This window comes from Pseudoalteromonas sp. Ld20, assembly GCF_045064175.1.
Classification (GTDB): domain Bacteria; phylum Pseudomonadota; class Gammaproteobacteria; order Enterobacterales; family Alteromonadaceae; genus Pseudoalteromonas; species Pseudoalteromonas neustonica.
In genome coordinates this window covers 1-57,671 of sequence record NZ_JBISHB010000034.1, presented here as the reverse complement: position 1 = coordinate 57,671, position 57,671 = coordinate 1, and the positions used below count along the sequence as shown (strand labels likewise).

Annotated in this window: 47 protein-coding genes, 1 tRNA gene and 1 other RNA gene (1 of these 49 running past the window's edge); 24 read left to right on the top strand and 25 right to left on the bottom strand. The window is 40.1% G+C overall.

Going from position 1 to position 57,671, the window contains the following annotated elements:
- The 4 genes from ACJJVX_RS10055 to fabB form a co-directional block, all read right to left on the bottom strand.
- Positions 1-2,448, bottom strand: the 5' portion of a protein-coding gene (locus tag ACJJVX_RS10055; RefSeq protein ID WP_405631295.1) for a FimV/HubP family polar landmark protein. It extends 288 nt beyond the left edge of the window; 2,448 of the gene's 2,736 nt are visible here — the first part of the coding sequence; it begins with the start codon at positions 2,446-2,448; the stop codon falls past the left edge of the window.
- 318 nt (positions 2,449-2,766) lie between these two features.
- Complete coding sequence (locus ACJJVX_RS10050; protein ID WP_054203196.1) at positions 2,767-3,783, bottom strand: aspartate-semialdehyde dehydrogenase; 1,017 nt, start codon at positions 3,781-3,783, stop codon at positions 2,767-2,769.
- A gap of 44 nt (positions 3,784-3,827) precedes the next feature.
- Positions 3,828-4,946: a 4-phosphoerythronate dehydrogenase gene (locus ACJJVX_RS10045; protein WP_405631292.1), complete on the bottom strand. Its 1,119-nt coding sequence runs from the start codon at positions 4,944-4,946 to the stop codon at positions 3,828-3,830.
- 111 nt (positions 4,947-5,057) lie between these two features.
- The gene (fabB, locus tag ACJJVX_RS10040; RefSeq protein ID WP_405631289.1) at positions 5,058-6,269 is read right to left on the bottom strand and encodes a beta-ketoacyl-ACP synthase I; all 1,212 of its coding nucleotides are present in this window, start codon (positions 6,267-6,269) and stop codon (positions 5,058-5,060) included.
- A 177-nt stretch (positions 6,270-6,446) separates the two neighbouring features.
- Here fabB and mnmC point away from each other — a divergent pair, with 177 nt between their 5' ends.
- A complete protein-coding gene (gene mnmC / locus ACJJVX_RS10035; RefSeq protein ID WP_054203199.1) occupies positions 6,447-8,471 on the top strand; it encodes a bifunctional tRNA (5-methylaminomethyl-2-thiouridine)(34)-methyltransferase MnmD/FAD-dependent 5-carboxymethylaminomethyl-2-thiouridine(34) oxidoreductase MnmC in 2,025 nt (674 codons plus the stop codon).
- A gap of 71 nt (positions 8,472-8,542) precedes the next feature.
- Complete coding sequence (locus ACJJVX_RS10030) at positions 8,543-8,881, top strand: hypothetical protein (RefSeq protein ID WP_054203200.1); 339 nt, start codon at positions 8,543-8,545, stop codon at positions 8,879-8,881.
- A gap of 13 nt (positions 8,882-8,894) precedes the next feature.
- Here the strand turns inward: ACJJVX_RS10030 and ACJJVX_RS10025 are convergent, their stop codons facing one another.
- From ACJJVX_RS10025 to fadI, 3 genes are all read right to left on the bottom strand, one after another.
- Positions 8,895-10,667, bottom strand: a complete 1,773-nt coding sequence (locus ACJJVX_RS10025; RefSeq protein ID WP_405631285.1) for a putative bifunctional diguanylate cyclase/phosphodiesterase — start codon at positions 10,665-10,667, stop codon at positions 8,895-8,897.
- Between the two features lie 208 nt (positions 10,668-10,875).
- Complete coding sequence (fadJ, locus tag ACJJVX_RS10020; RefSeq protein ID WP_405631283.1) at positions 10,876-13,173, bottom strand: fatty acid oxidation complex subunit alpha FadJ; 2,298 nt, start codon at positions 13,171-13,173, stop codon at positions 10,876-10,878.
- A complete protein-coding gene (fadI, locus tag ACJJVX_RS10015) occupies positions 13,173-14,483 on the bottom strand; it encodes an acetyl-CoA C-acyltransferase FadI (protein WP_054203203.1) in 1,311 nt (436 codons plus the stop codon). Before fadI ends, fadJ begins: the two co-directional genes overlap by 1 nt.
- A gap of 285 nt (positions 14,484-14,768) precedes the next feature.
- Between fadI and ACJJVX_RS10010 the strand changes: the two genes are divergently transcribed.
- The 8 genes from ACJJVX_RS10010 to ACJJVX_RS09975 all read left to right on the top strand — a co-directional run bounded on the left by ACJJVX_RS10010 (position 14,769) and on the right by ACJJVX_RS09975 (position 23,072).
- On the top strand, positions 14,769-15,725 hold the full coding sequence (locus ACJJVX_RS10010) for a MoxR family ATPase (protein WP_054203204.1): 957 nt from the start codon (positions 14,769-14,771) through the stop codon (positions 15,723-15,725).
- Positions 15,726-15,728: 3 nt separating this feature from the next.
- Positions 15,729-16,673 (top strand): DUF58 domain-containing protein, encoded by a 945-nt coding sequence (locus tag ACJJVX_RS10005; protein WP_405631280.1) that lies wholly within the window; start codon positions 15,729-15,731, stop codon positions 16,671-16,673.
- 1 nt (position 16,674) lies between these two features.
- Positions 16,675-17,112 carry a DUF4381 domain-containing protein gene (locus ACJJVX_RS10000; RefSeq protein WP_054203206.1) on the top strand — a complete coding sequence of 146 codons (438 nt, stop codon included), beginning with the start codon at positions 16,675-16,677 and terminating at the stop codon, positions 17,110-17,112.
- Positions 17,105-18,091: a VWA domain-containing protein gene (locus ACJJVX_RS09995; protein WP_054203207.1), complete on the top strand. Its 987-nt coding sequence runs from the start codon at positions 17,105-17,107 to the stop codon at positions 18,089-18,091. The genes ACJJVX_RS10000 and ACJJVX_RS09995 overlap by 8 nt, the downstream gene beginning before the upstream one ends.
- Positions 18,091-20,013, top strand: coding sequence for a vWA domain-containing protein (locus tag ACJJVX_RS09990; RefSeq protein ID WP_405631277.1), 1,923 nt, complete (start codon positions 18,091-18,093; stop codon positions 20,011-20,013). The genes ACJJVX_RS09995 and ACJJVX_RS09990 overlap by 1 nt, the downstream gene beginning before the upstream one ends.
- A complete protein-coding gene (locus tag ACJJVX_RS09985; protein WP_054454981.1) occupies positions 20,007-21,650 on the top strand; it encodes a BatD family protein in 1,644 nt (547 codons plus the stop codon). The genes ACJJVX_RS09990 and ACJJVX_RS09985 overlap by 7 nt, the downstream gene beginning before the upstream one ends.
- A 64-nt stretch (positions 21,651-21,714) precedes the next feature.
- Complete coding sequence (locus ACJJVX_RS09980; RefSeq protein ID WP_054454983.1) at positions 21,715-22,272, top strand: sigma-70 family RNA polymerase sigma factor; 558 nt, start codon at positions 21,715-21,717, stop codon at positions 22,270-22,272.
- Positions 22,272-23,072, top strand: a complete 801-nt coding sequence (locus ACJJVX_RS09975; protein ID WP_169326984.1) for a DUF3379 family protein — start codon at positions 22,272-22,274, stop codon at positions 23,070-23,072. The genes ACJJVX_RS09980 and ACJJVX_RS09975 overlap by 1 nt, the downstream gene beginning before the upstream one ends.
- Before the next feature lie 179 nt (positions 23,073-23,251).
- Here ACJJVX_RS09975 and ACJJVX_RS09970 read toward each other — a convergent pair whose 3' ends face one another.
- The 3 genes from ACJJVX_RS09970 to ssrA form a co-directional block, all read right to left on the bottom strand.
- Positions 23,252-23,527: a winged helix-turn-helix transcriptional regulator gene (locus tag ACJJVX_RS09970; protein ID WP_405631274.1), complete on the bottom strand. Its 276-nt coding sequence runs from the start codon at positions 23,525-23,527 to the stop codon at positions 23,252-23,254.
- Positions 23,528-23,678: 151 nt separating this feature from the next.
- Positions 23,679-24,242, bottom strand: a complete 564-nt coding sequence (locus ACJJVX_RS09965; RefSeq protein WP_405631272.1) for a Fic family protein — start codon at positions 24,240-24,242, stop codon at positions 23,679-23,681.
- Positions 24,243-24,427: 185 nt separating this feature from the next.
- Positions 24,428-24,784: a transfer-messenger RNA gene (gene ssrA, locus ACJJVX_RS09960) on the bottom strand.
- Positions 24,785-25,067: 283 nt separating this feature from the next.
- Between ssrA and ACJJVX_RS09955 the strand changes: the two genes are divergently transcribed.
- Entirely contained in the window at positions 25,068-26,693 is a 1,626-nt protein-coding gene (locus ACJJVX_RS09955) for a DUF342 domain-containing protein (protein WP_054454989.1), read from the top strand.
- 22 nt (positions 26,694-26,715) lie between these two features.
- Here the strand turns inward: ACJJVX_RS09955 and rnt are convergent, their stop codons facing one another.
- Positions 26,716-27,378: a ribonuclease T gene (gene rnt, locus ACJJVX_RS09950; protein ID WP_054203468.1), complete on the bottom strand. Its 663-nt coding sequence runs from the start codon at positions 27,376-27,378 to the stop codon at positions 26,716-26,718.
- Positions 27,379-27,584: 206 nt separating this feature from the next.
- Here rnt and ACJJVX_RS09945 point away from each other — a divergent pair, with 206 nt between their 5' ends.
- Positions 27,585-28,463 (top strand): OmpA family protein, encoded by an 879-nt coding sequence (locus tag ACJJVX_RS09945; RefSeq protein WP_054203236.1) that lies wholly within the window; start codon positions 27,585-27,587, stop codon positions 28,461-28,463.
- A gap of 102 nt (positions 28,464-28,565) precedes the next feature.
- On the opposite strand, the gene ACJJVX_RS09940 is transcribed toward ACJJVX_RS09945, so the two are convergent.
- On the bottom strand, positions 28,566-29,468 hold the full coding sequence (locus ACJJVX_RS09940; protein ID WP_054203237.1) for a DMT family transporter: 903 nt from the start codon (positions 29,466-29,468) through the stop codon (positions 28,566-28,568).
- A 411-nt stretch (positions 29,469-29,879) separates the two neighbouring features.
- Between ACJJVX_RS09940 and ACJJVX_RS09935 the strand changes: the two genes are divergently transcribed.
- The gene (locus ACJJVX_RS09935; protein WP_082355695.1) at positions 29,880-31,085 is read left to right on the top strand and encodes an aromatic amino acid transport family protein; all 1,206 of its coding nucleotides are present in this window, start codon (positions 29,880-29,882) and stop codon (positions 31,083-31,085) included.
- 278 nt (positions 31,086-31,363) lie between these two features.
- On the opposite strand, the gene ACJJVX_RS09930 is transcribed toward ACJJVX_RS09935, so the two are convergent.
- Positions 31,364-34,363: an EAL domain-containing protein gene (locus tag ACJJVX_RS09930; RefSeq protein WP_405631268.1), complete on the bottom strand. Its 3,000-nt coding sequence runs from the start codon at positions 34,361-34,363 to the stop codon at positions 31,364-31,366.
- 371 nt (positions 34,364-34,734) lie between these two features.
- On the opposite strand from ACJJVX_RS09930, the gene ACJJVX_RS09925 reads away from it, so the two are divergent.
- Complete coding sequence (locus ACJJVX_RS09925; protein ID WP_054203239.1) at positions 34,735-35,892, top strand: chorismate mutase; 1,158 nt, start codon at positions 34,735-34,737, stop codon at positions 35,890-35,892.
- Between the two features lie 235 nt (positions 35,893-36,127).
- On the opposite strand, the gene ACJJVX_RS09920 is transcribed toward ACJJVX_RS09925, so the two are convergent.
- The 8 genes from ACJJVX_RS09920 to rlmE all read right to left on the bottom strand — a co-directional run bounded on the left by ACJJVX_RS09920 (position 36,128) and on the right by rlmE (position 44,930).
- Positions 36,128-37,753: a methyl-accepting chemotaxis protein gene (locus tag ACJJVX_RS09920; RefSeq protein ID WP_054203240.1), complete on the bottom strand. Its 1,626-nt coding sequence runs from the start codon at positions 37,751-37,753 to the stop codon at positions 36,128-36,130.
- An 888-nt stretch (positions 37,754-38,641) separates the two neighbouring features.
- Positions 38,642-38,726, bottom strand: a tRNA-Leu gene (locus ACJJVX_RS09915).
- A 91-nt stretch (positions 38,727-38,817) separates the two neighbouring features.
- The gene (secG, locus tag ACJJVX_RS09910; RefSeq protein WP_054203241.1) at positions 38,818-39,159 is read right to left on the bottom strand and encodes a preprotein translocase subunit SecG; all 342 of its coding nucleotides are present in this window, start codon (positions 39,157-39,159) and stop codon (positions 38,818-38,820) included.
- A gap of 1 nt (position 39,160) precedes the next feature.
- Positions 39,161-39,910: a triose-phosphate isomerase gene (gene tpiA / locus ACJJVX_RS09905; RefSeq protein WP_054203242.1), complete on the bottom strand. Its 750-nt coding sequence runs from the start codon at positions 39,908-39,910 to the stop codon at positions 39,161-39,163.
- 72 nt (positions 39,911-39,982) lie between these two features.
- On the bottom strand, positions 39,983-41,332 hold the full coding sequence (gene glmM, locus ACJJVX_RS09900) for a phosphoglucosamine mutase (protein ID WP_054203243.1): 1,350 nt from the start codon (positions 41,330-41,332) through the stop codon (positions 39,983-39,985).
- A complete protein-coding gene (gene folP, locus ACJJVX_RS09895) occupies positions 41,322-42,188 on the bottom strand; it encodes a dihydropteroate synthase (protein WP_054203244.1) in 867 nt (288 codons plus the stop codon). The genes glmM and folP overlap by 11 nt, the downstream gene beginning before the upstream one ends.
- A gap of 102 nt (positions 42,189-42,290) precedes the next feature.
- Positions 42,291-44,234: an ATP-dependent zinc metalloprotease FtsH gene (gene ftsH, locus ACJJVX_RS09890; protein ID WP_054203245.1), complete on the bottom strand. Its 1,944-nt coding sequence runs from the start codon at positions 44,232-44,234 to the stop codon at positions 42,291-42,293.
- A gap of 66 nt (positions 44,235-44,300) precedes the next feature.
- Positions 44,301-44,930: a 23S rRNA (uridine(2552)-2'-O)-methyltransferase RlmE gene (rlmE, locus tag ACJJVX_RS09885; protein WP_054203246.1), complete on the bottom strand. Its 630-nt coding sequence runs from the start codon at positions 44,928-44,930 to the stop codon at positions 44,301-44,303.
- Between the two features lie 88 nt (positions 44,931-45,018).
- On the opposite strand from rlmE, the gene yhbY reads away from it, so the two are divergent.
- Positions 45,019-45,315, top strand: a complete 297-nt coding sequence (gene yhbY / locus ACJJVX_RS09880) for a ribosome assembly RNA-binding protein YhbY (RefSeq protein WP_054203247.1) — start codon at positions 45,019-45,021, stop codon at positions 45,313-45,315.
- Between the two features lie 93 nt (positions 45,316-45,408).
- Here the strand turns inward: yhbY and ACJJVX_RS09875 are convergent, their stop codons facing one another.
- Both ACJJVX_RS09875 and ACJJVX_RS09870 read right to left on the bottom strand, forming a co-directional pair.
- The gene (locus tag ACJJVX_RS09875) at positions 45,409-45,885 is read right to left on the bottom strand and encodes a histidine phosphatase family protein (RefSeq protein ID WP_054203248.1); all 477 of its coding nucleotides are present in this window, start codon (positions 45,883-45,885) and stop codon (positions 45,409-45,411) included.
- A 9-nt stretch (positions 45,886-45,894) separates the two neighbouring features.
- Positions 45,895-47,058 (bottom strand): serine hydrolase, encoded by a 1,164-nt coding sequence (locus ACJJVX_RS09870; protein ID WP_170173174.1) that lies wholly within the window; start codon positions 47,056-47,058, stop codon positions 45,895-45,897.
- 115 nt (positions 47,059-47,173) lie between these two features.
- Between ACJJVX_RS09870 and ACJJVX_RS09865 the strand changes: the two genes are divergently transcribed.
- The 6 genes from ACJJVX_RS09865 to ACJJVX_RS09840 all read left to right on the top strand — a co-directional run bounded on the left by ACJJVX_RS09865 (position 47,174) and on the right by ACJJVX_RS09840 (position 53,097).
- The gene (locus tag ACJJVX_RS09865) at positions 47,174-47,977 is read left to right on the top strand and encodes a hypothetical protein (protein WP_054453944.1); all 804 of its coding nucleotides are present in this window, start codon (positions 47,174-47,176) and stop codon (positions 47,975-47,977) included.
- Between the two features lie 297 nt (positions 47,978-48,274).
- Positions 48,275-49,099 carry a MipA/OmpV family protein gene (locus tag ACJJVX_RS09860; RefSeq protein ID WP_054203472.1) on the top strand — a complete coding sequence of 275 codons (825 nt, stop codon included), beginning with the start codon at positions 48,275-48,277 and terminating at the stop codon, positions 49,097-49,099.
- Positions 49,089-49,481: a DUF3019 domain-containing protein gene (locus ACJJVX_RS09855; RefSeq protein ID WP_082355640.1), complete on the top strand. Its 393-nt coding sequence runs from the start codon at positions 49,089-49,091 to the stop codon at positions 49,479-49,481. Before ACJJVX_RS09860 ends, ACJJVX_RS09855 begins: the two co-directional genes overlap by 11 nt.
- A 13-nt stretch (positions 49,482-49,494) precedes the next feature.
- Complete coding sequence (locus ACJJVX_RS09850) at positions 49,495-50,199, top strand: response regulator transcription factor (RefSeq protein ID WP_054203250.1); 705 nt, start codon at positions 49,495-49,497, stop codon at positions 50,197-50,199.
- Positions 50,200-50,235: 36 nt separating this feature from the next.
- The gene (locus ACJJVX_RS09845; protein ID WP_054203251.1) at positions 50,236-51,522 is read left to right on the top strand and encodes an ATP-binding protein; all 1,287 of its coding nucleotides are present in this window, start codon (positions 50,236-50,238) and stop codon (positions 51,520-51,522) included.
- A 222-nt stretch (positions 51,523-51,744) separates the two neighbouring features.
- Positions 51,745-53,097, top strand: a complete 1,353-nt coding sequence (locus ACJJVX_RS09840; protein ID WP_405631260.1) for a sodium-dependent transporter — start codon at positions 51,745-51,747, stop codon at positions 53,095-53,097.
- Between the two features lie 23 nt (positions 53,098-53,120).
- On the opposite strand, the gene ACJJVX_RS09835 is transcribed toward ACJJVX_RS09840, so the two are convergent.
- Positions 53,121-53,573, bottom strand: a complete 453-nt coding sequence (locus tag ACJJVX_RS09835; protein WP_169327131.1) for a GNAT family N-acetyltransferase — start codon at positions 53,571-53,573, stop codon at positions 53,121-53,123.
- 330 nt (positions 53,574-53,903) lie between these two features.
- Positions 53,904-54,647, bottom strand: a complete 744-nt coding sequence (locus ACJJVX_RS09830; RefSeq protein WP_054203254.1) for a sporulation protein — start codon at positions 54,645-54,647, stop codon at positions 53,904-53,906.
- Between the two features lie 261 nt (positions 54,648-54,908).
- Here ACJJVX_RS09830 and ACJJVX_RS09825 point away from each other — a divergent pair, with 261 nt between their 5' ends.
- From ACJJVX_RS09825 to ACJJVX_RS09815, 3 genes are all read left to right on the top strand, one after another.
- Entirely contained in the window at positions 54,909-56,480 is a 1,572-nt protein-coding gene (locus ACJJVX_RS09825) for a cation:proton antiporter family protein (RefSeq protein ID WP_054203474.1), read from the top strand.
- Between the two features lie 285 nt (positions 56,481-56,765).
- Positions 56,766-57,047, top strand: a complete 282-nt coding sequence (locus ACJJVX_RS09820; RefSeq protein ID WP_054203255.1) for a hypothetical protein — start codon at positions 56,766-56,768, stop codon at positions 57,045-57,047.
- A gap of 114 nt (positions 57,048-57,161) precedes the next feature.
- Positions 57,162-57,392: a DUF3820 family protein gene (locus ACJJVX_RS09815; protein ID WP_054203256.1), complete on the top strand. Its 231-nt coding sequence runs from the start codon at positions 57,162-57,164 to the stop codon at positions 57,390-57,392.
- Positions 57,393-57,671: the final 279 nt, after the last annotated feature.

Here is a 57,671-nt window from a genome sequence, read left to right as displayed (position 1 = left end):
TGGTTCAACTTCTGGCTCTGGTTCAGCCTCTAGCTCTGGTTCAGCTTCAGGCTCTGGTTCAACTTCAGGCTCATCGGCTAAGCTCGATACTAGTGATTCTACTTCATCTAGATTAAGCTCATCTTCAACACCTGATAATTCATTCATTGAATCAGAAAGGGCTTCATCTAAATCAGTATTGTGATCAACATCATCGATTAAACTATCAATGTCGTCTAAGTCAAAATCAGTGTCGTCTTCGACCAGCTCTGTTGGTTTTTCAGGCTCCACGTCATCAATAAGGCTATCAATGTCATCTAAATCAAAATCAGTGTCGTCTTCATCGACTAACTCTGCTGGTTTTTCAGGCTCTGCGGCGGCGTCATCAATTAAGCTGTCAATGTCGTCTAAATCAAAATCAGTGTCGTCTTCATCGACTAATTCTGTTGGTTTTTCAGGCTCTGCGGCTGCGTCATCAATTAAGCTGTCAATGTCGTCTAAATCAAAATCAGTGTCGTCTTCATCGACTAACTCTGTTGGTTTTTCAGGCTCTGCGGCAGCATCATCAATAAGGCTATCAATGTCGTCCAAGTCAAAATCAGTGTCGTCTTCATCGACTAACTCGGCTGGTTTTTCAGGCTCTGCGGCAGCGTCATCAATTAAGCTGTCAATGTCGTCCAAGTCAAAATCAGTGTCGTCTTCATCGACTAACTCGGCTGGTTTTTCAGGCTCTGCGGCAGCGTCATCGATTAAGCTGTCAATGTCGTCCAAGTCAAAATCAGTGTCGTCTTCATCGACTAACTCTGTTGGTTTTTCAGGCTCTGCGGCAGCATCATCAATAAGGCTATCAATGTCGTCCAAATCAAAATCAGTGTCGTCTTCATCAACTAACTCGGCTGGTTTTTCAGGCTCCGCGGCAGCATCATCGATTAAGCTGTCAATGTCGTCTAAGTCAAAATCCTCATCGTTATTATTAAGTACATCAAGTTCTGGCTCTTCGTTAACAGAACTTTGTGCATCGATGAGTTCATCTATATCAAAGTCATCATCTTCACTAGCAAGTTCTTCACTGAGCGCAGCAAGGGCATCATCTGATTCTAACTCATCGAGGGAATCATCAATTTCCCCGTTTGCAGGCGCAGAAGAGCTGTCAACGGCATCTTCTGCAAATAAGTCATCTAGGTCTTCTGCACTTAAAATATCCCCGTCACCTTTTTCGGCATCAAGATCCAAGTCGATATCATCGCCTAAACTATCATCGTCTTGTTGGTCAAAATCTTGCTGCATGAAGATATCTAACTCATCATCTTCTTTGACTTCATCATCAAATACAATGTCATCACTTAATAGACCATCGAGTTCGTCTTGATTTAATAGACTGTCGCCATCTTCAAAATCGTCATCAATACTTTCATCATCAATACTGTCATCAAAAATAATGTCATCATCAGGCAGCATATCGCTGTCTAAGTTATCATCGAGTTGGACACTTAAATCATCTTGTACTGGATCAGGAATGATAGGATCTATTGAGGGGCCTAAATCAATATCTTCGTCTGGAACATAACTAGGGCTTTGTGGTAAAAACTCATCGTCGTCAATTACTTCATCTTCTTTATTACGTTTACGTAAAAACATCACCACTGCAAAAACAATTAATAAAGCCGGTATCGTCATTAGTAAAATAAGAACAAACGGATTTGCCAATAACGCGGCAAAATCAAACTCACTCTCCTCTTGTTGCTTTTTTACCTTTTGCTGCTCTATAAACTCATTTTGCTTTGCAATTAACTCTTTTAGTTGCTGCTGAATTTCACTATCTTGTCCTAGCTGATTTCGCACTTTTTCGAGCTCTTTAGAAATACCGGTTAGCTGCTTTTTTAAATTATTATTTTCAACTAAGATCTCTTCAACATTTTCAACTGATGATTTAAATTGCTTTTGCAACTCAACAAGTTGCGTACCTTGCTCGGTTTTTATCGTGTTGATTTCTTGTTTTAATTCTTTTTTTGCTTCATCAACATCAACTTTTCGCGCTTGTGTTACTTTTGTTTTGGAGCTTTCGATATCACTTTGGGTTAATGTTCCGTTTTTCTTTTTATCCCATAAGTCATCATCTTGCTCAGATCGTTGTTTTGCTAATTGAGGACTAATGTTACGAATTTCGCGTAGTGTAGGTATTTTGAGGTACGCGCCATCACGCATATGATTTAGATTTTGATCTAAAAATGAATTGGGGTTTTTCTCATACAATGCCTGCATCACCTGATAAATACTTACTGAGTTATCTGGTCGCACTTTCGCTGCAATACGCCATAACGTATCGGTTGGCTTTATTGGTCCAATTGAACGCCCTTGAACGCCGTAATCAACGCCTTTAGGCCCTTTTAGTTGGGTGCCGTCTTGGGAGTATATTGGTGTTGCCACCAATGCAGACGCTAATAAGAGGAGTGTAGCTAAACCGCGCATGCTGATCCTTTAATGTTTAAATGTTAACGCAGCACCTAAAAAACAGGCGCTTAAACATTGATTATTTCTTGCAGAAATAACTGACATAAATAAAATAGTTAATTCAATTTTCTTGCAAGCTCTATTCCAGTTGCAAACTATAAACCAGTTGCGTCTTTATATCTATCGCAACACTTTGATACTTAATAGCTTAAATTTTATCAGCCGGAAGAGTTTTTATAGTTATTGTTAAGTTTATACGCTTTTAGCCATCATGCGGCAATTATTTGGCAGTTTAAAAATAAAAAAGCGGCAATTTGCCGCTATTTCTACTTATTCTTAAAGATAATTTGCAATAAGCTCTTCAGCTATTTGTACACTATTAGTAGCTGCGCCTTTTCGGGTATTATCGCTAACAACCCACATATTTAATCCATGCGGGTGCGAAATATCTTGACGTAAACGCCCTACATAAACAGTATCATTACCGCTTGCATCTGATACTGGCGTTGGATAATCACCTTCATCTTCAATAAGTTCAAGGCCCGGGGCATCTTTGAGTAACTGCTTAACATGTTCAAAATCATATGGCATGCGTGTTTCAATGTTTATCGCTTCAGAATGACCAAAAAACACAGGTACTCGCACACATGTTGGGTTTACTGCAATAGTAGTGTCACCCAATATTTTATGGGTTTCATTAACCATTTTCATTTCTTCGCGCGTATAGCCGTTATCTTCAAACACATCAATTTGTGGGATTACATTGAATGCCATCTGCTTTGGAAATACTTGGCTATCAACTGGGCGCGCATTCATTAGATTTGCAGTTTGTTTTGCAAGCTCATCAACGGCTTCTTTGCCAGCACCCGATACTGCTTGATAGGTCGATACATTAATACGGTCAATACCGTACGCATCGTATATCGGCTTTAATGCCACCATCATTTGAATCGTTGAGCAGTTAGGATTGGCAATAATATTGCGGTTTCTGAAATCAGCCAAACTTGCAGCATTAACTTCAGGCACAATCAATGGTACTTCAAAGTCATTTCTAAAATGTGATGTGTTATCAATAACTATACAGCCCGCATCAGCTGCAATCGGTGCATATTTTTCTGACACACTGCCACCTGCTGAAAACAAGCCAATATGCGCTTGACTAAAGTCAAAACCTTCAACATCTTGCACTTCGATAGTTTCACCACGAAACTTAATATCTTCACCGGCACTGCGGCTGCTTGCCAATAAAAATAATTGATCAACAGGAAACTTACGATCTTCTAACGTTTCAATAATTTGGCGGCCAACAAGACCTGTAGCACCAAGTACGGCAACATTATATTTTTGTGACATGTGTATTCCTCTATTAACAACCGCCCTTATGGCCATTGTCTAAATTATATTAAGTTAAACCCGAGCGCCGCTAGTACATCTGCATGCTGATTTGCGCCTGTGATATTTAGCGTGCTGAATTCACGCCTAATTGGATAGTTTTTTCTAAGGCTATCAAAACCTTGATTTACCAAATCTCGTCGTAAAATACCGTCATCTCGGCGCACATCATAGATAAGATGAATAAGTTGACCAAGATCAGGTATATCAAATGTTTCCTGCAGGTTAATATCCGTAATACTTGGTACAGGTAAAAAATCAGCTAAGGATTTCTTCGCTTCGACCTTTTCAAGTTCACATAGCTTTTGATACAGCATTTGTGTACCACGTGCTTTACCTTCAAGTGTGTGCCCTGCAATATGCACACTTGCCAATCGTGTATATTCAAGAAGCTCAGTTAATATTGTGGGTTCGTTTTCCCATACGTCAATAACTAAATCAAGTTGTGCACCATCTTGCATTACCTCAAGCAAGGCTTGATTATCAATAACGTCGCCTCTGCTAGCATTGATGATAATAGTACCGGCTTTGAGCGCTAACAAACGTGCTTTATTCAGCAAATGCAACGTGCTGTGTTTGCCTGTTTTTATCAAAGGAACATGAAATGTTACGATGTCAGATTGAGTTAGTAGCAACTCTAGATCTTGATGTTCATCAAGCTGCCCGGCTTCATATTTAGGTGGATCGCACACTAATACGGTGACATTTAGCGCTTTTAACTTTTCACGCAAACAACTACCTATGCTTCCAACCCCAACAATACCAATTGTCTTGCCTTCAATACTACTTGCATTTTCTTGGCTCAAAGCAAAAATACTACTAATTACATATTCAGCAACTGCTATTGCATTACACCCAGGCGCACTTGTAAATGCGATATTACGATCTTTTAAAAGTGCGGTGTCTATATGATCGATACCAATGGTTGCAGTACCTACAAACTTCAATTTATTTGCACTGTGAAGCAATGCGCTATTAACCTGCGTAACTGAACGCGTAAGTAATACATCAACATCGATTAACTGTTCACTTTGTAAAGTACGCCCATCGAAACGCGTTACTTCACCAAAATCAGCAAAGTATTGCTCAACAAGTGGCATATTTTGATCAGCAAGTATTTTCATTAACAAATCCTGTTGGCACGAAGAGCCGCCATTGTAACGAACATAGCCGGCTTTGAAAACGAAAAAGCCGAGCAAGTTGCTCGGCTTCTAAACTAACTAACTTTTGACTAATTAGCCTTTATATTTACTCATCACTAGCGTGGCGTTAGTGCCACCAAAACCAAAGCTGTTAGACATAACAGTATTTAGCTCAACGTCTTTACGCTCAGTGATAATGTTTAAGCCAGCAGCTTGTTCATCAAGTTCATCAATATTGATTGAAGGTGCAACAAAACTGTGCTCTAACATCAGTAGAGAGAAAATAGCTTCATGCACACCAGCAGCGCCCAGTGCATGCCCGGTCATTGCTTTAGTTGCACTGATCATTGGTGAATTACCACCGAATACTTCTTGAATTGCACCTAATTCTTTCACATCACCTACAGGTGTCGATGTACCATGAGTGTTTAGGTAATCAATGCTATCTACATTTTGCATTGCTTGACGCATACAACGTGCCGCACCTTCACCTGATGGAGCAACCATGTCATAGCCATCAGATGTTGCACCGTAACCAACAATCTCAGCATAAATATGTGCGCCACGAGCAAGTGCATGTTCTAACTCTTCAACAACAACAATACCGCCACCGCCAGATATAACAAAACCATCGCGGTTTGCATCATATGTGCGTGACGCTTTTTCAGGCGTTTCGTTATATTTAGTAGAAAGTGCGCCCATTGCGTCAAATTCCATTGCTAGCGTCCAATGTAACTCTTCACCGCCACCAGCAAAAACAACATCTTGCTTGCCTAATTGGATTTGCTCTACGGCATTACCAATACAGTGTGCAGAGGTTGCACATGCTGAGCTGATTGAGTAGTTAACACCTTTGATTTTAAACGGTGTTGCTAAACATGCTGACGTGGTACTTGCCATAGTACGTGGTACCATGTAAGGGCCTACACGTTTTACGCCTTTTTCACGTAAAATATCGGCCGCTTCTACTTGCCATTTAGATGAACCACCACCAGAACCCACAATAATACCAGTGCGTTCATTTGATACTTGATCATCAGATAAACCTGAATCATCTATTGCTTGTGCCATCGAAATATACGAATAAGCAGCAGCATCACCCATAAAGCGCATAGCTTTACGGTCAACAAACTCTTTAACGTCAATATCAATTTTGCCTGATACATTACTACGTAATTTATATTCAGCAAATTCTGGGTTAAAAGCGATGCCGCTTTTACCTGTTTTTAACGATTCTAATACTTCTTCTTTGTTGTTACCGATGCTTGATACAACACCGATGCCCGTAATAACGGCTCTTCTCATGGGTAATTACCTTAGCTTAATACTAAATTGTGTTCTATTTTACGCTGAAATGTACAACGAAGTGGTCAGCTTTCTAGCGTACACCTGTACTCTGAACCTCTAGCTTATAAATAACGCCAGACTATTTCAAAGAAAACACGTAAAATAATGAAAAAAAGTACTCATTAATTGCATACCATGATCAAAAACGCTGAAATTCACTTTAATCACTTAGGTACACCTATTGCAGACAACTTTAATGATGTCTATTTTTCAAACGATGATGGCCAAGCAGAGTCTGATTATGTTTTCTATCAGCAAAATAATATGCCTCATCGATTACAAAATCATGACCGACCTCATTTTGTTATTGGTGAAACAGGTTTTGGCACTGGGCTTAACTTTTTAAATACATGGCTGCAATTTAAAAATTATCTAACCAGTAGGCAACATCATAATCTAGAAGTTCACAACTCAGTACAACAAAATGTTCAGCGCTTACATTTTATTTCTTTTGAAAAGTACCCTATTAAAGCTGACGATCTAAAAAAAGCGCTGCAAGTATGGCCGACTTTAGCGTTACAGAGTAAACAGTTACTCGCAAAATACCCTATAAATTTAGCCGGCTGTCACCGTCTTGAATTTGAAAATGGTCAAGTTGTACTCGATTTATACTTTGGCGATGTTCTAGATTCACTTGCTGGCATAAGTTACCCGCAAACAGGTATTATAGATGCCTGGTACCTAGATGGTTTTGCACCAAGTAAAAACCCCGAGATGTGGCAACCAGCCTTATTTAATGCAATGGCAGATATTTCTCGCACTAATGCCACATTAGCAACATTTACAGTTGCCGGCGTTGTACGCAGAGGCCTTTCAGACGCTGGGTTTTCAGTACAAAAGGCGAAAGGGCATGGCAGTAAAAATGAAATGCTGATTGGCCATTTGCCTCATGCTAATAAAGCACACTCTGCTCCAGCTTACTTTACTCACCAGCAAAGCTCGCTTAAAAATGTAGCTGTTATTGGCGGAGGCATTGCCAGCAGTGCTGTTTTATATAGCTTGGCTAAACGCGGCTGTAACAGCCAACTATTTTGCCAAGATCCGCAACTTGCAATGGGCGCCTCTCATAACGTACAAGGTGCGATTTACCCGCATTTACAAGCAAAGAACTCCCCACACAGTGAGCTTTTTGCACACAGTTTTTTATACGCTAAACGACTCTATCAACAGCTCATAGACAATGGCTTTAATTATGACCATCAATGGTGTGGCGTATTACAACATGCGATAAAACAGCCATTAGCTGAGCGTCATCAAAATATTGAAAATAAGCAGCTATGGCCAAATGAATTAATGCACAGTGTAACCCCAGCTCAAGGCGATAAAATTGCAGGTGTCAGCACTGGCTACTCTGGCGTGTACTTTGAATTAGGAGGCTGGGTTAATCCCCCCCAGTTAGTCAATGCCCTTTACCAACAAGCTCATGCACTAACTCCGATCCAAAGCCATTTTAATTGTGATATCGACAAGCTTGAAAAAACACCACAAGGTTGGCTATTACAGAGCCAAGGGCAACAATTTGGCCCATTTAGTGACGTTATTATTTGTGCCGGTGAGCACAGTGACCGATTTGAACAAACTAAGTCACTGCCTATTGTTGGTGTGCGAGGTCAAGTCTCGCACGTACAAGCAAGTGCAGCCTCAACAAAACTCAAAACTGTACTCTGTCATAAGGGTTATTTTACCCCTGCGTATTTAGACCACCATTGTATGGGCGCAACCTTTGAAAAAAACACCAAAAGCCGTGCCGTTACAGAGCAAGACAACACCACCAATCGCGAGCAGTTACTTAACTTTTATGGACAAACAGAGTTTGCTAGTAGCTTAGGTGCTATCACGGCCGCCAAAGCCGCTGTACGCTGTAGTTTTATTGATCACCTTCCAATGGCTGGGGAATGGGCACAGCAAAGTGATTATATACATGCGTTTGCCAACTTACGCTCAGGAAAGCGCTATCAATACCAGCCATTACAAAAGCCGCTACAAGGCTTACATATACTTACTGGCTTTGGTGCTAGAGGTTTATGCAGCGCGCCACTGTGTGCGGAGCAATTAGTGGCTGTACTTAACGATGAACCACACCCTTTAAGTGAACGAGTAAGTCAGGCAATTCACCCTGCCCGTTTTATTGTAAGAGACTTAATTCGTAATAAAATTTAAGTTAGGTGACAACAAGCTAAAATTTAGACACAATCAGATAAAAGACTGGGATAAATTTTTTAAGGGATCTAATGACTAAAATTATAACGCCATTATTATTAGCTATAAGTTTGAGTTCGTTTACGTGTGCAGCAAACCTAGAAAGCGTACCGTTACCTGCTGACTTTAAACTCTCATTAACAGTTGCTGATGACTACCCGTTAGTACAAACAGGCTATGTGGCACAATCAGTGAGTGAAGTAAGTGCATTTTATCAAAAAACACTTGGTAACCCTGATCTTATAAAAGGCGATAGCTTGCGCCGTACTTTATTTTATACATTAGAGAGTAAAAAAATACGAATTAGCTTATACACCCAAACCACTCAAAATTACGTTACAGAGGTTGCCATTATGGTAAGCAAACCATAGCGCCTTACAAAGGTCAACACGCCCTGAGTAACGCTGTAAAATCTTCAGCACTGAGAGGCTTTGAAAAAAAGTACCCCTGATACAATTGACACCCCTCTTGTTTCAGTAATGCTAATTGCTCTGGTGTTTCAACGCCTTCTGCGATAGTGCCCATCCCTAAGTTTTGCGCAAGTTGAATAATAGTTCGCACCACCATGTGGTCTCGTCGATTGGTCGTACAATCATCGATAAAGCGCTTATCTATTTTTAAAATATCCAGAGGTAACAAGCTCAGCTGACATAGTGAAGAATAAGCAGTACCAAAATCATCAAGCGACAGGGTTAAACCAGCATTTTTCAACGCAGTCAGTACACGAATGTTGTCATTCGCATTTGCCATCAAAGCAGTTTCTGTTTGCTCTATTTCTAAACAGCTTGTAGTGCAATTATTACGTGCTAATGCGCTTGTTAGCTTATCTAAAAACAGTGGGTCTTGTAGTTGTATCGCTGACACGTTAATTGCAACACTTTCAATGTTAAACTGTTTTTTCCAATGAGCTATTTGCTGGCAGGCTGTTTCGGTGATCCACTCACCAATCGGGTTTATTAAACCAGTTTGTTCTGCTATTGGAATAAATTCAACAGGGCTAATAAACCCCAATTGAGGGTGGAACCAACGAATTAAGGCTTCAGCCGATTTGACTTCACCGGTCGTGATACACACTTTAGGCTGATAATGAAGAGCGAGTTCACCACGCTCCGTCGCAAACTTTAAATCGTTCTCTAATCGGTAGCGTCGTAGCGTTTGCTTTGTAAGCTGGCTTTGATAAAACGAAAAATCATTCTTGCCCACAGCTTTTGCATGGTACATGGCCATGTCAGCATTGCTACATAAAATTTCTATTTCAGTCGCATCTTCAGGAAAGATTGCGATACCGATACTTGCCGTTAACTGGTAGTTTTTTGCTTTTAATAAGTAGCTCGGTTTACTCAATGTGTGAATCGCATTGGCTAATGCACGAGCAACCTGTTTGGAGTTATTACTTGGTGTTGTGATAAAAGCGAACTCATCGCCACCTATACGAAATAATAGCGAATCTTCATCTATCAATTGACTAAAACGATCTGTCACCATTTTTAATGCACTATCACCAGTCAGGTGACCTAGCTGATCATTTACTTTTTTAAAGCCGTCTAAATCGATTATTAGTAATGAAAAGTTTAGCGTTGCATCTTCTCGGCATTGCTCTTTAAAAAACAGCAATACCTCAAAAAACTTTTTTCGATTACCCAACCCCGTTAAGTAGTCCGTATAGCTCTCAGTACGAAACAACTCCATTTGCGAGTGAGTTTTACGCTGAAAATAGGTCATGATTGTCGCAAATGAGGTGATAACTATCATCTCGACCCCATCTTCAATAATGTCTAAAAATTCAGCCGCATTAATAGAGGAGACATACGCACTTAATAGTAAAACAGCAATAGGGATAGGAAGCATGGAACCCGGGAAAACCATTAAATATAATAATGGGATCAATAAGTACACTTCTTCTATTACTTCTATATCAAGATGGAATAATAAGCCCACCATAAAAATAAATAAAAAGGATATTGCAGCTAAACCTTGTTTATAGCGCACATTAGAAAGAGCAAAAGCTAAGCCAAGAGTTACTAAAAACACCACGTAAGAAAGCTGTGCAATTAAGGGCTGATCAAACCGTAAAATAACAAAAGCGACTGTTGCTAAAGTAAGCGAAAAGCCAACGGCTAATAATTTTTTTGATTTAAGAAAGCCCATTTTAAACATTTAATATTCCACGATTAATTACTTTGTAATTATATGTGAAAAATAGAACTTTTTATTATTTTTTATTCTCCTGTCTGTGTTCCCTAAAATAGTTCGCTATATCCTTAATAGTACAAACTTTTTTAGTGGTTTTTTGAGCTGTCATTTTAAAAAGGCATAAAAAAACGCACTAATACTAAAGTGCGTTTTTATAAATAAAAATTAAAGATTAAGACTTTTTATCGGTACCTTCACACGCTGAGTTTACGACATTAGTATCAGTTTCACTATTTTCAGCGTCCTCTCTTTCAGCGTTAGTAACAGTCGCTTCTGAGCTCTCAATGTCAGTAGTTTCATCTTTGCTAATTGCGTCATCAACTACGGTTGTTTCAACAATATTTTGCTGTGTTTGAGCTGGTACTACTTGATAAAAACGCCCACCAGCATCAGCCATTGCAACCAAGGGTGCACACGGCGCAAATACCGGATTAAAATTAGCAAACGTCGCCATTTCTGAGCTTACTTTATCCGCACCAAGCTTATCCATATAACTAAATGGACCACCTAAAAATGGTGGGAAGCCAATGCCAAATATAGCACCAATATCACCATCGCGAGGACTGGCGATAATGCCTTCATCTAAACAGCGCGCTGCTTCGTTAAGCATTTGTGCAACGCAACGCTGAGCTATCTCACTCTTGTTTAAACGTGGTGAAGGGCTCACGCCAAGTAATTCGTAAACTGATTCGTCCACTTTTTTGCTCTTTTTATCGTATAGATAAAAACCACGACCCGTTTTACGGCCTAAGCGTTTCGCATCAATTAAACGCGAAAATGCATCTGGCGCTTTAAAACGATCGCCCAGTTCTTTTTCAAGAATTGGGGCAATTTTAGAGCCTATATCAATCCCTACTTCATCAAGTAAAGCGAGCGGCCCAACAGGGAAACCAAACTCAACAAGCGCAGCATCAATTTTTTCAATTGGCTCGCCTGCAAGTAATAAATTTGCAGCTTCATTCACATAAGGGGCAAGAATACGGTTTACATAAAAACCCGCTTTATCTTTTACCACAATCGGCGTTTTACCTTGCTTACGGGCAAAGTTAACAATCCGCGCGATGGTCTCTTGCGACGTACCTTCATGTGGAATGATTTCAACCAATGGCATTTTCTCAACCGGTGAGAAGTAATGTAAGCCAATCACATTCTCTGGACGGGCCGCTTCTGCCGCTATTTGTGAAATAGGCAATGATGACGTGTTACTAGCAAAAATAGTGTTTGCTTGGCATTCACGTTCAACATCAGCAACCATGCCCTGTTTAAGGCTTAAATCTTCAAATACCGCTTCAATCACTAAATCAATGTGCTTAAAACCACTGTAATTAGTTGTGCCAGTAATGCGATTCATTGTTTGTTGCAGTTCAGCTGTAGATAAAATGCGACGCTTTTGCTTTTTATCTAAAATTTTATAGCTGTAATTCATGGCATTACTAATGCCCTGCTCTGCTACATCTTTAATGCGCACTAATACACCCGCTTTTACAGCACTAACATGGGCAATACCTGCGCCCATTAAACCGCCACCTAACACTGCTGTTTTGGTGATCGCTGGTGCGTCATCGTTACGCCATTCTTTTTTCATTTCGGTGGTAGCAAAAAAGATCCCACGTAATGCTTTAGACTCGCTACTCATCACTAACGTAGCAAACCCTTCTGCCTCTGTTTTATAAGCTTTTAGCTCATCAAGCTCTACACTGGCGCGTATTGCTTTAATGATAGCCAGTGGCGCAGGGTAATGACCACCGGTTTTCTTCAGTACGTTTTCTTGTGCTTTTTTAAAAATGATATTGCGACCAAATGGATTTGACTCAAGCAATTGGCTAACACGATCAAGCTTGGGCTTACTCGCTTTTGCCTTGCCTTTTAACGCAAACTCTTTGGCCACTTTTAGCAATACAGTTTGAGGGACACAATCATTCACTAAGCCTGACTTTTTAGCTTGTTTAGCGCGTATTTGTTTACCTGTTAGTGTCCACTCTAGGGCTTTTTGCAAACCAACTAATTTCGGTAAGCGCTGAGTACCACCACCACCAGGTAATAGACCAAGCTGCACTTCAGGTAAGCCTAGCTTGGTAATATCGCTGTCAGTACACACGCGGTAATCACACGCTAAAGCAAACTCCAAACCACCACCAAGCGCTGCACCATGAATAGCACTGACGGTTGGAAACGGCAGTTTTTTCATATCAAAAAAGGCACGGTGACATAGCTCGCTGATCGCTAATGCATCTTCGCGACGCTCTACGCTATCCAGCATTTTCACATCGGCGCCGGCGATAAAGTTATCGCTTTTACCACTGATAAATACCATGCCTTTAACTGACTGCTGTTTCGCGTCATCAAGCAACGTTTTTAAATCATCGGCAAAGGTATCGCGCAGGGTGTTCATTTTTTCACCCGGCACATCAATAGTAACTACGGCAATACCGTTATCATCAACATCTAAACTAAATACAGACTGTGTCATTACGCACTCTCCAATACAAAAGCTGCACCTAACCCACCTGCGGCGCATGCAGTTGTTAGTGCTAAGCCACCGCCTCGGCGGTTAAGTTCGTGTAAACTTTGGGTGATAAGTCGTGCGCCAGTTGCTGCAAATGGATGCCCATATGCAAGCGAGCCGCCCATAACATTAAACTTATCCATGTTAATCTCACCAATCGCTTTACTGCGACCGAGTTTTTCTTGTGCAAATTTATCAGAGGCGAACATTTTCATATTTGCTAGCGTTTGCGCTGCAAATGCTTCATGCATTTCAATTAAATCAAGATCTGCAAGCGTAATACCTGCTCTTGCTAATGCGATAGGCGTAGAATGTGCAGGCCCCATTAACATGTCTTCATTTACGCCAATAGCAGAGAACGCAAAACTACGCACATACCCTAAAATGTTATAGCCTAATGCTTTAGCTTTGCTTTCGCTCATCATCAGTACCGCAGCCGCACCATCTGTTAGTGGTGTTGAGTTTGCAGCGGTTACAGAACCATGTTGACGGTCAAATGCAGGCTTTAATTTAGCATACCCTTCAACCGTTGAGTTATGACGAATATTATTATCTTGCTCGATAAAACTTTTATACGGCGGTAAATGCGCAGTCATAACTTCATCGGCAAGCTTGCCATCTGCCCATGATTGGCTAGCAAGTGTGTGTGAGCGATGCGCAAGCGCATCTTGATCTTCACGGCTAATATTATGAGTTTTTGCCATTTGCTCAGCAGTCTGACCCATAGATAAACCCGTCGAGTATTCTGCAACAGCAGGTGGTACAGGAAGTAAATCTTTTAAACGCAATTTTGAGAATATTTTTAAGCGTTGTCCAAGTGTGCGCGCTTTATTTAAATCAACAAGGCTGCCAGCTAGTTTTTTGCTTACGCCAATTGGCAATACCGATGACGAATCAGCGCCCCCCGCAATACCCACTTGTACAGAGCCTGCCATAATCGACTCAGCTACATTAGCAATTGCCTGAAAACTAGTTGCACAGGCGCGTGATACTGAGTAAGCATCAACGGATACTGGCATACCAGTACCTAATACGATTTCGCGGGCAATATTTGGCGCTTCTGGCATTTGCACTACTTGGCCAAATACTAATTGATCAATTTCAGATTTATCAAAGTTAAGGCGTTCAAGCATTTCGTTAACCACTAACTTGCCCATATCAAGGGCTGGTACATGGTGAAATGCAGTTGCTTGTTTAGCAAATGGTGTACGTAGACCACTGACGATGGCAATACGATCGCCCTTTGCTGTTTTTAGTATGTTTTGCTCAGACATTAATGCTCTCCCGCTGACAGGTCTGACCTGTTTATTTTCCTCGATTCTAAACAACCCGTGTACTAAAGCCAATAGAGAAATTGAAAATAGTATAATTAGTTACCAACAATAGGCTTTTTTTAGCGTATTTACAAAAAATACCTGTATTTCTATGCTAGGGTAAAAACCGTTAAAAAATAACGAACTATTTTGTAAAATAGGGTCTAACACTTGTGTTATAGAACAATAATCCCAATAACTAATAAAGCTTTTTATAAACCTTGCTAACCAGGACAGTCTTTTATTATGGCCGCTAACGTATTTTCACAATTAAAAACTTATTTAGACAGCCAAATTATTGGCCAGCCAGAATTAACTCAAGCGCTACTTATCGCTATTTTAGCCGATGGTCACTTATTAGTAGAAGGCCCTCCAGGGCTTGCTAAAACCCGAGCAGTAAATGCACTTGCCAAAGGCGTTGAAGGTTCATTCCAACGCGTGCAGTTCACTCCTGATTTATTACCTGCGGATGTCACTGGCACAGATATTTACCGCCAACAGACCAGTGAGTTCGTGTTTGAGAAAGGCCCATTATTTCATAACCTAATTTTAGCCGATGAAATTAACCGTGCCCCAGCTAAAGTCCAATCAGCCTTATTAGAAGCGATGGCAGAACGCCAAGTTACGGTAGGCAAAAATACTTACCCGCTATCTGATTTATTTATGGTGATGGCGACGCAGAATCCGCTTGAGCAAGAAGGCACCTACCCGCTACCTGAAGCACAACTTGATCGCTTTTTATTGCACCTAAGTATTGGTTACCCTGGCGCAGAGCATGAGCTTGACATTTTACGTCTGACTCGCGGCGAAGCACTGAGCGAACATCAAGCCCCTGCACAACAAATTAGTCAAAACGACTTATTTGCTTCACGCAAAGCGATTTTAGGCTTGCATCTAGCTGAGCCACTTGAACAGTATTTAGTACAGCTAATTATTGCCACGCGTGAAGGCGCTAAATTAGATGCTCAACTAGGCAGCTGGATTGAGTATGGCGCAAGCCCACGTGCCACGATTGCCCTTGATAAATGTGCCCGCGCACATGCTTGGTTACAAGGCCGTGACTTTGTTGCACCTGATGACATTCAAGCGGTACTGCATAATGTGCTGCGCCACCGCATTATCTTAAGTTACGAAGCACAAGCTGATGGTGTGACTAAAGATCAGGTTATTAGCCGTATCCTAGAACTTGTTGCCGTGCCATAAACTATGCAAAGCCAATTAGATAATCAACAATGGCTTAGCTTAAGTCATAGTCATGGGGTCGACTTAGGGCTTAAAGAGCTGATGTATTACAAAGCTAAAGCCCGCTTGCTTGAGCTTGCCCCAAAAGCTAAAATTAAAAACAGCCTAACTGGCCAATATCTTACGCCTCATAAAGGCCGTGGTATGGAGTTTGCCGAAGTACGCCATTATCAACAAGGCGATGATATTCGCTCAATTGATTGGCGTGTTACCGCACGTACTGGTGAAACCCACACTAAACTTTTTCAAGAAGAAAAAGAACGCCCAGTGTTTGTGTTTACCGACTTTTCTAATTCGATGCTGTTTGGCTCCAAGCTGTTACTTAAGTCTGTGCAAGCAGCGCATATTAGCGCATTAGTTGCATGGTCTGCATGTCAACGTGGTGATCGTATCGGCGGTATTGTATTTAATCAACATGGTCATTTAGAACTAAAACCCACCGCCCGTGAGAAAGCAGTATTAAAACTGTGTCACAATTTATGCGATAACCACCAGCAAGCACTGACACGCATTGACGAGCCCACCGAAAATAAACTCAGCGATAACCTCAAGCGCTTAAACCATTTAGCCAAGCCAGGTAGTTTAGTGTATTTGGTGTCTGATTTTAGCACCCTTGATGATGCCAGCTTTAAGCAATTAGAAATACTGAGTCGTCACTGTGAGCTAATTGGCTGCCATATTAGCGACCCATTTGAGCACCAGCTCCCTGCGTTTAAACAAACGGTAACAGTCAGTGCCAATGGTAGTGATTTTGCCCTGCCGCTTATGGACAAAGGCTTTCGTGATAAGTTTGCTAAAACTGCTGAGCAAGCATTTGCTTCACGTTTAGAGCGTTTAACTAAATCGGGTCTTAATTTAATATCATTCAATGCAGCTACACCCCTTGAGCTACAATTAGTGAGAAAGTAACATGCAAACCTCTCCATTAGATGGCCTACATGATGTAATTGTACCAACCCACGTTTCTTGGTGGCCATTAGCACCTATTTGGTGGGTTATAATGGCTATACTGCTACTGACTATTAGTTTTATCAGTTACAAGTTGTATCAGACTTACCAATTTAAAAAAGCCAAACGTCAGGCTATTTTACTAAGTAACCAATGCGATAATGATGCCCAGCAATTACATATTTTAATTAAACGTCTGGCATTACATTACTATCAACAACGCGTGGCATCGCAAGGCACGCAGCAATGGTGTAACACACTAAATAAGCTGACCGGTCAACAATTCACTGAACTTGAACTCATGAGCCTATATCAACCGCAAACCAATCAAGCGGCGCTAGCGAATAAATTAAAACTCGCCATTGTGCAATTTAAAGTAAAGGAGCCGTTAAATGTTTGAATTTAGCTGGCCTTGGTTATTTTTATTATTGCCACTACCTTGGTTGTTACGCTTGTTTAAACCCGTACACAGCGAAGGTAACACCCGATTACGTATTCCCAGTTTTGCCAAACACAATTTGGCCACGCAAGTTGCCCAGCAGCAAACTCGCGGTATTAGCTTATTTGAATGGTTAATTTGGGCTTTATTAGTCACCGCACTGGCAAACCCCACTTGGCTCGATGACCCAATTACATTACCTAATGAAGGTCGCGATATTATGCTTGCCGTGGATTTATCTGGATCGATGACCGAGCAAGATATGGCATATCAAGGCCAATATGTTGATCGTCTAACCATGGTGAAAGCAGTATTGAGTGACTTTATAGAGCAACGCCAAGGTGACCGATTAGGGCTGATTTTATTTGGCGACACGGCTTTTTTACAAACCCCACTCACCCGGGACGTAAAAACCGTGAGTCAAATGCTCTCAGAGGCACAAATTGGCTTAGTTGGCCGCGCAACTGCGATTGGCGATGCATTGGGTTTATCAGTAAAGCGCTTTGCTAACAAAGATGAAAGTAACCGCATAGTAGTACTCTTAACCGATGGCCAAAATACCGCCGGTAATTTAGATCCAGAAGAAGCCTTATTACTTGCACGCGAAGAAGGCATTAAAGTGTATACCATAGGTGTGGGCTCTGATAATCCGCGCGGTTTTAGCTTATTCAATATGGGTGGCATGAGCGGTGGAAGTTTAGATGAAACCTTACTTAAACGTATTGCTGAACAAACTGGCGGACTCTACTTTCGCGCAAAAGACGTGGCCGGCTTGCAACAAATTTATCAAGAGCTTGATAAACTCGAGCCTATCAGCGCTGATGAGCAAACTTTTCGCCCGCAAAGTGCATTATTTTATTACCCGTTATTAATTGCATTGGCCTTGATTGGCCTGCGCGTTATGTTCATTACGGCAAAAACACTAAGACAGGAGGCCTAATGGACTTTGAATTTATCCGCCCAGCCGTTTTGTGGCTATTAATCCCTGTGTGCTTAGTGTTTATGATTGCAATGATCAAAAACAAAAAAACGAGCCAAAGTGAACTAATCGCACCGCACCTTGCAAAGTTTGTGATCAACACCAATAGCAAAGAACAGTCGCAACCTATGTGGCTAATTGCCCTTTTTACTATTTTAGCCGTTGTTTTTAGCGCTGGCCCTAGCTTTGAAGAAAAGCAAGTACCGGTATTTCAAAGTAAAAACGCCCGTGTAATTGTAATGGATATGTCGCTGTCAATGTACAGCACCGACATTGCCCCAAGTCGCATAGTGCAAGCCCGTTTTAAAGCGCTGGATATGATTGAACTGTTTAAAGAAGGCGACACCGCACTTGTTGCTTACGCTGGCACTGCTTATACTATTTCTCCTTTAACCAATGATGCTGCAACACTTGAGAATCTGATCCCAAGTTTAAGCCCTGATATTATGCCCGACAAAGGCTCAAACGTACTTGCCGGCCTCGATGTAGCCAAAGAGCTATTAACACAAGCAGGCTACCTTGAAGGCGACATTATTTTAATTACAGATGGCGTGGAGCAAAGTGAGCAACAAGACATTAGTCAATTTACTGCAGCAAATAACTATCGGTTGAATATTTATGGTGTGGGTACAGAGCAAGGCGCGCCCATTAAGCTCCCTGAAGGTGGTTTTTTAAAAGACAGCTACGGCCAAATTGTGATCCCAACCATCAACACAAGCATGCTTAATAGCTTAGCCAAAAACAGTGGTGGCAAGTTTGCAACTTACCAACCTAGTGCTGGTGACATTCAAATTTTTGCACCCAGTGCCAACAGCGAAATGTTAAAAAATGAAAAACAAAGCCAAGCATTATGGCGTATTGATGCCGGTATTTATGGCCTGTTTATTTTACTGCCAATGATGATGTGGATTTTTCGCCGTGGTGCATTTGCCGCTGCATTTTTAGTCATATGCTTTTTACCACAACAAAATGCATATGCTGTAGAGGTGCCGCGTGTATTTAAAAATCAAGATCAACGCGCATTAGATGCTTACCAGAAAGGTGAATATGATCAAGCAGCTACAGCAAAATCAAGTCAATTAAAAGGCGCGGCGCTTTACCAGCAAGGCAATTTTGATGCTGCTTTGACACAGTTCAGTCAAGATAAAACCGCAACGGGTTTATATAACTACGGCAACGCCCTTGCCAAAGCTGGAAAGTTAGAAGAAGCAACACAAGCTTATAAAAAAGCCCTTGAAATAGACCCCGACTTTACCCAAGCAAAAGATAACAAAGCACTTGTTGAGCAATTAAAGGATCAGCAGCAACAGCAAGAAGATCAGGACTCAGATCAAGAGCAACAAAGCCAAGATGGCGAGCAAGCCCAAGATCAGCCAAACAAAGAAAATAAAGATAAATCACAACAAGGGGACAAACCATCTGAAGATCAACAACCTCAACAAGGTGATGAATCCAAGCAAAGTGATGAACAGCAAGCTGATGACAAGCAAAAAGATGGTAAACCTTCTGATCAAAAAACGAATGAGCAAAATGACCCAAAAATGGAAGCTCAACCAAATGACACCGATAAAAGTAGCGAAGAGCAGCAGCAAAGTGCGCAGAACGAATCAAAGGATGACGCCGCTAAAGATGATGACAAGCAAGCACAACCGCAAATGACCTCTGAGCAACAGCAACAAGCAGAAGAAGCTGCAAAGCAACAAGCTATGCAAGCGCAAACTGCAGAGCTCACTAATGAAGAAAAAGAAAAAGCACAGCAATTAAATCAACTGTTGCGCAAAGTCCCCGATGACCCTGCTATTTTATTACGCAATAAAATGCAATTAGAAGCCCAAAAACGAAACCGTCAACGCCGTCCACAAGGAGTCGAAAAATCATGGTAATGCGATTAATCTGTTGTTTGTTGCTTATCAGCGCTATGCCCCTGTGGGCTGTTACTCAATTACAAGCCAGTGTTGATAAAAACCCGGTACTCGCGGGTGAATTTTTTACTCTCAGTATCAGTGCTGACGACACCATAAAAAACGAACAACCAGACACCTCTGCGTTGTTAAAGGATTTTGTCGTTGGGCCAACCAGTGTTAGTACTCGTACTAATATCGTCAATGGCAGTATTTCAAAGCAAACGACGTGGTCAGTTAAGCTAATGACCCGAAGTGCGGGTGAATATACAATACCTGCATTTAGTATTGCTGGCGTAAACTCTATTCCCATCACTTTAAAAGTGGCGCAGCGCAGCAAGGATACTGAGCAAAGTAGTGATGCATTTATTAAAGCGTCGCTTTCTAGTGAAAGTTTATTCGTGCAAGAAGCTGGCCTATACACGATTAAGCTCTACCTTGCTAAAGAACTGCTAGATGGCAATTTAACGGCACCAAGCATGCCTGATGCACAATTGAGTCAAATCGGTAAGCAAACGGAAAACTATGAACTTATAGATGGAAAACGTTACTTAGTTATCACCCGAGAGTATTTAGTCCAGCCACAAAAAAGTGGCAGTTATACTATTGAAGCGCCTGCGTTTCAAGGCCGCGTTCGCCAGAATTACCGCCAACTAGAAATCTCCGCACTAGGTGAAAGCGTCAATGTAGAGATAAAGCCAATACCGAGTGATTACCAAGGTTCATGGTTACCAAGTGAGTTAGTCAATTTAGATGAACAGTGGCAACCAACTGACGATACTGTTGAAGTTGGCACACCGATTACACGGACTTTAACTTTAACAGCCCTTGGTATTACTAAAGAGCAATTACCTGACATTAAATTACCTGAAATACAAGGCATTCGCAGCTACCCTGATGAAAAAGAGAATAACCACCTAGTCCGTGATGGTCGAGTAATATCACAACAAACAGCCTCATACGCACTATTACCACAAACACCAGGCACATACACATTACCTGAGGTAAGCGTGCCTTGGTATAACACCAAAATAAATCGAATTAGCTATGCTACGCTACCTGCCCGTACAATCACTGTGATACCTAGCAGCACCACAACGCTAAACCCACCCTTGCCTGCACAATCAGATCAAGGCGTATCGGCAGATTCACGTACACCAATATCTACCTCATCAGTGTATATAAACTCATATCCGTTATGGCTCGTGATTATCAGTGTAATTGGTTACTTATTATGGCTTATAACACTTATTTTATGGTGGCGTAGTAAATCTCATCGTGAGCTGATAAATGCCCCCGCTAAAAAAGTAACAAATAAATCGTCACTATTTTTGGATGAATTAAAACGCCACAGTAAAAATAACGATGTAAGCGCTTTTTATCAGGCTCTAAATCGTTACGCGGTACAAACAACAAAACAATCTCATAGTGCGATAGACAAGCTAGAACTGCACGCCGATAATGCTTTGCTTAGCCAGCACATTGCTAAATTGCGGGCTGCGCTCTATAGTCCTAACAATACAGATGTTGATATGGTTGCTATTGTAAACCTATTACAAGAGCAACATAAAATACAAAAAACATCACAAGAATCGGTGTTAAAAGGACTTTATAAATAGAGTTTGAGTAATGAGGTGTTATTCTCGACTTAAACAAAGAATTACTTAAAATAAAAAAGTGCTTATGCTTGGAAATAAAAATTCTAATGATCAGGTCTTAGTAAATATGGCAGAGAAACAAAAACGCTATGAGAAACTTGTTCATGTTTATCATAGTGAACTATATCGCTTTGCTTATTGGTTATGTCGTGACCCTAATATTGCCGAAGATCTTGTTCAAGAAACGTTTTTACGTGCTTGGCGCGCTCTTGACTCACTATTAGATCAAAAAGCAGCTAAACCATGGCTATTGACGATTTTACGCCGGGAAAATGCCCGCCGTTTTGAACGCAAACAATTTGATTATAGTGATGTTGAAAATGACACCTTAGTTGACGAAAAAAGCGTCACTTTGGATGACGAAATGGAACAAACAGTGATCCAACGTCAAATTGCTAAATTATCCGATGAATACCGCGAACCATTACTGCTGCAAGTTGTAATGGGTTGCTCAGGTGAAGAGATAGCAGAAATATTAGATTTAAATAAGAACACGGTTATGACACGTTTATACCGTGCGAGAAACCAGTTAAAAGAGGCATTAAGCCGTGATGATGAACAACTTAAAGGGGCATCAAAATAATGGATGATCTCGAGTTTCGTCGCCGAGTTTTTGCACAACCAAGTAGCACCGATGAGGAGCTATTGGAATTTGCAGAGCAACACCCTGAGCGACAAGAGCTAATCAATGAAATGCAAGCTTTTGATTTAGAGCTTTCAGGCGCACTTGATATACCTGTACCAAAAGGGCTCTCAGAGCGTATTCTAGCGAATACCGCTGCGCATACTCAAGATGAGTCTACTGCTACACAGCACACAAAATCTGAGCAAGCTAACGCAGTAACGCAAACACAGCAACCTACTAATAATGTTGTTGATGCCAGTTCACGCTTTAAACGTAATCGTTTACCGTTAGCAATGGCCGCCTCATTATTAGTAGCGGTCAGTGCATTTTTCTTTAGTAGTGAACAAAGTGTAGCCTATGGTGCTGGCGAACATGCACTTGCTCACGTTTACTATGAAATTAATGCATTAGAAAAAACTGCCGAAATCAGCTTACAAACGGTCAACGAAAAATTTGCCGTATTAGGTGGTCATTTAGATGAGTTACCCGGCAAAGTCACCTACTTGATGTTTTGCGACTTCAAAGGTCAAAAAGGGTTACATTTAATATTTGAGTCTGATCACGGACCTATGACTGTATTTATTGTGCCATCGAAGCAACAATCATTTGGTCTTGGTCAAGATGACTTCCAAGATGACCGTTTTGAAGGCCATATTAATCGTGGCCCGGATGCTGATACTATTTTAGTCGCCAGCCTCGGTGCACCACTACAAAACTACAATGATCGTATTAACCATGCAATTCGCTGGTTAAACTAATAACTAAGTGCATAGGCGTTTTATCTACGCCAATGCACTTCCCCACGGTCATAATCCTATTATTCCAATGAATGGGAGAAGCTTAACGCTCTATGAAAAAATTCATCCTGAGAACGAACTGAATACCAATAAAGCACATCAAGCGTTTTTAGATTTACAGCAGTTATTTTAACTCGCTGCTACTGCTTTACTTGCCAATAGCCTGTTTTCTTTGCGCCTATGCGTGTTATTAATCTCGCACCTTTTAAAAATTTTATGCGCCTTTCAATGGTACTTTGCGACTTACCACATTTCTCAGCAAGCTGTGCATTGGCCATATAGCGGCCTTGTTCGATAAACGCCAAAATGACTTTATCAACGTCAGATAGTTTTAACCCCTCACTTAAGCCCGCATTTAAACCCTCAGCTTCTGACGTTTTAGCCTCAGTTATTGCATCAAAAATCATTTGTAACATGAACTCAATAAATGGAGCGCTATCGGTTTGCTGGGTGCTTTGGCGAATAGCGAGGTAGTAGTGTCTTGATGTTGATGCACCATACTTTCAACAGGAATATTAATAAACACGTCATGCCATTTAGACAGTATCAACGTTTGCCATAAACGCCCTACTCGGCCGTTGCCATCTGAAAACGGTGAATAAATTCAAACTCATAATGAAATACACAACTGGCAACAAGTGGATGAACATCACTACTTTCTAGCCATTCTAATAGTTCAGCCATTAATTTTGGTACACGTTCAGCTTGCGGTGCCATTTGTACAACTTGCTCACCCGACATTACACTTACACCTTCTTGACGGTACATGCCTGCATCGTTAACTAAGCCTGTCATCATCAATAAATGCGCACTTAAAAGATTTGAAGGGTTTGTTGGCTGCCACTGAGTTAGCGCGTCATAACTATTAGTCGCGTTATGCGCTTCTTGCACCTCTTTAGGTGGGGCTATAATACGTTTGCCATCCAAAATAGCGGTTATCTGCTGCTGCGTTAAGGTGCTTCCCTCTATCGCAAGTGAACCTTGCACGGTTCGCATGCGGTTAACCTTACGTAAGCGCAGTAACTTGGCTTGCTCTTGTTGCACTGTGAGTCGACCAATAGACTCACTAATTTTGGCAACTAATGTGAGTGTTTTATTTGATAGCGTAAAAGGCGGTGCGTATTTGGCCATTTTGTAAGTTCATTAATTAGGTTATTAAATTGAGCAGTGGTTGATAAAGTAACACTTTCAAACTTTATTTGTACAGTCAGCCCATTGTTTATATAAATGAATTGCATAAAAAAACCCGCAAACTTGATTACTCAAATTTGCGGGTTTTTTAGGGTTTTTAAATCAACGAATTTAAAAACCTATATTGGTGGAGCTGGGGGGATTTGAACCCCCGTCCGAAAAGCCTCGACCGTCGGTACTACATGTTTAGTATTGTCATTTAATTAACCTTTAAATCCCGGACAAACACGGTAGATAAAGGCGAGGCCGCTTAGTTTTAGCGCTTCAACCCCGGCCAGGGTTTCCGTCGCGATCAGGTGTTAGGGTGACACTCCAAAATCCAGTCCACAAGAATACATGGAAGGAGCGCTAGCCAGCCTAAGCTGCTAGAGAGTAGTTATCGTCGTTTGCGATTACTTTAGATTGCGGCTTTTTAACGAGGCAAACCGCACCTCGACATGCACCTTGGGCTTCTTGAATTCCGTCGAATCCTAATCAGCCCCTGAATTAGTAAACTCATTCAGAGCGTGCAGGCAGTATAACTGAGTAACGCACTGATACTCAAGGCCCTTCTGCGCTTTATTTTAAGCATTTTATTCAACTGCTCATTTAATACACACAAACATGTTAACAAAATGCCGAGAAACGAAATAAAATAGAACAATTGCTTAACATACATTCAAAGTTATGCTCAAATGCTTGGCTAAACCACCAAACTCATTTTAGTTATTTGGTTTGGGGATAAAAAATAATAAAAACAGGCATATTAAATAGGAAGTATTCTAAATGTCGTTGTTTACCCATGATATGCAAACAGGCTTTGTTTCATTGCTTGAGCACCCAAAAAACAGTGGTTTTCCAGCCACTAGCTCTCAACTTATGGAGTTAATAGAAGAATCTGCATATGCTGATTTTGAAATAGTCAGTGCAAATATCGGTAAGTTGTTCTCTCCTAGCAAAAACTATCAAGCTGATCCTCTCATTATAGCCCGTGCACTTGATGCATCATTACTCATTCAAGTTGATGAAAAAAATATGGTAGCAGAGGCAACATTGACCACCGCTAAGGGCGGCACGTTGATGTCTATGGAACTGGCGCGCGAGGTGTTAGCTGACGCTGGTGTATTACAAGGTGTTAGCACTCGCGCACTGGATAATTTTTTAGGCCAACAGTTTGAAAAGCCGGCTGGTGTTTCTTATAAGGCGATTGTTGCTCACGGGCGCAGGCCTAAAGAAGGCAGTGATGCTAAATTTGTGCGTTTGTGTTCTACAGCCCAAGACCGCGTTTTAAGCCCGCAAGCAAAAGAAGGCGGTAAGGTCGACATGCGTGATTTAGGCGCCATTATTACGGTAAAACCGGGCACCCCTCTAATGCAGCGTGTTGCTGCAACGCCAGGTGAAGATGGTTACACTGTTTTTGGTGATATTCTTCCCGCCAACCCAGGAAAAGATTTAGCATTACAACCTTTTGAAGGGACTAAAATAGACCCGGAAAACCCCAATATTCTCATAGCAGACTGTAAAGGCGTACCCGTTGCTCTGCCGCGAGGTATGCGGGTTGATGATGTTCTCTGTTTTGATAATGTTGATATTGGCACTGGCCATGTTGATTTTGATGGCAGTGTAATCATTAGCGGTGATATTAAAGATGGTATGCGTGTTCGTGCAAGTGGTGATATCACTGTACTCGGGTTTGTTGAATCCGGAAAAATCGAAAGTGCGAGTGCAGTTACTATCATGTTGGGCGCGATAGGCAGAAAGCGTGAAGGTAGCGAAGCCTTTACCTGTAAAATTAAAGCAGCTCGTACTATTTCAATTGGCTATGCGCAATATTGTCATATTCATACTGAGCAAGATTTATTTATAGAACGTCAGGCATTGCATTGTGATTTAAGTGCGCGGCGGTTAATTCGTGTAGGAAAAGCCAATAATCCCAGAGGTAAAATAATTGGTGGCAATATACTAGACGCAATGCGGATTGAAACCGGCGAATTAGGTGCGCCATCAGGTACTAAAACCCGCGTTTATCTTGCGCAATATTGGCATGACTTACGTCAAAAACAACAACAAATTGCCGATTTTGAAAAACTGCTCGCCACTAAATCTGTCGCACTTAAGCAAGCGCGTAAAAAAGCAGTTAAAATTCCACTACCCGTTAAGCGACAACTATTTTTAGATAAAATATCAGCCAGCGAGCAACAAATTGATATTCGTATCGCGAATACCAAACGTAAAAAACATTTGATAAAACAAAAAATAACGCGTTTATTAGCAACCAGTCGGTTAAAAATTAATGAGCTAATGCACCCTGGTGTGGAGCTTAAAATTGCGAAAGATTCAAAGCACTTTTCGCGAATTTACCCACCCCACTTAGTCAAAATGACTGAAGGAAAAATTACTCAGTCGTTTTAACGACTGAGTTTTACTCATCACTTTAAATACTTCCCTCTGAATCATCTAGCACTTCTTCTGCTAGCGGCCAGCCACCGAGTTCTTGCCAACGATTAACAATGAAGCAATAAAGTTCAGCAGTACGCTCTGTATCATAAAGTGCTGAATGAGCTTGTTGGTTATCAAACTCAATACCTGCCGCTCTGCATGCTTTTGCTAATACTGTTTGACCAAGTGCTAAGCCTGCCAGTGAAGTAGTATCAAAACTTACAAAAGGATGAAAAGGCGTACGTTTAATATTGTTACGCTCAATTGATGCATTTAAAAAACCATGATCAAATGCAGCATTATGAGCCACAATCACTGATCGCTGACAGCCTGCGGCTTTTTGAGCTTTGCGCACAACTTTACAAATTTCTTTAATTGCTTCTTCTTCAGGTACTGCACCGCGTAATGGCGAAAATGGGTCTATACCGTTGAAGTCAATTGCGGCTTGTTCAATATTAGCCCCTTCAAATGGTTCTACATGAAAATGAACCGTGTGATCAATGCTTAGCAGCCCATCATCGTCCATTTTTAATACTGACACCGCAATTTCTAGCAGTGCATCGGTTACTTTATTAAAGCCCGCAGTTTCAACATCAATAACCACCGGGAAAAAGCCACGAAAGCGTTTTGCGAAAAGAGTTTGTTCAGTATTTGCCATAGTATTCTTGGTTTGCCAGAGTAAGCTGGCTATTATGTCAAAAATCATAGCTCCTGTGCTAGGGCTTTACCGATTAATTTAACGCTTACATTTAGGCATATAACTTGCTTTATTTAACTAGCTAACGACATTATGATGGCTTAGTGCCTTTGTAAATGCAGTCTTTGCCAAGATATTGGCGTAAATAAATTGTTGGAGATCCCGCGATGAAGCTTTCAATGCTGTTTATCAGTCTAAGCATTGCAACTGTATGCCTGTCAAATACTGCGAGCGCTGCGATGCGCCAATACACTGCGACGGCAGATAACTCACAATGGGAAGTCGTTAAAACCACTCGTTTACAATGTCAGTTAAATCATGAGGTTCCTTACTATGGTGAGGCAATTTTCAGTGCTGATGCCAGTAAAAACAAAAATGTTACTTTCAATCTTGATATGGTTGTGCGCCCAGATAATTACGCTATTGCAGGATTAAAAGCAGTGCCGCCAACTTGGCGAGCAGGATTACCCGCTCGCGACTTAGCTAATATGAAACTACTTAGAAAGTTTGATGGTGAACTTGGAAATAAAACAGCGTGGGAAATGCTCACAGAACTTGAGAAAGGCTATTATCCAACTTTTTATTACCAAGACTGGCAAAACAGTGCCGATAAAATTGCCGTTGGTTTATCAAGCATCAATTTCAAACAAGCCTATTGGGCTTTTTTACAATGTCGCGACGAGTTATTACCTTATAGCTTTGAGGACATTTCATTTACCGTAATGAATTACCAACCAAACACAAGTAAGCTGACAAAATCATCTCAACAGCGCTTAGACAAAATTGCTGAGTATTTAAAGTACGATACGGGGATTGCGTCTATTTCTATTGCATCCTATACCGACAGCTACGGTGGACGCTGGAACAACTTGGAGCTTTCAAAAAAACGCGCTAAAGCTATAAAAGATTATATGGTCAGTTTAGGTATTGATGAAGCCAAGGTCGAAACCCAAGGTTTTGGCGAAAAGCGCCACGTAGCCACTAACGATAATATTTTAGGTCGAGACAAAAACCGACGCTTAGTTATTCAAATAGCAAAAATGTAGTTAAAAATTAGGACGTGCTAACCTTCAATGATTAAAGCTTGTTCAATCTAGAGGTGATTAAATCGCGCTGAAGGCACGCCCTAACTATACTTTCAATAATATTTAAGAGTTAAGTTTTCTAAACTTAACTCTTTTTTTCATCCAATTTTCACCAAATTGGAACACCGCCAAGCTCATTAATATGATCACCGCACCTATAATGAGCTGTTGATCAACTGATTCATCATTTAACCATGCACCTAAACCAATCGCGAAGCTTGGTGTGATCAATGTTGTTAAGGCCACCGTGCTTGCTGGCAACTTTTGCAGCACATGAAAATATGCCAAAGCGCCAATAAGAGAGCCAAACACACCTAAATAGACTATTGACCAGAGCGATTTTGCGCTCCATAAATGGCTTTGTAATTGCCCATCAACAATCCACCATGTAATAAAAAATAAAGGGGTTACAAATACTAATGCGCCAAAGGTTGTTGCCATCGGATGAATTGCTATTTTTACGCGCTTAATCATCACGCCACTGAGGCTAAAAAAGCATACTGCCATAAACACATACAGTAAACCTTGTAGCTGCATTAAAGAACCTTGAATATGCTTTGCACTCACTAAAAACAACCCAAGTAGAGCAAAACCAAGAGCGATAATTTTTATAAGACTAAATTTTGGCTCGTTTAAAAGGCGCTGTGCCAATAAGCCCGACAATATGGGGGCTAAACCAAACATCAAAGAAATAATGCCTGATGGTACTGTTTTGGCAGCCATATAACTGAGTAACATGCCACCGTAGATGCCAATACTCGAATAACCATATAAAAAGCATGCGCGGCGATGCCATGGCACACGAATATTTGCTATAGCAACAACAAAAGCGGCTAAAACTAAGCCTATTAGCATGCGCATGAGCACAGCTAAAGTCGGCGCAACAGTTTCACTACTAAAAACAATGCCTAAAGGCGTTGTTGACCAAATCAACACCATCAACAAATACGACGCTTTTACGTTCACACGATAATTCCTTTAAAGAGCGATGTAAAAGAGGAAAGGAGGATAATTCTAACCGCTTTGAAATCGCGGCTAAAATATAAAAACTATACCAGACCGCTACCCATACGCACATACATGACTGATGAAGCCAGCCATGAACATGATAGAGTTAGTAGTCGGTTAGTTTGATGCATGTTTATAGTTATCTTAAACAAATATTATTTTGAACTAATAGAAATACCAGAACTGGTTAATAAGTCAACACTCTTTACTGCTTTTTATTATGCCACGCAGTCGCTAAAAACGCGTACTAGATACTATGCTTGTAAATCATAAGTTACAGTTAATTTCTTTGATTTATAACAAAACTATTTAAGTTTGCTTCAACTAGTTATATCTTGCCTGCCTCTCACGTAGTTTTAGGGGCAAAAAGTGCTTAAAAATAAAACAATAGGCAGCATGTTAATTGTTGCAGGTACCACTATAGGCGCAGGGATGCTCGCGCTTCCTATCGCATCCGCAGGATTAGGGTTTACAACTGCATTAAGTTTAATCATTGCTACATGGGTACTAATGACCTATACGGCGCTACTCATGCTGGAATTACATCAACATGCCGATCGTGATGCTACGCTCAATACGTTAGCTAAATCTTGGCTTGGCAAGCGTGGGCAATACGTGGCTAACTTTTCTGTCATGTTTTTGTTTTACGCGCTCTGTGCAGCTTATATCGCCGGTGGCGGCGCGCAACTACAAGAAAAAATAAACAATGCTTTCAATTTTGATATTGCCCCACAAATAGGCTCTATCATTCTCGCAATTGTTATCGGCACAGTTGTTACAATGGGCACAAGCAAGGTTGATAAGCTAAACCGTGTGCTGTTTAGCATTAAAATAGTTGTACTTGCTAGCCTATTTTACATGCTAACCCCTTATGTTCATGGCCAGCATTTACTTGAAATGCCAATTGAACAAGGGCTTATTCTATCCGCTATTCCTGTTATATTTACCTCTTTTGGTTTTCATGGCTCTATTCCGTCTATCGTAAAATATGTAGGCCTTGATATTAAAACACTTCGTCGTGTAATGATAACAGGCGCTGCGCTGCCTTTAGTGATTTATATATTTTGGCAGCTAATTAGCCAAGGTATGATGAGCCAAGCAGAGTTACTAAAAAGTACAGGGTTACCCGGTTTTGTTGCTAGCATGGCAAATATTGCAAATAATTCAGCCGTGGCAACCGCCGTTAATTTATTTGCCGATTTAGCGTTGGCAACTTCATTTTTGGGTGTGAGCTTAGGGTTGTTTGACTTTTTTGCTGATGCATTTAAAAAAGGTGATGGCAGCAGAGACAGAATAAAAACCGCTTTAATCACGTTTATTCCACCTCTTGGCTTTGCACTTTTCTATCCTCAAGGGTTTATAATGGCATTGGGCTATGCTGCTATTGCACTTGTTGTATTGGCTGTTTTTTTGCCTGTTACGATGGTTTATAAGCAACGTAATAGCAACAACAACCGTAAAGGCTACACAGTTCGAGGCGGTAACATAGGGCTAATGGTAGCGGGCCTATGTGGAGTGCTCATAATTAGTGCTCAGGGGTTGCAAATGGCGGGACTTATTCCAGCAATTGGGTAAACCTGCTTTATACCCTAACCACCTCAATATACAAGTTTCAGTTGGAATTAAAAGCGATTTAGGCAAGGCATTGATTGCAAATAAATCGCTTTTAAACCAATCCTTTGGGCATTTCACCGGCGCTTACTCTCATCGTTGTTACTTCTTAAAAGGGACTGCCATTGTTGCAAAGTAACGCCTTGATATTATAAACACCAGTGAAACGCTGAAGTCTACATCCTGAGTTGGTTTGGGTATATCTATGAAAAAGGCACCTTGCATGGTGCCTTTTAAAGTGCTTATCTTATTGTGTCATTGAGCTTTTCAAATAACTTAGGAAGCTCACTTTCAGGAATTGGCGGGCTGTAATAATACCCTTGAACTATGAAGCAATTGTTGTTCTGTAAAAACGCCACTTGCTCTATTGTCTCTACGCCTTCAGCTACAACATTTAGTTTTAACTTTTGCGCCATTGCGATGATTGCTGCGGTAATTTCCATATCGTTTGTATCTTCGGGTATATCTTTTACAAACGAACGGTCTACTTTTAGAATATCAACCGGGAAACGCTTTAAATAACTCAGTGACGAATAACCTGTCCCAAAATCATCAATAGAAATTGACACCCCTAACGCTTTTAATTGATGTAATTGCGTAATTGCCGCTTCAACATTCCCCATCAACATGCTTTCAGTCAGCTCTAAGTGCAATCGCCTAGCTGGTACATTTGTTTGTCTTATCATTGATGCTAGCAAGGGCACTAAATTAGCGTCTTTAAACTGACGAGCTGACAGGTTTATTGAAATATTATTCTCTCGCCCTTGTGCAGCTAATCTTGCAGCAAACTCGCATGACTCCTGCAATACCCAGGCACCTAACTCTACAATTAAGCCCGTCGCTTCTGCTATTGGTATAAATTTTGTTGGTGGGATCATGCCCTGTGTTGGATGGAACCAACGTATAAGTGCCTCATAACCGACTACATGTTGTGTTTTGCTGTCAACTTGAGGTTGATAGTAAAGCACAAACTGCTTCTCTTTAAGGGCTAAACGTAGTTCATTTTCAATGAATAGCCTTTCATTAGCTGCTGCATTGAGTTCTTGGCTATAAAAGTGGTAAGTATTTCGCCCTTTTGCTTTTGCCTCATACATTGCCAGATCAGCATGCTTTAATAATTGATCTTCTTCTTGGCTATCATATGGCGCCATTGTAATACCAATACTGGCACTAATAATTACTTCATTATTTCCAAGCATTATTGGCACATTAAGGGTTTTTTGAATCGTGTTGGCTACATCCATTGCATGCTCTTGGCGTTCAATACCACTTAGTAGCACGGCAAATTCATCGCCACCTAAACGCGCAATGGTATCTTCAGCTCGAAGTCGTTTCTTTAAGCGATTTGCAACTTCAACAAGTAGCTGATCTCCCGCATCATGCCCTAGCGTGTCATTAATGCGTTTAAACTCATCTAAATCAAAATAAAATAAAGCAAAAGCATAATGCCCTCGTTCTGCTAATGCCATTGATTTACGAAGCTGCATTCTGAAAAAAGTACGATTAGCTAACCCTGTTAACGTATCAAAGTATGCCAACTGCTCCATTTTTCGCTGGCTTTCTTTTACAAATGAAATATCTTGAGCAGATGCAACATAGCTTGAGATTAACCCACCCTCTTCTCTAATTGGGGAAATGCTCAAGGATACCCAAATTGGCTTTTTCCCTTGCCCTTGGATCAAGGTGTCGCCACGCCAATAATTTCGGCTGCGTAAATCAACATCTATATCATCAACCAAAATAGCCATTTCAGTGGCAATAATACTTAGTAAAGGTGATTGCATAAAGTGACTTTCATCAAAGCCACTCATTTCTAGCATTTTTGGATTTACATATTCAATGACAAAATTTTGATCTGTTATCACTACCCCCGTACCAGAGAATGCTACCGCTTTGGATAACTTGTTAGCGGCTTTTTCTGCAATTTCCTTCTCTGTGATACGTTGGTTTAAACCGTCTATTAATTTACGGATCTCAACCGCCATATCACGAAACGAGCCATTAAGCGTGCCAATTTCATCTTTATTCGCTTTTGGAAACTCTATTTGTAAATGACCTTTACCAAAACTTGTTACAGCATTTACCAGTGAATGAATACGACGCAGCACAAGCTGGTAAAGTGCTTGATGTAATAATAAAGCGACAAGTATTGCATAGAGAATAAACAATCCAAAAAACTTCACTTTCAATTCTTCTAATGCTGACAGTGCAGATGAACGTTTTTTATAAATACCTATATACCAATCTAAATGTTCAACTTTTCTAATATTGATAATATGTGTTTCATTGTCTTGAATAAACGAATCAGCATACTCTGGTAGGCGCATTTTGATCGTTTGATTAATTAGCTCCTGTAATGACCCATTAACAAAATCATTCGTTAATAACGATCTCCCAGCCTGACCATATTGTTCATAAATACTTTCATTTAACTTTGGGTGTGCCAATAATTGCCCTTGCCCATCAAACACAAATAAGTGCTGCTCATTGTCACCTATTGGTAACTGAGAGATCAGCGTATTTAATGCCAAATCGCTGCCGGTAACACCTAAAAAATTATTTTCCAAATAAATTGGCACAAGCACGCTGATAACCCATTTATGCCAAATTTCATCGTAGTAAACCTTTGACCAGACAGCCTCACGTGTTGGATTGAGTGCTTCTTGTGCATAATTAAAGCTAGTGCGGCTTGTAAATTGATGACTTCCTGTGACATTCAATGCCCAATTTGGTGGGGCTATGCGAATAAAGTTATCTTTAGTAACAAGATAAAAGTTAAAAAAATCTTGAGTTAATGTTGGTGATACGATCTTCCAAAGTGATTCAGAGTCGTTAATTAGCTTTTTATAAAAAGGAGTAAATTTAGACTGCGGCATAAAAGCCGCCGATAAACCATCTTCAGCGGCGCTTCGAATAGTGCCGTCGGTATCAAAGCTTAGTTTAGCATTTTGATTGCTGACCAACTGAGATGAATCATAAAATAATTGATTGGTGACAACGTTATTTGCCTGCTCCGCTATATTAACTTTTGTTTTGACTAAGTTATTAAATTGACGAATCAAACGTTCACTAGAGTGTTTGAGCATTTCATGCTCTTCAAACACTAATTGCTTTTCTTCTGATTTAAGCATCAAAGCGGCAGCACAAATACCAGCAATCAAACAAATTGCTGAGATAAGTAGTGATAACTTCATACTTAATGAATTCACACCAAAACGTGATGGTGGGCGTCGATATACCACAGGCCAACCTTATTTTTATTAATAATTGTTATTATTTGAATCAACAAGAAGAAATATACCAGATCCCTATTTAGATTTATAAATTTTTTGTGAATATAGCTAAAAAAAACCAAGTAAAAAAATAAACATTCATAGTTATTGATAAAAGTCCGATAGAGTGTTGACTTTATAGCCTACTCTCCATACATTAAAGCCATGAACAGAAAATTCTCGCACACTACCTTTTCATTTTTTAGCTTCTTTTTCTTTATTGAATAGAAGAGGCTTACCTGTTTGCGAGATTTAATCAACCGAATAGCAAAGCCTCCCAACTGGGAGGCTTTTTTATTTGTATTACCTGCAAAGGTAACTTTTGGAATGAGGAACCCAAAATGACAAATGAAGTACTTAATTCACTTAGACATGATATCAATGAAATTGACTCTGACCTGCTCGTTTTGTTGGCAAAGCGCCGCCGTATTAGTCATGGTGTTGTTGAATATAAAATTGCCAATAATAAACCTATCCGTGACGAAGCCCGTGAACACGCCTTACTTGAGAAGCTTATAGGTTATGGTAAGTCTCTTGGTTTAGATGCGTATTATGTAAATAACGTTTTTCAAACAATTCTTGAAGATTCAGTTTTAAATCAACAAGCTATGTTACAAAAAAACCTTAACCCTGGGGTGATGAATGAAACTCATCGCGTGGCTTATTTAGGTGGGCAAGGTTCTTATAGCCAATTAGCGTGTCATAAATACTTTAGTCGTCGCCCAGGTAAACTAGTCGAAATGGGGTGTTCTAGCTTTGAGCAGATAACTGGAAAAGTTGAGAGTGGCCAAGCTGATTACGGTCTACTGCCCATTGAAAATACCAGTTCAGGTAGTATCAATGAAGTGTTTGACTTATTACAGCACGCCCAAGTGTCGATTGTTGGTGAAGTCACACATAGCGTAGAACACTGTTTATTAGTGACCCCTGAGACTGAACTTAGTCAACTCACTAAAATTTTTGCTCACCCACAGCCATTTGCGCAGTGTAGCCGTTTTTTACAAGGGCTAGGTGATATTCAACACGAAACCTGTGATTCAACTTCCAGTGCTCTACAGTTAGCTTTAGATACACCAAATAGCGCAGCGATTGGTTCAGCTCAGGCAGGCAAAAACGTAGGTTTAGAAGTCATAAAGTCTGGCCTTGCTAATCAGCGTGAAAACCATAGCCGCTTCATCGTTGTTGCACGTAAACCGTTACAAGTATCAAAACAGATCCCAACAAAAACAAGCTTGATTATGGCAACAAAGCAGCAAGCAGGCTCACTTGCTGATGCCTTAATGATTTTTAAACACCACAATATTAATTTGGTGAAATTAGAATCCCGCCCTGTTCCTGGTAATCCATGGGAAGAGGTATTTTATGTAGATCTAGAAGCAAATTTAGTCGACAGCCAAGTAAAACAAGCCTTTGAAGAACTCAAAAAGCACACCCAGTATGTGCGTATATTAGGTTGTTATCAAAGTGAATCACTACAAGCTGTCAGTGTTGAGAGCTAAATAACCTAAGTTCAGGTTAAATAAAATAAACCGCTCTTTCAGTCTATAGACGTAAAAAATCCAATACCCTCAGGTATTGGATTTTAAAGGCATTTATACTGCGTTATCGCCTATTTATGGGGAACAACCCCACACCATAGGTGCTGCCTTGCCTAAATACTAAATAGACTGCTGCAAAATCAATCATGAAAGGTCAACACGCCCTAACCTATTAAAGTTTTAATACTTAAGTAGATTACTCAACTTTAAATTTAGCAGTAGCATCTAATAAGTTATCAGATAGATAATGTAGATTTTTAGCCACATCTCTTACTGCAGCAAGTGACTGCATTGTATCTTCAAATGACATATGCATGTTCGAAACGTTCTCAACAACCATTGCAGCCACAGATGTTTGCTCTTCTGTTGCAGCGGCAATTTGCGAGTTCATTCCATTGATTTCAAGCATTTGCTCGGCAATTTTTTCAATCGATATACCTGTACTCTCTGCCGCAATTGCATTGTTTGTTGCCATATCTCGCGCTGATGTCATTGCACTTACTGATTCATTAGCAGCACTTGTTAAAGTGTTTAGTAGCTCACGAATTTCATTTGTTGATTTTGCTGTACGTGAAGCAAGCTCACGAACTTCATCAGCTACTACAGCAAAACCACGCCCTTGTTCACCCGCACGAGCCGCCTCTATCGCAGCGTTAAGCGCAAGAAGATTAGTCTGCTCTGCTATCGCAGTAATCACATTTAAAATTTGCGTTACATTCTTCGTATCGTCAGCCAATTTATTAATCGTTGTAGCTGCATGGTTTATCTCATTACTTAATGTTTTAGACTCTGAAACAGCCGTTTCTATTTGAGAGCGGCTTTGCTCTACTTCTTTTTCAGCCGTTTGCGCAGCCCTCGATGCATTCGCAGCAGATTGAGAGATATCTCCAACACTTTGCTTCATTTCTTCCATAGATTGCTTTACAACTTCAGCCTCTGTAGTTTGTTTAGCGGTTGCTTTTTCAGCTTGTTCCATACCTTGCACTAAGCGTGTTGAGTTTTCCATGAGGGGTTCACACACTGACATTACATCGAGAACTGATTTTTTCAATAGCGCTATAAAAATATTGAAATTAATTGCAACTTGACCTATCTCATCTTCTGAACGCACTGCGAGCTGAGTACTTAATGACCCTTTACCTTCTCCAAGGAGACGTAAATTATCTGCAGCATCACTTGCAGCTGAACCTATTCCTCTTGCAATTAAAATTGCCATAAAAAGTAATAGTAATAGAGAAACAAACGAAACAACTAACATTAACGTTAACGCATTATCTGAGCGCAACTTAGTGCTTTGTACTAATTCAAAGAAGCGATCATCTGCACGTTGTTGCGCAGATTTAAAACTTTGTAGTACCGAGTTATACATCGTTGTTTTTGATTTTGCCTGTTGCTGAATTTTCTCAAAGTCAGCTGTCCCGTTGATCATATCATTTGCAATTTGAGATGATATTTTTGAGTAATTAGACAACTGATTACGAGCCTGATTATCAATATAGTTTGAACTGAGAGAACTAATTGAATCCAGATTCTCTGTTAAATTTGAATATGTTTTGGTGGCTTTATCAACGAGATCTTGTTCGCCAAAAGTAACCGCCTGTGTGTAAAGCTCATCAAGTTTTTCAAGAAGCCCTACATTAGCAGATGTTAGTTTAACGACCTGATAAGATGTTTTTTCTAATTCATCTAATGAAACACGATTGTCATCCATGGCAATATAGTTATTCAACACTATCACCACAAATGCAATCACGGCAATACTAGTGATCGCATGAATTTTTTTAGTGATACTGATATTTTGAAAAGATAAGCTTGAAGCCATACTATTTACCCTATTATTTTAGCTATACGTATTATCGGCCTATTAGCTATAAGTGTTAACTATATTTGTAATTTTTCTAGCTTTTTAATGTGATTTTGCTGAATTTAAGGAAAATAAATACTATTTTGGCGTTATCATCTTAATTATGTGACTTATTATAGCTACTTTATTAAAATCGTGATTTTTCTAGCGAGTAATCCGCTCAATAATTAACTGCGTTAAAATCACTTATATACTCAAAGTAGGGAAATCCAAAAGCAATCGCGAGAACAACGTTACGCCATAATTTATTTGTATTGCTTAATTAGTTATTTTTTATCGCTATAGCAAAATACTTATTTAATGCAATTAGGATTATACCAATCTGGGTAGATATGGGGTCTATTTAATGACAAGAAAACTAGGCAAAAATTTTTATATCTAGGGCGCGTTGACCTTTCGTGATTAATTTTACAGCAGTATGTTTGGTATTTAGGCAAGGCAGCGCCTATGCAGTGTGGTTGTTCCCCATAAATAGGCGATAACGCAGTATAAATGCCAAACATGCGCTGCCCAAAGGGTTCTTCCTAGGGGCGATTGACTCTTTGTTACCTACACGGATGTAGGTAAGGGGCGTGAGCAGGACGCGGAAGCTTTGCTCGGTTTTTACTTAGCCCGCTAGGTTACAAACCTCGCGCCGCGATTAAATCGCCCCTAGATTGAACAAATTTCAATCCACAAAGGTCAACACGCCCTAGTTGTTCTAAATAAAAAATTTTTAACGACGTTATAGCGTGATTTAATTCGTTAAATTGTTCAAATATTTATGCTGATTGATATTATACAGAGCTGTGCATAGCCTACTGACAAAAAAACCCAGTAACATTACTGTTACTGGGTTTTATAATATGGTGCGGTTGGGGGGACTTGAACCCCCACGCCCTAAAGCACTACCCCCTCAAGGTAGCGTGTCTACCAATTCCACCACAACCGCATTTTTAAAGCTTTTGCTTTATGTGTTAAACTTAGTGATTTACGCGAGGTCTGTAAATCGTTTAACAAGTAACTAATTATTAACTAAAGAATTAATTAGGTACGTGAGTCTCTTCTTTTGTTTCAGCTTTAGGCGCATCAACACTAACAGGTACAACCGTCTCTTCTTGTGATAGGTCATCCCACTGGTCACCACTTTTTATTTGACCTGCGGTTAAGTTTCCCAGCACAATACTTAGTACAAAAAATATTGTAGCTAAGATTGTTGTTGTTTTAGTCATGAAGTTACCAGCACCTGACGAACCAAAAACGGTTGCAGAAGCGCCAGCACCAAATGATGAACCCATGTCTGCGCCTTTGCCCTGCTGAATTAATACCATTCCAACAAGCGCTAAAGCCACAACTAAATAAACTACTAATAAAATTTCGTACATCTTACACGGTCCCTTTTGCACTTTCGCAGATAGCAGTGAATAAGCCTGCTTTTAGACTAGCGCCACCAATTAGGCCACCGTCTATATCTGGTTGTGCAAATAATAATTCGCTATTTTTTTCATTTACGCTGCCACCATAAAGGATGGTCAACCCTTGTGCTAAATCACTGTTTTTATCAGCAATTTTATCACGGATAAATTTGTGCACATTTTGTGCTTGTTCAGGCGATGCAGTCTTACCTGTGCCAATGGCCCAAACGGGCTCATATGCTATCACAGAATCTTTCAGTGCTGCTAGACCTAATTTATCAATTACCGCATCAATTTGTGCAGCAACGACTAATTCAGTTTGACCTTGTTCGCGTTGCTCTTCGCTTTCTCCAACACATAAAATAGGTGTTAAGCCCACTTGTTGGGCGCGAGAAAATTTAGCCGCTACAGTGTCATTACTTTCGCCATAAATATTACGGCGTTCAGAGTGACCAACTAACGTATATTCGCCACCTAAATCTTTAATTAATTGCGCATCAACTTCACCAGTAAATGCACCAGCTTCATTTTCTGAAACTGTTTGCGCCCCAGTTGTTACACCCGCTGCTGTTAGCATTGGTAACAATGGATAAGGTGGAAAGATCACAACGTCGATCTTATCTGATTTTACGTTGTTGATTGCGTCAGATAATTGCTGTACTAACTCTTTCGAGCCGTTCATTTTCCAATTGCCTGCGACCATTGGCTTGCGTATTGCCATTTTTCCACTCCACATAAGAAAGCGGGCGAGATAGTAACTCGACTCGCCCAAAGTTACAAGAGGTTATTGTTCTTAATCAGTTTGTTTGCTCATAGATTCAACAACTGCGGCAATTTTTTGTGCGCTATCCAGCACTATTTTTTCTTGCTCAGCTTCAACCATAACGCGAATAACAGGTTCCGTGCCTGATTTTCGTAATAGAACACGACCTTTACCACCAAGTTGCTCTTCAACTTGCGCAACCGCAGCGATGACTTCTGGTGCTTGCGTTGGATCTGTTCCTGCCTTGTAGCGTACGTTGATCATTTTCATTGGGTACTTGGTAAAGCCAGCCCCTAAGTCTTTAAGAGTGCGGTTTTGTGCAACCATTGCTGCCAACACTTGTAAGCTTGAAACAATACCATCACCGGTGCTGATCAGATCAAGGTTTAGTACATGTCCTGAGCTTTCACCGCCAATTTTCCAGCCTTTTTCTTGTAAAAGCTCCATAACATAACGATCCCCGACTTTACTTCGAGCAAAATCAATACCTTTAGCTTTAAGCGCATTTTCAAGCCCCATATTAGACATAACAGTGCCGACAACACCGCCACCTAACATATCATCTTGTGCAGCTTGGCAAGCAATAATATAGACAATGTCATCGCCATCAAATACACGGCCGTTATGATCAACCATCATCACACGATCGCCATCACCATCGTAAGCAATACCAACATCGGCATTATGTTCAAGCACTTTACGTTTTAATGCATCAACATGCGTTGCACCGCACTCTAAGTTGATATTTACACCATTGGGTTCACATGCATGGCAAATGATCTCTGCGCCTAACTCGCGCATTACAGATGGTGCAATATGGTAGGTTGCGCCATTAGCACAATCGAGTACTATTTTTAGTCCCTCAAGCGATAACCCTTGGGGAAATTGGCTTTTGCAAAACTCAATATAACGACCATCAGCACTTTCTAGGCGGCGCGCTTTACCAAGCTTATCTGATGCCACACACGTCATTGGCTCATCGAGCATCGCCTCAATTTGTAGCTCAACCTCATCACCCAATTTTAAACCGCGACCGCAGAAAAATTTAATACCATTATCATGATAAGGATTATGCGATGCACTGATCACAATACCTGCTTCTGCACGAAAGGTCTGAGCTAAATAAGCAACGGCAGGTGTAGGCATTGGGCCAAGTAAGACCACATCTATACCCGCAGCAATTAGCCCCGCCTCAAGAGAGGTTTCTAACATGTAACCTGATATACGTGTATCTTTACCAATTATGACTTTTTTTGTGCCATTTTTTGATAGTACTTTTCCTGCTGCCCACCCAAGTTTAAGGGCAAATTCTGGCGTAATTGGGTACTCACCCACCATGCCACGGACACCATCAGTGCCAAAATATTTTCTAGTTTTCATTGTGTGTTCCTTTTTTACAGGCCTGCCATACAGCAAGTACATCTGCGGTTTCTTTTACATCGTGTACGCGTATTATTTTTGCGCCATTTTGCGCTGAAATTAGTGCACCAGCCAAACTGCCTGCTAGGCGTTCACTGGTTTCTCTATTTAATAAGTTGCCAATCATCGACTTACGCGATAGCCCAGCTAAAACAGGTAGGCCAAAGCAATTAAACTCATCAAACCGTGCGAGTAATTCATAGTTATGATTAAGGCTTTTACCAAACCCAAATCCGGGATCGAGAATAAGTCGCTCACGCTGAACACCCGCTGTTTCACATGCATTAATACGTTGTTTGAAAAAGTCATTAATATCTGCAAATAAATCGTCATACTGCGGATTAGTTTGCATTGTTCGCGGCTGACCTTGCATATGCATTAAGCACACTGCAACATCAGGAAACTGTGCCACCGTTTCCAATGCAAGAGGCTCTTGCAGAGCGCGCACGTCATTGACAATATCTGCCCCCGCTAAAATAGCTTGGCGCATTACTTCACTTTTACTGGTGTCTATTGAAATGACGCTACGATTTACTGCATTATCACTGTGAGCTCGAATGGCTTCTATGGCGGGGATCACGCGGGCTAATTCATCTTCGAGACTGACATCTGGCGCGCCAGGGCGTGTTGACTCACCACCAATATCTAAAATAGTGGCCCCATCGGCTAATAAATCTTGGGCTTTAATGACAGCGCTGTCAGTTTGGTAGTAGCATCCGCCGTCTGAAAAAGAATCAGGGGTGACATTCAGAATCCCCATAATTACGGGGGTGTCGAGGTGTAAATTGCGACCTCTAGGTAAATTAACTGTGGTCATCTATCACCTTCAATACATCCATTGCATTGATATTTGTACTTTATTTTATAAGTTACAAAAAAGCCCCGACAATCGGGGCTTTTGGTTTAGCTATTTTAACTGTTATTCAGCTTTATCATCAAGATTTGTTTCATCTTTTTGTGCTGGTTTTTCATCTTTTTCAATAACAGGCTCTGCTTTTGTCTCAGCTGGAGCTGGTTTTTTATCAGCCGTGTCACGACGATCATGTGCATCACGTGGTTCACGCACTGGCTGACGCGCCATTAAATCATCAATCTGCTTCGCATCAATTGTTTCATACTTCATTAATGCATCTTTCATTGAGTGCAATATATCAATATGATCTTTTAAGATTGCTTCGGCGCGTTGATAGTTACGATCTGAGAGTAAACGAACTTCAGTATCAATCACTTTTGCTGTTTCATCCGACATGCTCATAGAACGACCACCGCCGCCACCCATGTACATCTCGTTTTGATCTTCAGCGTACAATAGTGGCCCTAACTTTTCACTTAGGCCCCACTGTGTAACCATTTTACGGGCAATATCCGTTGCACGCTCAATGTCATTACTTGCACCCGTAGTTACTTTATCTTCACCATAAATAAGCGCTTCGGCAATACGGCCACCGTAGAGACTTGAAATCATTGACTCAAGCAACTCTTTAGAATGACTAACACGATCTTGTTCAGGTAAGTACATAGTTACACCAAGGGCACGGCCACGAGGTATTATCGATACTTTATAAACGGGATCATGCTCAGGTACCATGCGGCCAACAATTGCGTGTCCCGCCTCATGGTAAGCCGTCATTTCTTTTTCTTTCTCGCTCATCACCATGGTTTTGCGCTCTGCGCCCATCATGATTTTATCTTTAGCAGCGTCAAATTCAGCCATGCTAACAACACGTTTATTACTACGTGCGGCATATAAAGCAGCTTCATTTACAAGGTTTGCTAAGTCAGCGCCAGAAAAGCCCGGAGTACCACGTGCGATAACAGATGCCTCAACGTTATCACCTAATGGCACTTTACGCATATGTACTTTAAGTATTTGCTCACGGCCACGTATATCAGGTAAACCAACCACCACTTGACGGTCAAAACGACCTGGACGAAGTAAAGCGGGGTCTAATACGTCAGGACGGTTAGTCGCTGCAATAACAATAATACCTTCATTGCCTTCAAAACCATCCATTTCTACAAGCATTTGGTTTAGCGTTTGCTCACGTTCGTCGTGACCACCGCCCATACCCGCACCACGTTTGCGACCTACGGCATCAATCTCATCGATGAAAATAATGCAAGGAGCTGCTTTTTTCGCTTGTTCAAACATATCACGAACACGAGAAGCACCAACACCAACAAACATCTCAACGAAATCAGAACCTGATATAGTAAAAAATGGTACTTTGGCTTCACCGGCAACAGCTTTCGCTAATAACGTTTTACCCGTACCAGGAGGTCCGACCATAAGTACGCCTTTAGGAATACTACCGCCTAACTTTTGGAATTTAGAAGGATCTCGTAAAAAGTCCACTAACTCAGTCACATCATCTTTTGCTTCATCGCAACCTGCAACATCAGCGAAGGTCGTTTTAATTTGATCTTCACTCATTAAGCGCGCTTTGCTTTTACCAAACGACATTGCGCCTTTACCGCCACCACCTTGCATTTGACGCATGAAGAATATCCATACACCAAGCAGTAGTAACATCGGGAACCATGAAATCAAGATACTTACTAAAAATGATTGCTCTTCAGGCTTAACGCCTTTTACATTCACATCACTTTTTAGTAGATCATTTAAAATATCTTTATCGTAAATAGGCATAATGGTTTGAAATTTCTCACCATTAGACTTAATACCAGTTATTGTGCCACTGGTACTTTCAATAGCCACTTCTTGTATAGAGCCATTTCTAGCATCTTTTACAAATTGACTGTAACTAGTTTGACGATCTATTTGATCGCCGCCATTAAAGCTCTGAAATACTGACATTAGCACAACTGCAATGACCAGCCAGAGTATTAGATTTTTCGCCATATCGCTCAAGGGGTTAACCTCTTGTATCCAATTAATTTAAATTCAACTAAACGCCTGACAACTGTACTACAGTTTATAGCCTGTCGCTACTATAAATACTTCACGAGAACGAGCACGAGAAGCGTCGGGTTTACGGATTTTTACAGCTTTAAAGCTGCTTCGTACATTTTGTAGGTATTCATCAAAGCCTTCACCTTGGAATACTTTTACAATAAATGCACCATTTTTCTTTAATACTTGGTGACACATATCAAGCGCAAGCTCAACTAAATACATGCTTCCAGCTTGGTCAACGGAGCTATTACCGCTCATGTTAGGTGCCATGTCTGAGAGCACTACATCAACATTTTTTCCGCCAATACGATTTAATAACGCATCTAAAACAGCTTCTTCTCGAAAGTCTCCTTGTAAAAAGTCAACGCCTGCAAGTGAATCCATCGGCAAAATATCGCAAGCGATCACTTGCCCTTTCATGCCAATTTTTTCAACTAAGTACTGTGACCAACTACCTGGCGCAGCGCCCAAGTCAACAACGGTCATAGCTGGGCGTAATAATTTATCTTTATTTTGGATCTCGTCGAGTTTAAAAATCGCACGAGAACGCCAACCTTTCTTTTGTGCCTCGTGAACATAAGGATCATCAAAATGTTCCTTCAACCATCGCTGTGAACTGGCCGAAAGTTTTTTATTCGTCATAAATTAACACGCAACTAATTAGTAATATTCTCTAGATGGCGTTAGAATACCCTTAATTCAAGCCATATTCAGCAAAATTTGTAACAACATGAAATTATCGAACAAACAAAAGCAGTTTTTAAAAGGTCAAGCACACTCTCTTAAGCCAGTCGTTTTACTCGGTTCAAACGGTTTAACGGAAGGTGTTTTAGTAGAAATTCAAAGTGCATTAGAAATTCATGAGCTTATCAAGGTAAAAGTACCTACTGATGACAGAGAAACTAAGGCATTGATTTTTGAAGCAATTATTCGTGAAACTGGCGCTGAAAAGTTACAGTCAATTGGTCATGTTATTGTGCTTTACCGCCAGAGTGAAGAAAAGAAAATTCAATTACCGCGTAATTAGGCTTTTCCTTCTTTGTAAAAAAAACCAGCGCTCGCTGGTTTTTTTATGCCTGAAAAACACGGTTAAATAATTTTCTAAATTGTATGACTTTGCTTAAAACCCCATCTTTAGATCATTTAACGTATAGCCCTGTGACTCCTTATTTAATAAAAAATAGCGGTCAAATTCACTTTCAGGCATTTTTTCCAACTCTACTGAATTAAATAATTGCGCTAATTCTACGGTTGTATTGCTATGGCCAATAATAATAACTGTGCCACTTTTAGTGAGTATGTCTTGTTGTAGAGCAACCAACTTGCTTGGATCGTATGTAGCTATTTTTACTTTAAAGTGATCAGCTAATGGTGCCGCTGTTTCAAGTGTACGGTTATAGTGGGTGCTATACAGCGTAACGGTCTTTGGCGTGTTAATTAAAGAATGTAATTGCTGTGCTCTAATTTCTCCGCGTGCTGATAAATGTGGATCTTTATCTGTTAGCTTTTCACTATGACGAAACAAATATATTTGCTCTGGTTGTGCATTTATATAAGCACTGAAAAACACTATCAATACACTTAATAAAATTTTCATCGTATACCTTTAAAGTTTAGGAGTTAACTGCGCTTGTTTATAAGCTAATACACGATTAATAAAGTCTGTTGTAAGCTCGTTAATTAACCCTGTTTCAGCATTTAAAACTAAGCTGAAACCAATATTCATATGTGGGATCACAACTAAATCACTTCGATAGCCTTGTACCCACCCACTATGATAGTAAATTGTTTCATTATCATAATTATATACACGCCACCCTAAACCATAATATGCTTCTTTTAGGTGTTTTTTCCATACTCTACGACGCAGCTCTTTTTTCGTTTGGGTATAAGGACGCGTTTGTCTGGCGAGTTCATCTTTGGATAACACACTTGGGTAATAACCTAGTTGTGCTTTTAACCAAATAGCCATATCACTAGCACTTGCATTAACACCTGCCGCAGGAATAACTTTATAGTAATTCTTTTTAAGCTTTGCTGTATGCCACTTTTTACGGCCACGCACATGAGGATGTGCATAGTTTCCATCAGCGACCATTGACTGATAACCAACGCTGGCATTTTTCATTTGTAGCGGAGAAAAAATAAATTCATTTAACCAACGCGAGTAACTCATTTGAGTACTGCTTATAATCACCTCATCAATCAAACTGAACATGACATTTTGATAGCCATAGCATTGCCCAGGTTGGCAAATTGGTTGCACGCTTAACAGCTTCGCGACTATGTCTGGATAGTTCATCCGTGATTCTATTAAATTATCATAGGCGTTTGGCACTAAGCCGCTAGAGTGACTTAATAAGTGAAATACTTTTAAGTTATCTTTATAGCTAGTATTCGCAAATTCTGGAATAAACTTACTTACGGGGTCATCTAATGAAAACTTTTCTTGTCCGACTAGTTTTGCTGTCAACGCGCCTGCAAAAGTCTTTGATACAGAGGCTAATCTAAATCGAGTATATTCATTTACTCGCTGGCCATTTTTTAATTTAGTTACACCGAAACCTTTAACATATGTATTATCTGGGCCATTGACTATCGATAACGCTCCGGCGGGTATACCTTTACTTTTTAATTTGTTCTGCAAATGTTTGTTATAGTCTTTAAGTAATGCTTGCCATTGTTCGTTGGCTGCGTTCACTCGGGGGTGAAAAAACACCATCGACAGCAGTAAAATAAAAGAATAAATTAATGGGACTGAGTACTTCATTTTTTATTATTTTAATCTATTTAGGAAGTTTCTTAGTTCATAATACCATGAACTTTTAACTAGACTCACGTACAATGCGCCGATTAATTGATTTTATAAGGGTTTTACAGTGCTAATTCGTTTTTTTTCAATCGTTTCTTTTATTTTAATTACAACGGGCTGCGTTACTTCACCAACCCCTGCCCCGCTTTTAGCAATGCCAGAAAAACCGCAACTAAAAAGTCAAACTTATCAGGTTAAATACGTAACAGAGCACGCATCCCCCAAAGTAAAATCAGTACAATTACCAGCCCATAAATTAAAACGCAATCAAAGCATTAAAATAGTTGCTGATAAAACAAGTGTTACAGATACACTAAAAAAACAAATTAGCGATGCGTTAGAGATGATTAATCTGCGTGTCACAGAGCAAAATAATAGCGACTATATACTCTCAATTCACCAATTAGATTTAAGCTTTCTTGATGATACTCAATATCAGGTGTCAACACCTAAAACCCCTTACCCTCTATTTAATGAAATTGCAGCCCAATTCCCTTCTCAGCAATGTGCAACAATAAATGCACAAGTGAGCATGCGATTAACACATAAAGCATCTGGTGATGTTGTATGGTTTGGTAAGTCATCGATTGACAGCGCAAGTTTTCATCGTGAGCCATTAATATACACTTTTAACGAAGAACAAATAATTAGCAATGAATTAGATATTGCAACATTCATACATGCACAAAATACAGAGCAAGCGCGAATTGCACGTGCAAAGCAAGACATTAGTGTGCCTAGCTATCAAACTATCTCAAAGCTAACCAGTTTAGTTAAAACTCAGGGGCCGTGTAATCGCACAGAAGTAAGCGCCTTAACGCCTATGATGCACTACTATTTAAGTAGTATTTTAATTGATAAAATTAAAGTTCAGTAAACCACTGTGATAAATGGACTATTTAACCTCTAATTATGGCTCTATTATTAAAATCAATAACGCAGTATAAATCTTTTAAACCAAACCCTTGGGCGTTTTTTGAGGTGATTTGAGTATATCCCCCTCGGCAACTACAAAAGCGCCGAGGAACGCCTACTTTAAAAATAAATACATTTATTGCACTCAAATACATTTTTTTACAGATTTAAATAACTATTTGACAATATAATACAGTTAATTACTGTTTATTTATTTGGATAACGGATGCGATTGGTACAAAATCCACTACAAAAGCTGATGATATTTGTGATCAGTGTGTGTTTATGGCACAGCCCGAGTTATGCAAGTAATCGTTATTATGCAGACAATACCCTAGAACCGACGGCAGGTTTTGCCTGGGACTGGAGTGCTGGCGCTGGTTATTATATCGAAGATTCCTACTTAGTTGGTATGGATTCATATAGTCACGGCGTGTTACTTGATATTAACCTAGCCCTATCTTACGAACGCTTTTATTTAGACATTGATCACAGTCAACTCAGTGGTGGTGTCATTATTGGTTATAGCCTGATAGATAAATTTGATTGGGGGCTGGATATTCTTGGCACCAATATACAAGCGGGCTTTAACGAAACAGGTCTAGATCTATACGCTGAGGGCACTATTAAAGAGCTCGATGGTATTAAAAGTCGTCGATATGATTTTGATACTGGCCTGCGCCTTACCCGACGATTTGAAAATTCACAGATTTCGTTTGAATACTTACATGATATTTCTAGCGCGCATAATGGCTGGGTCGTAAATACTTTTTTTAGCCATATTTTACCGTGGCAAAACTGGGAGTTTCGAACCGGCTTAGGCTTTAGCGCATATTCTGCTGATTTTACAAATTACTATTTTGGCATTACCCCAAGTGAAGCAACCCCAACTCGTCCCGTTTATCATACGGGCACATCAACAAGTATGATATTTGAATTCCACGCCGAATATCCGCTTAATCAGCATTGGGTATTTTTAGGTGGTTGGCTATCAACGTGGTTTTCCAATGAAATAGTTAATAGTCCAATTGTATCTCAGGGGTACCAGCATAAAGCGATGATGGGCGTGCGTTATGTATTCTAAAGCTTCAGTAATTTTATTATTGTTGCTGGGTATTAACCCGTTATATGCAAGCGACACAAAACCATTAGATAATAGCTTAGTAGCCCTACCCGATACCTGCGTAGCATTACGCGAAGGACGCAAATGCTACGCTGATGTTGAGCTAAACTGGCAACACAGTACACTCGGTAATTATTGCTTACGTGATGCAACATCTAAGCACATTATGCAATGCTGGTTAAGACAAAGTAATGGGAAGTTCAATTATGCATTTGACTCGATTGAAAGCATTTCATTTGAACTAATTAATAGTGATACAGGCAAAATCATCGCATCAGCACAAGTGCAGCTGCAGTGGGTTTATCAAAACCGCCAAAAGAAACGCCGCTGGCGCCTTTTTTAAAAAAGAGAACACTATGGACAATTACGGCACAATCTTACTTGTTGAAGATGATCAGTCACTCGCTCAGTGGGTCGCTGAATACTTAACTGAGCAAGGCTATACCACACAAATTTGTGTTCGCGGCGATCAGGTCGTCAGTCATGTTAAAGAGCTAAAACCTGATTTAATCTTACTCGATATTATGCTGCCAGGCCAAGATGGGATCAGTGTTTGTCGAGAGCTACGCCAGTTTTATCAATCCCCTATCATTATGCTCACTGCAAGAGATGATGAAATGGATGAAGTGATCGGGTTAGAAGTAGGCGCCAGTGACTATATAATGAAGCCAGTCAGACCTCGAGCACTATTGGCTCGTATCAAAGCAGCATTGCGACTAAGCAATGATAATAGTGAGAATAAGGTTGATGATTCGATTATCCAAGTTGGTTTATTAAAAATAGACACACAGTCACGAAATGTTTTCGTCGATAATGTTGAGCACCCTATCTCTAGTGCTGAATATTTACTACTGCAATACTTAGCCAGTAATGCAGGCCAAGTTGTATCTCGTGATGCTGTATTTAAAGCAACGAAAGGCCGAGAGTACGATGGGTTGGATCGCAGTGTTGATGTGCTTATCTCTGCGTTACGAAAAAAGTTTAATGATGATCCGCAGCACCCGGAAAAAATCAAAACCATTTGGGGACGTGGCTATTTACTCGTCGCCAGTGCATGGTGATGCGTCAGTTAATTTTATTATGTATTTAACAAGCCCATGAAAAAGTTTTATCTTTCTTTACTTGCCAGCGCCTTGTTATCTATTGTGATACTTGGTTGGCTAATAGATGCATTTAGCCAGCAAACTCACCACACTGAAGATGAGTTTGCTCTACAAAGTAAAATATTAATGGGGTTTAGCCAGCAGATTATAGCTCAACCTCTCGATAAACGTGTTCGCTTTACCCAAAATCTAGCAGAGCAATTTTCATTACCGCTAACCTATCGCGCTACACAGTCACTCGCACTCCCGGCCTCTCTACTTACCCAAATGCGTGCGCCTGGTGGGCTCATCCTTGAAGATCAACAAGGCTTTTATTTACTCTACACAAATACACAACTTTCACCATTTCATTTAAAGCTACGCCTAGAGAAGCTGCATCAACAAGAACAACATAATGACATGTTACTTACCTTGCTTTTTTATGCTGGTTTATGTGTTTTTATGGGGTTTATTATTGCACCATTAGCAAATCGTTTAGGTGTTGTGAACGACGCAGCTAAAAAGTTTGCAGTAGGTGATTTAAGCGCACGTATTAAGGTATCCCACTTTACTTATATAAAAGATGTAGAGCGCACATTTAACCGTATGGCGAGCCAAATTGAAAAACTCCTTGATGAAAACAAATTAATGGCGTCTAGCTTATCTCATGATATACGCACTCCTATTGCCTGTTTGCGCTTCGGTTTAGATGCTGCGATTGATTGTCATGATGAAGATAAAATAAAACATTATTTAGCTCGCATGGAATCGGATTTAGATCAAATGGAATCCATGCTTAAAAGCTATTTAGCATTTGCAACCTTAGAGCAACAAGCAAATCAGCTTACCTATTCAAACACATTAATGAATGATTATTTAGCAACAATTATTAATCAATTAGCTCCTAAATTAGCCAATCAAACTATTGATTTAGAATTAGTCAGCGATAATGAAAATTTAACAGCGGATCTGCATTGGTTAGCGCGCGCCATTACTAACTTACTTAACAATGCCTGTGATTTTGCGCATAGCCGCATTGTGTTAACGGCAAAACGACAAGGGCACATAATCACATTTATTGTTGAAGATGATGGGCCGGGAATAGCCCAACAAAATTGGCATAAAGTCTTTAGCCCTTTTTTTCAAGAGCAAAATCACCGTAATAGAGCAGATCAAAGTTACGGCTTAGGGCTTGCGATTGTTGCTAAAGTCGCTGATTGGCACCACGGCACTATTAAACTTGGCAAAAGCGAACGACTCGGCGGTGCTTGCTTTACCTTGAAAATACATAACCACGAGTAAATGTAATTAAAATGTTACGCTTTACAGTCATCGTATCTCTGTTTATATACCTATACAACAAACACTTAATAGGTAAAAAATAAAGGGACAAGCTCACTGATTGATGCAAAAAAGTCCAATGTTACGTTTTTAGCGTTTATTCACTAAAATAAGAGCTTTTTATTTTTTTGCATTTACAGTAGATTGTCAGCGCCGTCACAAAATAGAGAAGTAATAATAATTATGAGCGCAGTAAGAGGGGAGTTTAGCTCCCGTTTTGGATTTATAATGGCCGCCGCGGGTTCTGCTGTGGGGCTTGGAAATATTTGGGGCTTCCCCACACAAACCGCAAGTAATGGCGGTGCCGCATTTTTAGTTGCCTACCTTGTGCTGGCTTTTTGTTTAGCCTACCCTGCATTAATGGCTGAATTAACAATTGGCCGTCATGGTCAAGCAAATGCCGTAACTTCTTTACGTAAAATATCGAATGATGGCTGGCAAAAACACTTCGCTTTTGTGGTCGGTTTTGGTGGCATAATTTGCGCTGGTTTAATTTTAAGTTTTTATGCCATTGTGGCCGGCTGGATGATCAGTGCGACACTAGAACCGGTGGCTACACTCGCTGGAAGTCAAACAGCTTCAACATGGCTAAGTGAGCAATCACTTTCTCGTGATTTACTGTTTACTGCAGGTTTTATAATCTTAACTGTAGCAATTATTAGTAAAGGTGTAGAAAACGGCATAGAAAAGTGGTCAAAACGCTTAATGCCTGCATTACTTTCCATTTTATTTGCTTTAATTATTTATGTAATGATGCAAGATGGCGCCATGACAGGTCTTAAAGCCTACTTGGTCCCTGATTTCAGTTCTATATTAAACCCTGAGTTACTCGTAAGTGCATTAGGGCAAGCCTTTTTCTCATTATCACTCGGTACAAGTGTAATGATAATTTACGGCTCTTATATCAGTAAAAAAGAAAACTTAGTTTCTTTGGGTGCATACGTAACACTTATTGATGTATTTATTGCTTTTGTTGCGGGCTTATTAATTATCCCTGCGATGTATGTAGCTCAAGCGCAAGGTGTTGAAATATTCTCTGCGACAGGCGAGCTATTATCAGAAGACACCTTAGTATTTCAGGTTTTACCTGCCTTATTTGATGGCATGGGCACTATTGGTTTATTCGTCGGCTTTGCATTTTTTGCTTTGATGAGCATTGCTGCCCTAACATCTTCTATCTCAATGTTAGAAGCACCGGTTTCATATGCCGTTGAACGTTTTTCATTAAACCGCCTTACTGCTACCTGGCTAATTGGCGCCATTATTGCGGTGGTCAGTTTTACTATTATTTTAAACTTTGGCACTTTATTCGGCTTTGTTATCGCATTGACAACTAAATTTGGCCAACCATTGCTAGGTTTAATGTGCTGCTTATTTGTTGGTTGGATTTGGTATCGCAACTCTTTACTAACTGAAATTCAACAAGGCTGCCCAGAAGTTGCTAATGGTATATTTTGGAAAATTTGGCCATGGTATATTAAATTCATTTGCCCAATAGCAATCGGTTTAGTGTTTGTAAGTTCGTTATTAGGTTAATTCAACGTAATAAAAACCGCTCATCAAACTGAGCGGTTTTTTAAAATCATATCTTGGTGTTCAATCCCATCTTCTAAATACACTCCACCCGTTTTTTCAAAGCCAAATTCACTATAAAAGTCGAGTAAGTATGTCTGCGCGCCTATATAAATATCCCGCGAAGGCCAGTGCTTTAAACAACAGTGAATCGCCTCTTTGACTAATATAGCAGCCAGTCCTTTACCTCGCTGAGACTTTTCAATTAACACACGACCAATAGCACTGTATTGCTCATTTTTGGCATAACAACGCGCATATGCGTACAAGCATGGCTCTTCACTCCAAAAAAGGTGTTGTGTATCAGATTGAGTGTCTACGTCATCTAATTCTGGATACGGGCACTGCTGCTCAACAACAAAAACATCAACTCGGCCGCGCATTATATTAAATAATTCAGTACTACTTAGCTGTGAAAATAACTTACTTACTAATTGCATCAAAGTGCTCTTATAAAAAAGCCCAGACGATGCTGGGCTATTCATTAAAATTACTAGGGCGTGTTGACCTTTGTGGATTGAAATTTGTTCAATCTAGGGGCGATTTAATCGCGGCGCGAGGTTTGTAACCTAGTGGGCTAAGTAAAAACCGAGCAACAAAGAGTTAATCGCCCCTAGGAAGAACCCTTTGGGCAGCGCATGTTTGGCATTTATACTGCGTTATCGCCTATTTATAGGGAGCAACCACACACCATAGGCGCTGCCTTGTCTAAATACCAAATAAACTGCTGCAAAATAAATCACGAAAGGTCAACACGCCCTAACCTACCTTTATGTAAGCAGGCGCTCTAACTGATCACATAATTGTGATAAATTCACGTGGTCATGTTCGATTGTTAAATCTACGTAGCCATCACCTCTAAACGCCCTATCTAATTCGATTAATACATGCGTTTTATGAGCTTCAGGCACAAATGATAATTCAATTTCTTTAAGGCCAAATAAACTGCGGCTATTGGGTCTATATTCAAGTTCTTGATAGCACCCTGATACTGAAGCAAATGTACTTGCGCGTAAAAAGCCTTTTTCCACGTCAGCTTTAACTAAACTAAAGCCCAATTTATCCATCGCTTGCATAAACGTATTTACTGCATCATTTGGGTATATATGCAGATGATCCTTATCTGTTGGATCAAGCGCTAAATCAATATCAAGCCCGGTCTCTAACCACACATGTGATTGATTAGAACCCGCATTAATTTCGGTGATGGGGGTTTCAGAGTGTAAGCGAGCTTCAAAAGGTATCTGTTTTTGCTCGCCCGGCTCCAATGTGCCTATATCGGTTATACGCCACTTATCTATTATATGATTCGTAAAATAAGCACCGTCTTCACCTTCTACTTTTACCTTGGTGACTAATGCTAAATCTAAACCGGCAATTTCTTGGCTCACGTCACCTGCTGTAATAACAATTTGAGCATTAAATATTTGCCCTGGTTGCAGGTGTTCTGTTTCAAGAACAGTATCAACTTTTGCAGCACCAATACCTATTGATGCAAGAATCTTTTTAAACATCTATTTCTCCTTAAGCCGCCTACTTCTACAAAGTGCCACTTAAATTCCTTTGTTACTGCATCTTAACCACATTTAAAAGCTGCTGTCAGCGAAAATGTTGCTATTTATGCCGTTTTTACACGAAAAAACAATCATTGCATGATTTTTAAACATAAATAATACACTACTCGATCAACTAACATACGAAATATGGCTTTATTATTTTCAAATATAGTGATCTTTCGCTACACTGACCCTCTACATGAAGTGATGTTAAGAATTATGGAAATAATATTTTTTGCCACAGCGTTTGTTTGTGGGTTTGTCGTTTATCAACTAAAACTCCCACCGTTAATCGGCTTTTTAATTGCAGGGTTTGCGCTAAACTTATGCGGTTTTCAAAGCACTGAACTACTAAACTCAGTAGCCGACCTTGGTGTTACTTTATTGCTTTTTAGCATTGGTTTGAAATTACGTGTTGCTAATTTACTCAAACCTCAAGTATGGGCTCCAGCTTCAATACATATAATATTGAGCAGTGCTCTATTTTGTGGATTAATGTTGTTCCTTGGTTATTTAGCATTACCAATGTTTGATGAGTTAAGCTGGCAAAGTGCTTTACTCGTCGGTTTTGCTTTTAGTTTTTCAAGTACTGTATTTGCAGTGAAAGTGCTTGAGGAGCGAGGTGAAATGGCTAGTTTGCATGGTAAAATAGCTATTGGTATTTTAGTTATGCAAGATATTTTTGCCGTAATATTTCTCGCTATAAGTACAGGGAAAACACCAAATGGCTGGGCACTTGCTTTATTTGTTGCTCTTCCACTACTTCGCCCTGTTATGTTTTGGATTTTAAATCGCTCTAAACATGGTGAGCTCTTACCTCTTTTTGGTTTCTTTTTTGCTTTAGTCTTAGGGTATAACGCATTTGAATTTGCAGGGCTTAAAGGTGATTTAGGTGCATTAATTGTAGGCATGATGTTCGCGCCTCACAAAAAAGCAGGTGAACTAGCTAAGTCACTACTTAATTTGAAAGAAATACTGTTAGTCGGCTTTTTCTTAACGATTGGTTTAGGTGCTGAGTTGACCGTTAATTCATTATTGATAGCACTTGTTATCATTATGGTACTTCCGATCAAAGTATTTTTATATTATGTACTGACTAACGCATTTAAATTGCGAGCACGTACTTCGCTTTTAAGCGCATTTACGTTAACCAACTACAGTGAATTTGGTTTAATTGTATGTATGGTTGCTGCAACAAGCGGTTTAATAACCAATGAATGGCTGGCTGTTATGGCTATTGCGGTATCTATAACATTTATTATCGCCTCTCCTTTGAATAAACGCTCTAATGAAATTTACGTAAAAATAGAGCAGTGGCTATTGCGTTTTGAAAGTGACACTCGATTAGCTGAAGAGCTGCCTGTTAACCTAAATAATACAAGAATAGTTATATTTGGTATGGGTCGAATTGGCACAGGTGCTTATGAGACAATCAATTTAACACACCCTGGTGTTGTAGCTGGCGTTGACATAAAACCAGAGGTTGTTGATAAACATGTTCGTCGTGATCGAAAGGCATTACTTGCAGACGCTACAGATCCAGACTTTTGGCAACGTGTAAATCACTCTAATGTTGAAATGATTATGCTAGCAATGCCTAAACATATGCAAAACATATTTGCATTAGAACAGTTACGTGCCTCAGGCTATCAAGGTCAGGTTACTGCGATTGCAAATTACCCTGATCAACAAAAAGAGCTGGAAGATATGGGTGTTGATTCAACTTATAACTTCTATTTAGAAGCCGGTAGCGGTTTTGCTGAACATGTGAAACAAAAATTATTTTCTTAATATAAATTAGGTTCTTAGTACCACTTTAGGTACTGAGAACTATTTTTATTTATATATCATTAACTTACTTCTAGATGGCCAAAGTCTCAATAAAAACCTCATCAAATATCGGTCAAGTTTATTTACAAAGCTTTACATGCAGATTGGCATTTACTCATCAAAACAGAGTAAACTGCATTCGTTGACTAATTCGTAAGTATCTATTTTTAACATAAAAAGCTTTTTTATGTGTTTGCATACGTATTCAATTTGCTTTTTTTATTTCGTTATTAATAAGGTTTCTAGATGAAAAATAAGTTTCCCTCACAATTTCAAGCCGTAGCTGATGATGTCAAAAGTCCACGTTTAATGGAACTTCAAAATCGTCTAGATGAACTACAGAGAAATGGAATGACAGCGGTGACAATTCGCACCATACTCTTCCAAAAGATGCTAGATGCCTATCAAGTACCAAGTGATCATTTTTTGCGTGACAGTGAGACGCCTAATCGCATAGATGATCCATCATTGTTAAGTAGCCTTAAAAAGCTTGGATTTTCTAAAAAGCCACAACACCAAATTCATTAAAAACCCTGAGGGCCTACTCCCTCATTAAATAGGCTATTTCTTGCCCGTCATGGCCTATTTTCCTCCTCTTTTTTGTAATACACTTTAGTTAAAACGACTCAATAAAAGTTAACCATGGATTCTGAGCAGCTTAAAATAGCGATCAACACAAAAATGCCCTTCGGAAAATATGCAGGCAGACCACTACTACTTTTACCTGAACCTTATTTAGTCTGGTTTAAACAACAAGGCTTTCCTGATGGAACCCTCGGGGCTCAACTTGCAATGATGTATGAAGTGAAGCTAAATGGTTTAGAGCAGCTCCTTATGCCTCTATTAATAAAAAACAAAAACGACCCCTTATAGAGAAATAAATTATTGAATATTGAACTTAACGTTTCATTGCAGGTCTATTACTTTGCTATTTGTTGATTTTTGGTTTTAAAGATAAAGCACCGCCTAAGGTGCTTTTTTTTGTGCAAAATTAGTTAGGATTACATAACCGACGTTGAGGATAACCCTCTCTGTCAGACTAGTTGTCGCGCTTAATATTTAACCATTAAATAGAGGGTGTGGAGTAACAATGAAACATTATTCAGCGCAAAGCAAAGAGTCGGCTCTTCAGAAGATGATGCCTCCAAATAA

Bases quoted from the DNA above. Each gene is read 5' to 3' on its own strand.
- ACJJVX_RS10050 (WP_054203196.1), bottom strand. From the start codon at position 3,783: ATGTCACAAAAATATAATGTTGCCGTACTTGGTGCTACAGGTCTTGTT.
- ACJJVX_RS10045 (WP_405631292.1), bottom strand. From the start codon at position 4,946: ATGAAAATACTTGCTGATCAAAATATGCCACTTGTTGAGCAATACTTT.
- fabB (WP_405631289.1), bottom strand. From the start codon at position 6,269: ATGAGAAGAGCCGTTATTACGGGCATCGGTGTTGTATCAAGCATCGGT.
- mnmC (WP_054203199.1), top strand. From the start codon at position 6,447: ATGATCAAAAACGCTGAAATTCACTTTAATCACTTAGGTACACCTATT.
- ACJJVX_RS10030 (WP_054203200.1), top strand. From the start codon at position 8,543: ATGACTAAAATTATAACGCCATTATTATTAGCTATAAGTTTGAGTTCG.
- ACJJVX_RS10025 (WP_405631285.1), bottom strand. From the start codon at position 10,667: ATGTTTAAAATGGGCTTTCTTAAATCAAAAAAATTATTAGCCGTTGGC.
- fadJ (WP_405631283.1), bottom strand. From the start codon at position 13,173: ATGACACAGTCTGTATTTAGTTTAGATGTTGATGATAACGGTATTGCC.
- fadI (WP_054203203.1), bottom strand. From the start codon at position 14,483: ATGTCTGAGCAAAACATACTAAAAACAGCAAAGGGCGATCGTATTGCC.
- ACJJVX_RS10010 (WP_054203204.1), top strand. From the start codon at position 14,769: ATGGCCGCTAACGTATTTTCACAATTAAAAACTTATTTAGACAGCCAA.
- ACJJVX_RS10005 (WP_405631280.1), top strand. From the start codon at position 15,729: ATGCAAAGCCAATTAGATAATCAACAATGGCTTAGCTTAAGTCATAGT.
- ACJJVX_RS10000 (WP_054203206.1), top strand. From the start codon at position 16,675: ATGCAAACCTCTCCATTAGATGGCCTACATGATGTAATTGTACCAACC.
- ACJJVX_RS09995 (WP_054203207.1), top strand. From the start codon at position 17,105: ATGTTTGAATTTAGCTGGCCTTGGTTATTTTTATTATTGCCACTACCT.
- ACJJVX_RS09990 (WP_405631277.1), top strand. From the start codon at position 18,091: ATGGACTTTGAATTTATCCGCCCAGCCGTTTTGTGGCTATTAATCCCT.
- ACJJVX_RS09985 (WP_054454981.1), top strand. From the start codon at position 20,007: ATGGTAATGCGATTAATCTGTTGTTTGTTGCTTATCAGCGCTATGCCC.
- ACJJVX_RS09980 (WP_054454983.1), top strand. From the start codon at position 21,715: ATGCTTGGAAATAAAAATTCTAATGATCAGGTCTTAGTAAATATGGCA.
- ACJJVX_RS09975 (WP_169326984.1), top strand. From the start codon at position 22,272: ATGGATGATCTCGAGTTTCGTCGCCGAGTTTTTGCACAACCAAGTAGC.
- ACJJVX_RS09970 (WP_405631274.1), bottom strand. From the start codon at position 23,527: ATGTTACAAATGATTTTTGATGCAATAACTGAGGCTAAAACGTCAGAA.
- ACJJVX_RS09965 (WP_405631272.1), bottom strand. From the start codon at position 24,242: ATGGCCAAATACGCACCGCCTTTTACGCTATCAAATAAAACACTCACA.
- ACJJVX_RS09955 (WP_054454989.1), top strand. From the start codon at position 25,068: ATGTCGTTGTTTACCCATGATATGCAAACAGGCTTTGTTTCATTGCTT.
- rnt (WP_054203468.1), bottom strand. From the start codon at position 27,378: ATGGCAAATACTGAACAAACTCTTTTCGCAAAACGCTTTCGTGGCTTT.
- ACJJVX_RS09945 (WP_054203236.1), top strand. From the start codon at position 27,585: ATGAAGCTTTCAATGCTGTTTATCAGTCTAAGCATTGCAACTGTATGC.
- ACJJVX_RS09925 (WP_054203239.1), top strand. From the start codon at position 34,735: ATGACAAATGAAGTACTTAATTCACTTAGACATGATATCAATGAAATT.
- ACJJVX_RS09920 (WP_054203240.1), bottom strand. From the start codon at position 37,753: ATGGCTTCAAGCTTATCTTTTCAAAATATCAGTATCACTAAAAAAATT.
- secG (WP_054203241.1), bottom strand. From the start codon at position 39,159: ATGTACGAAATTTTATTAGTAGTTTATTTAGTTGTGGCTTTAGCGCTT.
- tpiA (WP_054203242.1), bottom strand. From the start codon at position 39,910: ATGGCAATACGCAAGCCAATGGTCGCAGGCAATTGGAAAATGAACGGC.
- glmM (WP_054203243.1), bottom strand. From the start codon at position 41,332: ATGAAAACTAGAAAATATTTTGGCACTGATGGTGTCCGTGGCATGGTG.
- folP (WP_054203244.1), bottom strand. From the start codon at position 42,188: ATGACCACAGTTAATTTACCTAGAGGTCGCAATTTACACCTCGACACC.
- ftsH (WP_054203245.1), bottom strand. From the start codon at position 44,234: ATGGCGAAAAATCTAATACTCTGGCTGGTCATTGCAGTTGTGCTAATG.
- rlmE (WP_054203246.1), bottom strand. From the start codon at position 44,930: ATGACGAATAAAAAACTTTCGGCCAGTTCACAGCGATGGTTGAAGGAA.
- yhbY (WP_054203247.1), top strand. From the start codon at position 45,019: ATGAAATTATCGAACAAACAAAAGCAGTTTTTAAAAGGTCAAGCACAC.
- ACJJVX_RS09875 (WP_054203248.1), bottom strand. From the start codon at position 45,885: ATGAAAATTTTATTAAGTGTATTGATAGTGTTTTTCAGTGCTTATATA.
- ACJJVX_RS09870 (WP_170173174.1), bottom strand. From the start codon at position 47,058: ATGAAGTACTCAGTCCCATTAATTTATTCTTTTATTTTACTGCTGTCG.
- ACJJVX_RS09860 (WP_054203472.1), top strand. From the start codon at position 48,275: ATGATATTTGTGATCAGTGTGTGTTTATGGCACAGCCCGAGTTATGCA.
- ACJJVX_RS09855 (WP_082355640.1), top strand. From the start codon at position 49,089: ATGTATTCTAAAGCTTCAGTAATTTTATTATTGTTGCTGGGTATTAAC.
- ACJJVX_RS09850 (WP_054203250.1), top strand. From the start codon at position 49,495: ATGGACAATTACGGCACAATCTTACTTGTTGAAGATGATCAGTCACTC.
- ACJJVX_RS09845 (WP_054203251.1), top strand. From the start codon at position 50,236: ATGAAAAAGTTTTATCTTTCTTTACTTGCCAGCGCCTTGTTATCTATT.
- ACJJVX_RS09840 (WP_405631260.1), top strand. From the start codon at position 51,745: ATGAGCGCAGTAAGAGGGGAGTTTAGCTCCCGTTTTGGATTTATAATG.
- ACJJVX_RS09835 (WP_169327131.1), bottom strand. From the start codon at position 53,573: ATGCAATTAGTAAGTAAGTTATTTTCACAGCTAAGTAGTACTGAATTA.
- ACJJVX_RS09830 (WP_054203254.1), bottom strand. From the start codon at position 54,647: ATGTTTAAAAAGATTCTTGCATCAATAGGTATTGGTGCTGCAAAAGTT.
- ACJJVX_RS09825 (WP_054203474.1), top strand. From the start codon at position 54,909: ATGGAAATAATATTTTTTGCCACAGCGTTTGTTTGTGGGTTTGTCGTT.
- ACJJVX_RS09820 (WP_054203255.1), top strand. From the start codon at position 56,766: ATGAAAAATAAGTTTCCCTCACAATTTCAAGCCGTAGCTGATGATGTC.
- ACJJVX_RS09815 (WP_054203256.1), top strand. From the start codon at position 57,162: ATGGATTCTGAGCAGCTTAAAATAGCGATCAACACAAAAATGCCCTTC.